Here is a 56,543-nt window from a genome sequence, read left to right as displayed (position 1 = left end):
GGGCGGAGGAAGAATGATCTCCTCATGACCATGCCCAAGCGCGACACCTATACGCCGGATTCGCTGCTCGCCGTCGCCGTCGAGGTCTTCAACGAACGCGGTTACGACGGCACGTCCATGGAGCATCTCTCGCGCGCCGCGGGCATCTCGAAGTCGTCGATCTACCACCATGTGCGCGGCAAGGAAGAACTGCTGAACAGGGCGGTGGGCCGCGCCCTTGAGGGGCTTTTCGGCATCCTGGAGGAGCCCGGAGCGGTCGACGGCCGCGCGGTGCGGCGCCTGGAGTACGTCACCCGGCGTACGACAGAGGTGCTGATGGCGGAACTTCCCTACGTCACCCTTCTGCTGCGGGTGCGCGGGAACACCGACACCGAGCGCTGGGCGATGGAGCGGCGCAGGGAGTTCGACCAGCGGGTGGCGGATCTGTTGAAGGCGGCGGTCGCGGACGGCGATCTGCGCGGCGACGTGGATGTCAGGCTGGCGACCAGGCTGCTTTTCGGGATGATCAACTCGATCGTGGAGTGGTACCGGCCGGAGGCCAAGGGCGCGCTCGACAGGCAGCAGGTGGCGGACGCGGTGGTGCGGCTGGCGTTCGACGGGCTGCGTACGTAGCGACGGCGAGCCGGGCGACCGTGCGGTCGGATGGTCCAGACCATTGACCCACCGGGGGTGGCCCCGGCACGATCCAGCCATGTTCTCCGCTGAGCGATCTGTCGCGCGATTCGGGCCGCCGGTGCGGGCGGCGGCCGCCTCCGCGCTGGCCGTTTCCCTCCTGCTGCTGGCCGGGTGCGGAGGAGGCGGGGGCGCCAAGGACAAGGACAGGGCCGCGCCCGCCCCCACGCCCACCGCCACGGCGAACGGCTTCGGCTGCCTGTCACCCGAACAGGCCAAGGCGGGCTCGGTGAGTTTCCCGGGCGGGGACGGCCAGGACGTCGAGGGCTATCTGACCGGCACCGGCGGCACCGGGCTGGTGCTGGCCCACCAGGCGGACGGGGACGTCTGCCAGTGGGTGCCGCACGCGCAGGACCTGGCCGCGGACGGCTACCGCGTGCTGGCCGTGAACTCCGCGGGCAGCGAGGTGCGGGAACTCACCGCGGCGGCGGCCTACCTGCGATCCAAGGGCGTGACGAAGCTGCTGCTGGTCGGCGCGTCCAAGGGCGGTACGGCGGTGCTGTCCGCCGCGGGCACCATCACGCCGCCGGTGGACGCGGTCGTCTCGCTGTCCGCGCCCTCGACGTACTCCGGCATGGACGCCTCGATGGTCGTACCGAATCTGACGATGCCCGTCTTCTACATGGCCGCCGAATTGGACAGCCCCTTCCAGGACTCCACGAAGGAGCTGAGCAAGCTGACGAAGAAGGCGAAGGAGAACGACCTGACGATCGTCGGCGGCTTCAACCACGGCGTGAGCATGCTGTCCGACGAGGCGAACTACGCGAAGGTCAAGGCGTTCCTCAAGAAGTACGGCGGCTGACCGGAGGCGCTGGTCGCGGTCGGGGCCGGCGCCGGTCCTCAGTCGCCGACGACCTGGTCGGTCTCCTCGAAGACCAGCAGGGTGCGGCTGCTGAGGACTTCCTCGATGGCCTGGAGCCGGGTCAGGACCAGTTCCCGCAGGGTCCGGTTGTCGGCGGTGTGGACCAGCAGCAAAACATCGAAATCACCACTTACCAGGGCAATGTGGGCAACACCCGGAAGAGTGATGAGTTGTTCACGGACGGTCCGCCAGGAATTCTGGACGATCTTGAGCGTGATGTACGCGGACGCGCCCTGTCCCGCGCGTTCGTGGTCGACGCGAGCGGTGAAACCTCGGATGACCCCGTCCTCGATGAGCCGGTTGATCCGGGCGTACGCGTTCGCCCGTGAGACGTGCACGCGCTCGGCGACGGAGCGTATCGAGGCCCTTCCGTCCTCCTGGAGCAGCCGCAGGATCGTGCGGTCGATCGGGTCCAGCGGTCGGACCTCCGGGTCCTGTGCGGCCATCTGTTCTCTCGCCATCCCCCCGTGCCTCCTTACCATGGACGTACTGGCTCCATCTCAGGCTGTGCAGAACCGTTTGTCCACAGGCGAAACCACCCTGTAGCCAAAATGCCTCCGGCGACCGAACAATCGGTAGGGAGCGACACCCGCTCACGCCCGATCGCTTTTTCGGTCACCGATCACAAGGAGGTGCTCGCGATGACCGTGCTGGACACCCCTGCCTGGCGCCCCCGCACCGAAGCCGCGCCGCTGCTGCCCGACCCGGAGCCGTACCGGCTGCTCGGCACCCCCGCCGCCGCGGAGCTCGACCCCGCCCTGCTCCGCACGCTGTACGGGCAGCTCGTCCGCGGCCGGCGCTACAACCGGCAGGCCACCGCCCTCACCAAGCAGGGCAGGCTCGCCGTCTACCCGTCGAGCACCGGTCAGGAGGCCTGCGAGATCGCCGCCGCTCTCGCGCTGCGGCCCCGTGACTGGCTGTTCCCCAGCTACCGCGACACCCTCGCGGTGGTCGCCAGGGGCGTGGACCCGGTCGAGGCGCTGACACTGCTGCGCGGCGACTGGCACACCGGTTACGACCCGCACGAACACCGGGTGGCGCCGCTCAGCACCCCGCTGGCCACGCAGCTCCCGCACGCGGTCGGGCTGGCCCGCGCCGCCCGGCTGACCGGCGACGACGTCGGGGCGCTCGCCATGGTCGGCGACGGCGGCACCAGCGAGGGCGACTTCCACGAGGCGCTGAACTTCGCGGCCGTCTGGCAGGCACCGGTGGTCTTCCTCGTGCAGAACAACGGCTTCGCGATCTCCGTACCGCTCGCCAAGCAGACCGCGGCCCCTTCCTTCGCCCACAAGGCGGTCGGCTACGGGATGCCGGGACGGCTGGTCGACGGCAACGACGCGGCCGCCGTGCACGAGGTGCTGACCGAGGCCGTCGGGCGGGCCAGGGACGGCGGCGGCCCCACGCTCGTGGAGGCCGTCACCTACCGGATGGACGCGCACACCAACGCCGACGACGCCACCCGCTACCGCGACGACGACGAGGTCGCCGCCTGGCGCGCGCACGACCCGATCGCCCTGCTGGAACGGGAGCTGACCGGCCGCGGACTGCTCGACGACGACGTCAGGCGGAGCGCGGCCGACGAGGCCGAGACCATGGCGGCGGACCTGCGGGAGCGGATGAACGCCGATCCGCGGCTCGACCCGATGGAGCTGTTCGCCCACGTCTACGCCGAGCCCACGCAGCAACTGCGGCAGCAGGAGGCCCAGTTGAGGGCCGAGCTGGAAGCGGAGCGGCAGTCATGACCACCGTCGCACCGACCGCAGGCCGCGCCGCCGCGCCCACCCGCAGACCCGCCACCATGGCGCAGGCCCTCAACCAGGCGCTGCGTGACGCGCTCACGGCCGACGACTCCGTCCACGTCCTCGGCGAGGACATCGGCACCCTGGGCGGCGTCTTCCGGATCACCGACGGGCTCGCCGCCGAATTCGGCGACAGCCGCTGCACCGACACCCCGCTCGCCGAGGCGGGCATCCTCGGCGCGGCGGTCGGCATGGCGATGTACGGGCTCCGCCCGGTGGTCGAGATGCAGTTCGACGCCTTCGCCTACCCGTCGTTCGAGCAACTCGTCAGCCATGTGGCGAAGATGCGCAACCGCACGCGTGGCGCGCTGCCGCTGCCGATCACCATCCGCATCCCGTACGGCGGCGGAATCGGCGGCGTCGAGCACCACAGCGACTCCTCCGAGGCGTACTACGCGCACACCCCCGGCCTCCACGTGGTCACCCCGGCCACCGTCGAGGACGCCTACGGGCTGCTGCGGGCGGCCATCGCCTCCGACGACCCGGTGGTCTTCCTGGAGCCGAAGCGGCTCTACTGGTCCAAGTCCGACTGGTCGCCGGCCGCGCCGGCCGAGGTTCCGCCGATCGGCCGCGCCGTGGTGCGGCGCACCGGGCGCACCGCGACGCTGGTCACCTACGGTCCCTCGCTCCCGGTCTGCCTGGAGGCCGCGGAGGCCGCCAAGGAGGAGGGCTGGGACCTGGGCGTGGTCGATCTGCGCAGCCTCGTGCCCTTCGACGAGGAGACGGTCGCGGCGGCCGTACGCGGCACCGGGCGGGCGGTCGTCGTGCACGAGTCGTCCGGTTTCGGCGGCATGGGCGCCGAGATAGCGGCCCGGATCACCGAGCGCTGCTTCCACCACCTGGAGGCGCCGGTCCTGCGCGTCGCCGGATTCGACATCCCCTACCCGCCGCCGATGCTGGAACGGCACCATCTGCCCGGCGTCGACCGGATTCTCGACGCCGTCGGCCGCTTGCAGTGGGAGGGCTGATGGCCGTCGTCAAGGAATTCACGCTCCCCGACCTGGGCGAAGGGCTCACAGAGGCGGAGATCGTGCGCTGGCTGGTGGAGGTCGGCGAGGTCGTCGCCATCGACCAGCCGGTGGTCGAGGTCGAGACCGCGAAGGCCGTCGTCGAGGTCCCCTGCCCCTACGGCGGTGTCGTGACCGCCCGCTTCGGCGCCGAGGGCGACACCCTCGACGTGGGCCGCCCCCTGGTCACGGTCGCGGTGGGTTCGCACTCCGACGCGGCAGGGAACCCGGCGGGCCCGGACGCCTCGGACGCCTCGGACGCCTCGGGCGACTCGGACGCCTCGGGCGGCGCGGCCGATGAGGGCTCGGGCAATGTGCTGGTCGGTTACGGCACCGGTACGGCGGTGGCGCGGCGCCGCGGACGGGTGCGGGCGGTGGACGGGTCGGTGCAGGCGGCGGTTTCGGTCACCGAGGTGCCTGTCGCCGGGGCGCCTGTCGCTGACGGCCCGGTGGCCGTCATATCGCCGCTGGTCCGGCGGCTGGCCAGGGAACACGGGCTGGACCTGCGGGCCCTGGCCGGTACGGGGCCCGACGGGCTGATCCTGCGGGCGGACGTCGAGCGCGCGGTGGCGGCTCCGGCGGCACCTGCCGTGGCTCCGGCCCCGGCTCTCGCGCCGGCGGGGGAGGAGCGGGTGCCGCTGCGCGGGGTACGCGGCACGGTCGCGGACAAGCTGGCCCGCAGTCGGCGGGAGGTACCTGACGCCACGTGCTGGGTGGACGCCGACGCCACCGAACTGCTGGCCGCGCGGGCGGCGATGAACGCCTCGGGCGGCGAGCGGATCTCGGTGCTGGCCCTCTTCGCCAGGATCGTGACGGCCGGACTGGCCCGTTACCCGGAGCTGAACGCCACGGTCGACACCGAGCGGCGCGAGATCGTACGGCTGCCGGCCGTCCACCTCGGCTTCGCGGCGCAGACCGAACGCGGCCTGGTCGTGCCTGTCGTGCGCGACGCCCACACCAGGTCCACGGCCGGGCTCTCCGCGGAGATCGGCCGCCTGACCGAGGCCGCTCGCACGGGGGCGCTGACGCCGCGGGACCTGACCGGCGGCACCGTCACGCTCAACAACTACGGGGTCTTCGGGGTGGACGGTTCCACCCCGATCCTCAACCATCCCGAGGCCGCCATGCTCGGTGTCGGCCGTATCGCCCCCAAGCCGTGGGTTCACCAGGGCGAGTTGGCCGTGCGTCACGTCGTGCAGCTCTCCTTCACCTTCGATCACCGGGTCTGCGACGGTGGGATCGCAGGGGGGTTCCTTCGCTTTGTCGCTGACTGCGTCGAGAGCCCGGCCGTTCTTCTCGCCGCCGTCTGACCCCCCGGGCGCTGGGAGGTCCCCCCGCGCCCCTTGGAAGATCGGTGCAGCGTCCAGCGCGGGGGCGCGCCCAAAAAGATCGGGGTGCGCCGGGGCCGGGGATACTCGGGGGGTGGCGACTGGGTTTGATGCGGTGGTGTTGGCCGGGGGTGGGGCGAGGCGGCTCGGGGGGGTGGACAAGGCGGCGGTGGAGGTCGGGGGGCGGATGCTGCTCGACCGGGTGCTGGCGGCGTGCGCGGGGGCGGAGCGGACGGTGGTCGTGGGGCCGCGCCGCGGGACCGTACGGCCGGTGAGCTGGGCGCGGGAGGAGCCGCCGGGAGGCGGGCCGCTGCCCGCGCTCGACGCCGGGCTGACCGCGTTGGCCCACTTGGCCCCATCCGGGCCGCCGCTTCCCGCGCCGGAAATCGTGGTCGTGCTGGCGGCCGATCTGCCGTTCTTGACGGTCGGCGCCGTGACCGGCCTGGTGGAGGCGCTGGGCGCGCTCGGCACCGGGACGGAAGGGGTGCTGCTCACCGACGCGGGAGGGCGGGATCAGCCGTTGGCGGGGGCGTATTGGGGGGAGGCGCTGCGCCGGGAGGTGGCGCTGCTGAAGGGGGAGCACGGCGGGCTGGCGGGGCTGCCGTTGCGGCTGCTGACACGGGAGCTGGTGGTGCGCAGGCGGGCCGATCCGACGGGGGACGCGTCGTTCGACTGCGATACGTGGGAGGACGTGGCGGTGGCGCGGGCACGGCTGGACGGGGTGTCCGAGGGGTGAGCCTGTCCCACAGCGAGCCAGGTTTCAGGGACCATGGCCCTGTGTTGGACGAATGGATCGCAGCAGCCAAGACCGAACTGGGTATCGAGCTGGACGTGGACACCGGCGTCCTGCTCGATCTGGCCCGCGACGCGGCGCACGGCGTCGCTCGTCCGGCCGCGCCGCTGACCACCTTCCTGGTGGGTTACGCGGCGGCGCGCGCGGGCGGCGGCCCCGAGGCCGTACGGGAGGCGGCCGACAAGGCCGCCGCCCTGGCCGTGCGCTGGGCGCAGGAGGCCGACGCGCAGGAGGCCGACGCGCGGAAACCAGGCACCCCCGGCACCCCCGGCACCGACCCGGAACCGGCGGAATGAGCGGCACCCGTCCCGGCGCGGGCGCCTTCGACGCGGGCGCCTCCGACCCGCGCGCCTCCGACGCGGCCGACCGCGCGCTCGACGACGCCCTCGCCCTGGCCAACGAGTCGCGCCGTACCGCCACCGGCGCGGCCCGTCCCGGAGGCCAGGACCGTAACGACCCGCTGTCCGTCGCCCTCCGCCACGGCCGGGACGACACCGCCCCCACCCCGGAGGGCCCCGCGCCCCGGCCCCCCGTCCAGGGCCCGGCCCCCGCGCAGGCACCCGCCCAACCCCAGCGCCATCCCCAACCCCAGCCCCAGCCCCAAACCCCGCTCCCCTCCCCCGCCGACGCCGTGCCGTGGCCCGAGGCGCGGCGGATCGCGCGCCGCGTCGGCCGCCGACTCGGCTCCGAAACACGGGAGTTGGGAGAGGACCTGCTGGGCATGACGCTGGCCAGGGCGCTGACGGCGCTGACGGACCTGCCGTCGTTCGACTCCTCCGCGATGGACGGCTGGGCGGTGGCGGGCCCGGGCCCGTGGCGGCTGCGCGGCGCCTCGGTGCTCGCCGGACAGCAGCGCCCGGCGGAGCCGCTGCTCGTCGGCCACGCCGCCCCCATCGCGACCGGCGCCGCCGTGCCGACCGGCACCACCGCGGTGCTGCGCAGCGAACACGGCTGGACGCAGCGCCGCACGGACGGCGAGTGGTTGCAGGTGCGGTCGCCGCACCCCGCGCCCGCGCCGGGCCAGGAGGTCAGAATGCGCGGCCAGGAGTGCAGGGGCGGCGAGGAGTTGCTGCCCGCGGGCACCGTCGTGACGCCCGCCGTACTCGGCCTGGCCGCCGCCGCGGGCTACGACGAGCTGACCGTCACCGTACGGCCGCGCGTCGAAGTCCTGGTCCTCGGCGACGAGTTGCTGGACCACGGCCTGCCCAGGTCGGGGCGGGTACGGGACGCGCTCGGCCCGATGCTCCCGTCGTCGCTGCGCGCGCTCGGCGCCGAAGTGGTGGCGGTACGGCGGCTGGTGGACGACGCCGACCTCCTGCGCAGGGCGGTCCGCGAGAGCACCGCCGACCTCGTGGTCACCACCGGCGGCACCGCGGGCGGACCGGTCGACCACCTGCACCCGGTCCTCGCCGCGCTCGGCGCGAAACTGCTGGTCGACGGCGTCGCCGTCCGCCCGGGACACCCCATGGTGCTGGCCGAACTCCCCTCGGGCACCCACCTCATCGGGCTGCCCGGCAACCCGCTGGCCGCCGTGTCCGGCGTCCTGACCCTCGCCGCCCCCCTGCTGCGGACCCTCGCGGGCCGCCCCGTACCGGCCCCGTACGCGGCCCCGCTCACCGCCGACGTGCCGGGTCACCCGGTCGACACCCGGCTCGTCCCGGTCGTCTTCGACGACGACTCCGCCGCGCGCCCGCTCACCTACTCCGGCCCCGCCATGCTCCGCGGCCTCGCCGCCGCCGACGGCATGGCCGTGATCCCGCCCGGCGGCGCCCGCGCGGGCGACGACACGGCCGTACTCGACACCGGGGCGCTCGCGCTGGCGTGGGGGAGCGGCACGTGAGGGCACCCCGGTGCGTACGCGGTGGTGCTCGATACGTGAAGGTACGGGGTACGTGACCGCCGTCAGCCCATGTCACGTGGTACGTGATCCCGTACGCGAAGCGATACGTCGTCGGACCGGTGGACGACACCGGTATATGAAGGTGAGCGGCACATGATGGGGAGCGGGATATGAAACTGCCCCGGTACGACGCGGCGGCCGGTCGCGCCGATCCTCCCCCCGGCGGCGCGGACGGCGCCGACGGCACGGGCGACGGCAGCGCCTCGGCGGCGATCTCCGCCGGTACGGCGGGGTACCGCCGGGTGGCCTTCCCGCGTCCCGCCGCGGGCCCGCTGCTCCAGGTCTCGCGCCGCCTGCTGATGGCGCTGCTGGTCCTGCTCGCCACCGTCCTGATCGTCTACTTCGACCGCGGCGGCTACCACGACAACGCCAACGGCTCGGTGTCGTTCCTGGATTCGCTCTACTACGCGACGGTGACGCTGTCGACGACCGGCTACGGCGACATCGTCCCGTACAGTACGGGCGCCCGGCTCGCGAACACCTTCCTGGTGACGCCGTTGCGCGTGATCTTCCTGATCATCCTGGTCGGGACGACCCTGGAAGTGCTGACCGAGCGGACCCGCGAGCAGTTCCGCCTCAAGCGCTGGAGGAGAACCTTGCGCGATCATGTGGTCATCGTCGGATACGGGACCAAGGGCCGGTCGGCGGCCCAGACGTTGATCGGCCGCGGCATTCCGCAGAGCCGGATCGTGATCGTCGACCCGAGCCCCAAGGTCGTGCAGGCCGCGACGGACGAGGGGTACGTCGCCGTCGTCGGCGACGCCACCCGCAACGACGTGCTGCTGCGGGCCGAGGCCCAGGTCGCCAAGGAGATCGTCATCGCCGCGCAGCGCGACGACACCGCCGTGCTCGTCACGTTGACCGCGCGTCAGCTCAACAAGCGCGCCCATATCGTCGCGTCCGTCCGCGAGGAGGAGAACGCGCCGCTGCTGCGGCAGTCCGGGGCCAATGCCGTCATCACCAGTTCCAGTGCCGCCGGGCGGCTTCTCGGGCTGTCCATGCTCAGCCCCAGCGTCGGGGTCGTCATGGACGACCTCATCACTTACGGGAGCGGGCTCGATCTCATCGAACGGCCGGTGACCAAGGCCGAGGCGGGGCAGGCGCCGCGTGACCTTCACGACCTCGTCGTGTCGGTCAAGCGGGGGCATCGGCTTCTCGACCACGACGATCCGGAGGCTGCGCCTCTGCTTCTCACCGACCGCGTGATCGCCATCCACCGTGCCGGGCCCGCCGGCCCGCCCCTCGCCTAGGCCCCCACCCGCACGTGCGCAGAACCCCCCTTTCAGGGGCGCGGGGAACTGCGCGCTCAGCCCCCGCCGGACTGTCAGCCCGGGAACGACGGCATCTGCCCCGCTGGGGCCGGTTTTTTGTCCGCGCCACGGTGGGGGGCTGGTCGCGCAGTTCCTCCCCCAGCTACCGCTGGGAGGTGCCCCCAGCGCCCCTTAAAAGATCGGCGGGCCGTCCGGCGCAAAGGAACCGGCGGGCTGGGGGGCTGAGGGCAGCGGTAGCCTCGGGGGATGTATGCGATGACGATTCCGGAGCCGGGCGGGCCCGAGGTGCTGACGTGGGCGGAGGTGGGGGATCCGGTCGCGGGGGAGGGCGAGGTCGTCGTCGAGGTGGCGGCGACGGCGGTGAACCGGGCGGATCTGTTGCAGCGGCAGGGGTTCTACGAGCCGCCGCCGGGGGCGTCGCCGTATCCGGGTCTCGAGTGTTCGGGGCGGATCGTCGAGGTGGGCTCCGGGGTCGCGGGGTGGCGGGTCGGGGACGAGGTGTGCGCGCTGCTCGCGGGCGGCGGATACGCGCAGAAGGTGGCGGTGCCGGCGGGCCAACTGCTGCCGGTGCCCAAGGGGATCGACCTGGTGACGGCGGCGGCGCTGCCCGAGGTGACGGCCACGGTGTGGTCGAACGTGTTCCTCACCGCGCACCTGCGCCCCGGCGAGACGCTGCTGGTGCACGGCGGCTCCAGCGGGATCGGCACGATGGCGGTCCAGCTCGGCAAGGCGGTGGGGGCGACGGTCGCCGTCACGGCGGGGAGCGCCGAGAAGCTGGCGGCCTGCCGGGAGTTGGGCGCGGACATCCTGATCAACTACCGCGAGCAGGAGTTCGAGAAGGCCGTCACGGCCGACGTGATCCTCGACATCATGGGCGCGAAGTACCTCGGGCGGAACGTGGACGCGCTCGCGGTCAACGGCCGCCTGGTCGTCATCGGCCTCCAGGGCGGCCTCGTGGGCGAGCTGAATCTGGCCACGCTGCTGAGCAAGCGCGCCGCCGTCGCCGCGACCTCGCTCCGGCCCCGGCCGCTGGACGAGAAGGCCACGATCGTGGCGGCGGTACGCGAGCACGTGTGGCCGCTGATCGAGGCCGGAACCGTACGGCCGGTCGTGGACCGTACGCTCCCGCTGCGGGACGCGGCCGAGGCGCACCGCGTGGTGGACGGCAGCACCCACATCGGAAAAGTGCTCCTGACCACGGCATGAACACGCCCTCTCGCGGATAACGGTCCGATACGGAGCCGGCCGTCCGGGATGCCGGAAATGTTGCCGCGTGTGACGCTGAATCCACACAGGGTTCGGTGGAGAGGCGGGACGTGTGCGGCGGGCACCCGACAGGCGATGCGCGATACGGAGGGCGGCGCCCGTGCTGCTCGCGGGGGCGCTGCTCGTTCCGGCGACGGCGACGGCGACGGTGATGGCGACGGGCTCCGCGTGGGCGGTCGCGCCCGGGCCCGACGAGCCCACGGCCCCGGCGGTCCGTCCGCTCCCGGCGCCGGGCGCGGACATCGTCACCGAGGTGCTCACCGGGCTGGTCCCCGGCCTCGTCGGCCGGCACGAGACGGTCGGCGGCCCAGGACTCGGGGGACGCCAGGACGCCGCGCCGACCACCGGGCCCAGCGGGCCGCCGGTGACGGAGGAGCCCACCACCGAGCCGACCGCTCCGGCCACCCCCACCCCCACCGCTCCGGCCGCCAGGCCGGCCCCCGACCCCACGGTCGGCGTCCGGCCCCCGGCCTCCCCCGCCGTTCCCGCCACCCCGGCGGGCCCGCTGCGGCCACCGGTCCCGACGCCGACACCGACGTCCGTACCGGGCGACGGGGCCGCCAGGCCGCCGCTCACCCCGCCCGTACGGTCCACCTACGGCGCCGCGCGCTCCGCGCCCTTCCTGGTCCCCGACGGCGGGCCCGCCCAGGCCCCGCCGCGCCCTTCGGCACCCGCAGCACCCGACGCCGCCCGCACCCAGGCCCGCGCGCAGACTCCCGCCGTCTACGAGCCCGGCCGCCGCGTCCTGCGCATCCTCCCCTTCGGCGCCGGCCTCGCCCTGGTCGGCCTGGGTCTCGGCTTCCTGGGCCTGCGCCTGCGCCGCGACTGACCCCGAGGCGGTCGCACGCGCCCCTCATGTCCCGTTGTGCCCGGTCGGACGGGTCGCCGCGGCCTTGAAAGGCGGGTCCATACTCGGTATACATACTCAGTATGTCGATCCGCCACGGCCTGCTGGCCCTCCTGGAGCGGGGGCCGCGATACGGCTTCCAGCTCAGAACAGAGTTCGAGTCCCGCACCGGTTCCACCTGGCCGCTGAACGTGGGGCAGGTGTACACGACGCTGGCGCGGCTGGAGCGCGACGGGCTGGTGGTGCCGGCGGGCGAGGACGACGCCGGACACGCGCTGTACGCCATCACGGAGGGCGGGCGGGGTGAGCTGCGGGAGTGGTTCGCCCGGCCCGTGGACCGGGCGAATCCGCCGCGGAACGAGCTGGCGATCAAGCTGGCCATGGCGGTCGGATCGCCGGAGGTGGACGTGCGGGCCGTCATCCAGGCGCAGCGCGCGCACACCATCCGGGCGATGCAGGACTACACCCGGCTGAAGGGCCAGGCGCTGGAGGCGGCGCCCGCGCAGAGCGGGGCGCCGGACCGCGACGACGTGGCCTGGCAGCTCGTTCTCGACCAGCTCATCTTCCAGGCGGAGGCCGAGGCGCGGTGGCTCGACCACTGCGAGACCCGGCTCGTACGGCTGACGGCGCTGGCCCCGGCGGCCGAGCCCGCCGCACCGGCCCCGACTCCCGATCCCGCCGGTTCCGCCGACCCCGCCGACGGCGGCGGCCAGGACGACGGGAAGGACGGCGGGAAGGACGCCGCGCCGGACGGGGTGCTGCGCGGCGCGCTGAGGCGGACCCGGGCCCGCCGCTGAGCCGCGCGCCGACCGGCACCCGGCCCCGTACGCCTGACCGCGTACGCCCGGCCCGTACGCCCGACCCCGTACGCCCCACCCCGTACGCCCGACCCCTGCGCCCGGCCGCGTCGCGCGGCCACCTCCCGGCCAGGACCGGCCCGCCCGACCAGCGGCCGGACCACCGCCACCCGAGCACCCCGAAACCCGAGCACACAGCACCCGAGCACGCCAGCACCCGAGCACTTCGCCGCACGAGCACTCCACGACCCTGGGGGACGCACCGCCCATGTCCGTAAAGCCGCACACCGAAGCCGCGCCGCCGGAAGCGCCCGTCCTCCGCCTGGAAGCCCTCACCCGCGTGCACGGCACCGGAGCGACCGAGGTGCACGCGCTGCGCGGGATAGACCTGGACGTGCGTCCGGGGGAACTGGTCGCCGTGATGGGCCCCTCGGGCTCGGGCAAGTCCACGCTGCTGACCATCGCGGGCGGCCTCGACCTGCCGACGTCCGGCCGGGTGATCGTGGAAGGCACGGACCTGACCACGGCCAGCCGCAAGGAGATCGCGGCCCTGCGCCGCCGCAGCATCGGCTACGTCTTCCAGGACTACAACCTGATACCGGCGCTGACGGCCGCCGAGAACGTGGCACTCCCCCGCGAGCTGGACGGCACCGGCGCCCGCAAGGCGCGCCGCGAGGCGGTCGCCGCGCTGGAGGAGATGGGCCTGGGCGAGCTGGCCGACCGCTTCCCCGACGAGATGTCCGGCGGCCAGCAGCAGCGGGTGGCCATCGCCCGCGCGCTGGTCGGCGACCGCCGCCTCGTCCTGGCGGACGAGCCCACCGGCGCGCTGGACTCGGAGACCGGCGACACCGTACTGGCGCTGCTGCGCTCGCGCTGTGACGCGGGCGCCGCGGGCATCCTGGTGACGCACGAGCCGCGGTTCGCCGCGTGGGCGGACCGGGTGGTCTTCCTGCGGGACGGCTCCGTCGTGGACATGACGCTGCGCTCCTCCGCCGAGTCGCTGCTGACCGGCGGTGCGGCCCAGTGAGCGGCGCCGCCTCGCAGGACCCCGCCGCCTCCCAGGACCGCGGCCCCTCGCAGGACCGCGGCCCCTCGCAGGACCGCGGCCCGAGCGCCCGCGCGGGGAACCTCAACTCGTGGCGCGCCGCCATCCGCATCGCCCGCCGTGACGCCTGGCGCTCCAAGGGCCGCAGCGCGATGGTGCTGGCGATGATCGCGCTGCCGATCATCGGCGTGAGCGCCGCCGACATCACCATCCGCAGCTCCCAGTTGAGCCCGGAGCAGAAGCTGAGCCGAGACATCGGCGCCGCCGACGCGCGCCTTGCGGACGCCGACGCCAACGGGCGGCCGATCTACCAGGACCCGCCCGCGGACATCTGGACCTCGGTGAAGGACGCCACCGCGGACCCGGACGCCACGCCGTCGGCGGCGGACCTGGCGGAACAGCAGGAGACCCCGAAGCCGACCGACCCGCTGACCGCGCTGCCCCGGGGCGCGCGCTGGATCTCCGACTCCCAGACCTACGCCCGCTTCAAGACGAAGTACGGTCTGCTCGCCGCCCCCGTGCGGGAGTTGGAGGCGGGCGACCCGCTGGCGCGCGGCATCACCCACCTGGACCGCGGGCGCTACCCGGCGGCCGACCACGAGGTCATCGCCACCACCGCGTTCCTCAAGTCCGCCGGTCTGAAGGTCGGTTCGAAGCTCGTCGTCCGCGACGTGGACCGTACGTACAAGATCGTCGGCGCGTACGACCTGCCGGACACGCTCGGCACCGAGCAGGTCATCGCGCGGCCGGGCGCTTTCATCGCGCCCTACACCGCGGCGCGCAAGGCGCTGAACGGCGAGGACGACTCGGCCTACACCACCTACCTGGTGGGGTTGCCGAGCGGCGACTACTCCTGGCAGATGGTGCAGCAAGCCAACACCCGGGGCATCTACGTCAAGTCCCGCGCGGTGGTGCTGCACCCGCCCGCCGACTCCGAAGTGCCGCTCTACACGAAGTCGCGCAACGGCAGCGCCCCCTACCGCACCGGCGACACGGGGAAGGCCACGGCCGTCGCCGTGGCGGCGACCATCGTCGGCCTGTCGATGCTGGAGATCTGCCTGCTGGCCGGTCCCGCCTTCGCCGTCGGCGCGCGGCGCTCGCGCCGCCAGCTCGGCCTGGTCGGCGCCAACGGCGGCGACCGCCGCCACATCCGGGCGATCGTGCTCTCCGGCGGCCTGGTGATCGGCGTCGCCGCGGCCGTCGTCGGCACCCTGCTGGGCCTGCTGCTCACCGTCCTGCTGCGCTCCCCGCTGGAGGACTTCGTCGGCCGCCGCTTCGGCGGTCTGACGCTGCGCCCGCTCGAACTGCTCGGCATCGCGGGCCTGGCCGTACTCACCGGTCTGCTGGCCGCCGTCGTGCCCGCGGTCACCGCGTCCCGGCAGAGCGTGCTGGCGTCGCTGACCGGGCGGCGCGGTGTGCGGCACGCCAACCGCGTGCTGCCGGTCCTCGGCATCGGCGCGATCTGCCTCGGCGGCGGCATCGCGGTCTTCGGCTCGCTGCGCACCGACAGCACCCTCGCGGTCGGCGGCGGCTCCGGCATCGCGGAGCTGGGCATCGTCGCGCTCACCCCCACTCTGGTCGGCATGTTCGGCAGGACCGGCAAGTGGCTGCCGCTGTCCCCGCGGCTCGCGCTGCGCGACGCGGTGCGCAACCGGGGCCGTACGGCGCCCGCGGTCGCGGCCGTGCTGGCCGCCGTCGCCGGTACGGTCGCGGTCGCCACGTACTCCGCGAGCGCCGACCGGCAGGACAGGGACGCGTACGAGGCCCAACTGCCGCGCGGCGTCGTGGCGGTGGCGGCCTACAGCGACCGCGGGCGTGACCTGACCGCGGTGCGCGCGGCGGTCGAGAAGCGCTACCCGGTCTCCGGCCGCGCCGACGTGTCCGCGATGGTCGTCGGCGGCAAGAACTGCCAGGCGGGCGGCGGTGGCGGCGACGGCTGCGGCGACGTCCAGCCGGTGAAGCCGGCCGCCAACGTGTGCCCGACCGACCGGCCGGAGGGCGCGACGGCGCTCACCCTGGCCGAGCGCCGTGCCCTGGCCCACGACTGGCGCTGCGCGTACGTGGAGGGCCTGACCGCCATGCCCACCAGCAGCGCCGTCCTGATCGGCGGCCCGGCCGTCCTGCACGCCCTCGGCATCCGGGACGGGGACGCGGAACAGGCGCTGGCGCGCGGCGAGACCGTGCTGTTCGACAAGGGGTACCTCGACCGCGGCACGCTCAAGCTGAAGATCACCCTGGACACGAACAAGGCGGTGCCCGACGGACAGGAGCCGGTCGGCCCGGTCAAGTCGGTGCCGGTGCACCTGGCGGCCGAGGGCCGTGACCGGACGTACGGGCTGCTGGCCGTGATGCCGCAGCAGGCCGCCGACGGCGTCGGGATCGACACGATGCCGCTGGGCTCCTTCTACACCAACGCCCGGATGCCCAACGGCCCCGAGCGGCAGGCGCTGGACAGCGACCTCGCCAAGATCGGCACCGACACGGAGGTCTATCTGGAGCGCGGCTACACCAGGGACAACAGCCTGGTGCTGCTCGCCCTGACGCTCTTCGCGGGCCTGGTCACCATCGGCGCCGCGGGCATCGCCACCGGCCTCGCGCAGGCCGACGCCGAGCCCGATCTGAAGACGCTCGCCGCGATCGGCGCGCCGCCGCGGGTGCGGCGCACGCTCTCCGGCCTCCAGTGCGGGGTGATCGCCACGATGGGCGTGGTGCTCGGCTCGGCGGCGGGCGTGCTGCCCGCGGTGGGGCTGCGGCACACCGAGCGGCGCGAGCAGTGGAAGTACTACCACCAGGCGCTGGACGGGGGCTGGGGCGGCACGAGCAGGCTGCCGCACGTGCCGATCGTCGTCCCGTGGAGCACGCTGGCCCTGCTGATCGTCGCCGTGCCGCTCGGCGCCGCTCTGCTCGCGGCCCTGGTCACCCGCTCGCGCACCCAGCTCGCCCGCCGCGCGGAGCCGTAAACCGGGGCGCGCGCGGAGGAAGGCGGCGGGGGGGGGGGGGGGGCCGCCCCCCGGGGGGGGGGGGGGGGGCGCCGCCCCCCCCCCCCCCCCCGCCCCCCCGGGGGGGGGGGCAGGGGGCGGCCGGGGGGACGACAACCCCCGCCCGGGGGGGGGGGGGGGGGGGGGGGGGGGGGGGGGGGGGGGCCCGGGGGGGGGGGGGGGGCGCGCCCCCCCCCCGCCGCGCGTCCTAAGGGACAATGGCGGTATGGAGATGCCGATGAACGCGATGAACGAACGCTCGCCGGAAAGCTCGCAGAATCCGCAGAATCCGCAGCACTCACCGAATCAGCAGGTCCTGATCGTCGGTTCCGACGGAATGGCCCTGGGAGGCGCGCCGACCGGTGACGGCGGCGAGCACGGCGAGATCCCGGTGACGGAGATGGTCGAGCAGCCCGCGAAGGTCATGCGCATCGGCAGCATGATCAAGCAGTTGCTGGAGGAAGTGCGCCAGGCGCCGCTCGACGAGGCCAGCCGCGTACGCCTGAAGGAGATCCACGCCAGCTCGGTGAAGGAGCTGGAGGCCGGGCTCGCGCCCGAGCTGGTGGAGGAGCTGGACCGGCTCTCGCTGCCCTTCACCAACGACAGCGTGCCCAGCGAGGCGGAGCTGCGGATCGCCCAGGCCCAGCTCGTCGGCTGGCTCGAAGGGCTCTTCCACGGCATCCAGACCGCGCTGTTCGCCCAGCAGATGGCGGCCCGCGCCCAGCTCGAACAGATGCGGCGCGCCCTGCCGCCCGGCGCCGGCGGCCACGAGGAGGACGACGGCGGCAACCAGGGCGCCCGCTCGGGCCCGTATCTCTAGTCCGGATCTCTCGTCCGGATCTCTCGTCCGGCCTTATATCCGCATCTGAGCCGGTGAGGTGTCGCACCGGCGGGGGCCCGGTCAGTTCGAGCTCTTGCCGGTGGACACCCAGATGGTGACCTTGCCGCCCTTCTTCGGGTTGTAGTCCTCCAGATACTTCGGGGTCTGGCTGGTCACCGCGCCCTTGCCCCACTGCTGCTCGTCGGTCTGCTTGATCGTGTACTGCCAGCCCGCCGCCTTGATGCAGGCGACGACCGAGTCCACGTAGATCGACGTGAAGTCCGGCATCGTCATGACGTCCGGGTCGTTCGAGATCAGGTCGTTGTGCGCCTTGGTGCACTTGTCGGGGTCGATCGTGCGGCTCTGGTCGCCGTTCACGACGTCGCCCGCGCCGGTGCCCGTGGTCGGGTCGTCGGACGCCTGGGTCGAGGACGAGGTCGTCGGGCCGCCCGACTGGTCGTCCGCGCTGGGGCTGCCCTTGCCGCCGCCGCTGTTGGCCAGGACGATCGCGACGATCACCGCGATGGCCACGACCACGACGGCCGCGCCCGCGATCAGCGGTGTGTTGGACTTCCCGCCGCCACCGGTGCCGCCGCCGACCCCGCCGTGACCGCCGGGGCCGCCTATGCCGCCGCCCGGGTGACCGCCCGCGCGCTGCTGCGGCATCTGCTGCTGGTGCTGCTGGTGCTGCATCTGGGGCGCCATGGTGTACGCCGGGGTCGGCGGCGGCGTCTGGGACTGCTGCGGGTAGCCGTACGCCGAGGGCAGCGACGGGGCCGGCGCGGGCTGCCCGTAACCGCCCTGCTGCGGATTGCCCGGCGCGTACGGCGTCCGCATCTGCGGCGGCGGGGTCTGGAGCGGGCCCTGCGCGTACGGGAAGACCGACGCCGCCACGTCCTGGCCGCGGTTGCCGGTGGGCGGCGCGGAGCCGGACATCAGCGGCATCGTGTCGCGCCGCGTGGCCGCCAGGACCCGGTCCGCCTCGTCGTGCATCGCGTCCGCGGTCGGGAAGCGCTCCGCGGGGTTCTTGCGCAGCGCGCGCGCCACCAGCGCGTCCACGGCCGGGCCCAGCGCGCGGTTGAACGTCGACGGCGCGGGCGGGATCTCCTGTACGTGCTGGTACGCCATCGCCAGCGGCGAGTCCGCGTCGAAGGGCAGCCGCGCGGTCAGCAGCTCGAAGAGCATGCAGCCGACCGAGTACAGGTCGGAGCGCTCGTCCACACCGCGCCCCAGCGCCTGCTCCGGCGACAGGTACTGCGGGGTGCCGACCACCATGCCGGTCTGCGTCATCGAGGTGACACCGGACTGCATGGCGCGCGCGATGCCGAAGTCCATGACCTTGACCACACCGCGCTTGGTGATCATCACATTGCCGGGCTTGATGTCCCGGTGGACCAGGCCCATCTCGTGGCTGACCGCGAGCGCCGCCAGCACGTCCCCGGTGATCTTCAGCGCCTTGTCGGCGGGCATCGCGCCGTGCTGCGCCACATCGGCGGCCAGCACGTCGCCGAGCGGGCTGCCCTCGACGTACTCCATGACGATGTACGGCACGAGCTGGCCGTCGATGGTGTCCTCGCCGGAGTCGAAGACGGAGACGATGTTGGTGTGGTTCAGCTTCGCGACGGACTGCGCCTCGCGGCGGAAGCGCTCGCGGAAGGACTGCTCGTTGCCCAGGTTGGTGTGGAGGGTCTTGACGGCCACCGGCCGGTCGAGCACGGTGTCGTGCGCCAGGTGCACAGACGCCATGCCGCCCTCGCCCAGCAGGTCGCGCAGCACGTACCGCCCGCCGCCGACCGAGCGCCCCGTGTACTCGCCCTGCGTGGCGTCCCCGCTCATCTGTACCGCTACCCCCTGGAAAGTCCACCGGGGAGAGGGTCGCGCCGGTACCTGTGCGGTTGCCTGTGGCGATATTCGTCCCCGAGCTTGCCCGCCAAGTCTGGCCCATCGCACGGACACGTCAAGTTCGTTGACCATCTCGTCACCTGACGCACATCGGGCACGCACATGCTGTGTATCCCCGCGGGACCGCCGTATTGAGGTGCTGTGACGCGGACGTGTGCCCGGCGGGGCACGCGAAAGCGGTACGGTGGCCGCTCCGGGGCATCCGTACGATACGGGCGTCCGCGCGCGCCCGCCCGGACGATGACCGCGTACGAACGACGGCGAGGACTGATGGTCGACCCCAAAGAGACGGCCCCGGGCCCCGGAGCGTCGGAGACATCCGGCCAGTGGGGCGTGGGCACCGTCGTCGGCGAGGGCCGCTACCGGCTGACCGGGCGGCTCGGCCGCGGCGGCATGGCCGAGGTCTTCGCGGCGGAGGACGTACGCCTGGGCCGGATCGTGGCGGTGAAGCTGCTGCGCACCGACCTCGCCGAGGACCCGGTCTCCAAGGCCCGCTTCACCCGCGAGGCCCAGGCCGTCGCGGGTCTGAACCACCACGCGGTGGTCGCGGTCTACGACTCCGGCGAGGACCGTACGCCCACCGGCACCGTCCCCTACATCGTGATGGAGCTGGTCGAGGGCCACACCATCAGGGACCTGCTCTCCAGCGCCGAGCCGCCGCCCGTCGACCAGGCGCTGCTCATCGTCTCCGGCGTCCTCGAAGCGCTGGCCTACAGCCACCAGCACGGCATCGTGCACCGCGACATCAAGCCCGCCAACGTGATCATCACCACGAACGGCGCGGTCAAGGTCATGGACTTCGGCATCGCGCGGGCGCTGCACGGCGCCCAGAGCACGATGACGCAGACCGGCATGGTCATGGGCACCCCGCAGTACCTCTCGCCCGAGCAGGCGCTGGGCAAGGCCGTCGACCACCGCAGCGACCTGTACGCGACCGGCTGTCTCCTCTACGAGCTGCTGGCGCTGCGTCCGCCCTTCACCGGCGAGACGCCGCTTTCGGTGGTCTACCAGCACGTCCAGGACGAGCCGCAGGTCCCGTCGCAGATCAGCGACCGGGTGCCGCCCGAGCTGGACGGGCTCGTGCTGCGCGCGCTCGCCAAGCAGCCGGACGACCGCTTCCAGAGCGCCGAGGAGATGCGCGGCGTCGTCCAGTACGCGCATCAGGCGCTCGTCCAGCAGGGCGGCTGGACCGGCGGCATGTGGAACACCGGCGTCATCACCCCCCTCGCGGGCCCCCGGACCGGCGGCATGTCGCCGACCGTCGTGGCACAGGGGCGGCCCGGCAACAGCACCACCGCCGAATTCGGCGCCCCGCTGCTCGCCGGAATCTCCGGCACCGGTGACGACGACGGCGGTCAGGGCTACGGCGAGCGGCCGCCGGGCGGCGGCGGCAACCGCTGGCTCAAGCCGGTGCTCTTCGCCATCGCCGCGGTGCTGGCCATCGCGCTGGGCGTCTACTTCGCCACGCGCGGTACCGGCGGGGACGGCGGCGCGCCCGCCAACTCCCCGTCGCCGTCGGTGACCCAGGACACGGGCACCCCGTCCGACCCGCCGTCCACGGAGCCGACGGAAACCGGGTCCAACCAGACCGACCCGACCACGACTCCGGCGACGACCCCGCCGACGACTCCGACCACGACCCCGCCGACGACTCCGACCACCAAACCCCCCACGACCCCGCCGACGACTCCGCCGACCACGCCCCCCACCACCCCCCCGACCACGCCCCCCACCACCCCGCCGACGACCCCGCCGACGTCGGACGCGGCCACCCCGGAGAACTGACCCCCACGGTCAGCGCCCCTCCGGGCGCACGGCGGGTCGGAGCCCCGTAGGGGCGCGGGGAACTGCGCGCTCAGCCACGGCGGTGGCGAGCTTTAAATACCGGCCCCAGCGGGGCAGATGCTGTTGTTTTCGGGCTGACAGCCCGGTGGGGGCTGGTGGCGCAGTTCCCCGCGCCCCTAAAAACTCGGGGTACCGCCCTGCGTAAGGGCGCCCTTGTCGGGGGGGCCGTTAGGACGTGAAGGCGTCGATGACGGCGCCGTATTCGGCCGTCCACCAGACGGCCAGGGCGGAGGCGGGCGGGAAAAGCGGATCACTGCGGGGGTCACGCCGCTGATAACGCCACTGGAGCATCCAGAAGTCGTTGAGGCGTTCCCACCAGACGCGGTGGACGGCGGCGACCAGCTCGGCGACGGGAACCCCCGCCGCGGAGCGGTAGGCACGGGCGTAGGAGCGGATCTTCCGCAGGTCGAGACGCCCGTCCAGCGGGTGGACGAAGAAGATGGCGGCGGCGCGTACCGCCTCCTCGGCACGCGGCTGCACACCGAGCCGGTCCCAGTCGACGATGGCGGCGGGCTCCTCACCGCGGTAGAGCAGGTTGAGCGGGTGGAAGTCGCCGTGCACCCAGCCGCTGACCGTCCCGTCGGCGTCCGGCGGCCGGCGGTGGGCGTGGCGGCGCAGCAGGGCGCGGCGCTCCAGCAGCCGGTGCTCGGCGAGTTCGTCGAAGGCGTCGCGCGGCCGGTGCCGGCGTACCAGCGCGAGCAGTTCGTCGATCTGCGCGTACGTACGGTCCGGGTCGGCGCTCGGGTGGTGGCGTTGGTCCTCCGGCGGGGGCGGCTGCACGCGGGCGAGCCCGGCGTGCACCATGCCGAGCAGCGTGCCGAGCCGCCGCGACTGCGTGGCGGTCAGCTCGGTGCCCTCGCGGTGCCTGCCCTCGATCCAGGGGAAGAGCGCGTATCCGTGGCCGCCGAGCCGCGCGACCGTACGCCCGCGGGAGTCCGGCAGGGGCGCGGCGACGGGCAGTCCGAGGCCGACCAGACCCCGCGTCGCGCGGTGCTGCCGGGCGATCACGCCGGGGTCCGCGGTGTCCCGGGCGACGTACTGCTTGAGGAAGAACCGGCCGCGGGTGGTGGTCACCTCGTAGCCCTTGTTGAGCAGCCCCCGGGGAACGGGTACGCAGGTCAGCGGGGTACCCGCGTCCTCGTAGCGGCGCAGCAGAGCGGTCAGCGAAGCCCGCGCCGGCGGCACCTTCGCCGTGCCCGTCACGTGCAGAAGCGTAGATCACCGCGACACCCCGCCCGCGCGGACTGGCGCCGACCCCCTGGGACGTGCTAAGGCATATGCCTCCGGTCACCCTCGGCCTGCATGCGGGCCACGTACGCGGCGGCCTGGGTGCGCCGCTCCATGCCGAGCTTGGCGAGCATCGAGGACACGTAGTTCTTCACCGTCTTCTCCGCCAGGTGCAGGCGCTCGCCGATCTGGCGGTTGGTGAGGCCCTCGCCGATCAGGTCGAGGATGCGGCGCTCCTGGGCGGTCAGGTCGGCCGTACGGTCGTCGCCCTCGGAGCGCGCGCCGCCGTGCCGGAGCCGGTCCAGGACCTTGGCGGTCGCGACCGGGTCCAGCAGCGACTTTCCCGCGGCCACGTCGCGGATGGCGTCGATCAGGTCGTTGCCGCGGATCACCTTGAGCACGTATCCGGCGGCGCCCGCCATGATCGCGTCGAAGAGCGCCTCGTCGTCCGCGAAGGACGTCAGCATCAGGCACTTGATCGACGGGTCGTGCGAGCGGACCTCGCGGCACACCTCGACGCCGCTGCCGTCGGGCAGCCGTACGTCGAGCACCGCGACGTCCGGGCGGGTGGCCGGAATGCGCGCCACCGCCTCCGCGGCGTTCCCGGCCTCGCCGACGATCTCGATTCCCGGCTCGGCCGAGAGGAGTTCGTGCACCCCGCGCCTGACCACCTCGTGGTCGTCGAGCAGGAACACGCGGATTGTGGGGCTATTTCCTTCTACAGGCACCTGCCCAGCGTCGCACCGCCGGGAGCTCCCCGCCTCTTACGGACGACAGCCCGCGCCTCTTACGCACTTTCCGTATCCGGGATACGGTGCGGTTGTCCCGGTGGCCTGCGGTAACGCGTATTTACTAGGAACTCCAAGCAAAACCGCAGGTCGGACGGCTTCGCGCGATGGCGTGGGTTATAGGTAACGTCTCTGTTGCAGGCCACGTGGCCGGGGCACTGTCACGCCTGGCTCGGCCATGCCGCACACACCCCGTGCGCCGCGTCGTACCAGGTGAGCCGCACACTGGCTGCCCGGCGGATCCCGGGGGCCGGACAGACGGAGGAGCGAACGTGAGCGTGAAGAGCACTGCCGCTGGGGCCACCCCCGCCAGGAGCGGGGGGCGAAGCACCGCCACTCCCGCCAAGGGCAGGGGACGGACCACCCGCGCAGCAGGCGCCAAGCGCCGTGGCACCGAGCCCGAACTCGTACAGTTGCTGACGCCCGAGGGCGAGCGCGTCGAGCACGGCGAATACTCCATCGACCTGACGCCGGAAGAGCTGCGTGGCCTGTACCGCGACATGGTGCTGACCCGCCGTTTCGACGCCGAGGCGATCACCCTGCAACGCCAGGGCGAGCTGGGCCTGTGGGCCTCGCTGCTCGGCCAGGAGGCCGCGCAGATCGGTTCGGGGCGGGCCACCCGCCCGGACGACTACGTCTTCCCGACCTACCGCGAGCACGGTGTGGCCTGGACCCGTGACGTGGACCCGCTCAACCTGCTCGGCATGTTCCGTGGTGTGAACCACGGCGGCTGGGACCCCAACGAGAACAACTTCCACCTCTACACGATCGTCATCGGCTCGCAGACGCTGCACGCCACCGGCTACGCCATGGGCGTGGCCAAGGACGGCGCGGATTCGGCCGTCATCGCGTACTTCGGCGACGGCGCCTCCAGCCAGGGCGACGTGGCGGAGGCGTTCACCTTCGCCGCCGTCTACAACGCGCCGGTCGTCTTCTTCTGCCAGAACAACCAGTGGGCGATCTCCGAGCCGACCGAGAAGCAGTCCCGCGTGCCGATCTACCAGCGCGCCGCCGGATACGGCTTCCCCGGCGTCCGCGTGGACGGCAACGACGTCCTCGCGGTGCTCGCCGTCACCCGTGCGGCCCTGGAGCACGCGCGCAGCGGCCAGGGCCCGATGCTGGTCGAGGCGTTCACGTACCGCATGGGCGCCCACACCACGACCGACGACCCGACCCGCTACCGCGCCGACGAGGAGCGCGAGCAGTGGGAGTCGAAGGACCCGATCCTGCGGCTGAAGACGTATCTGGACAAGCAGGGCCTGGCCGACGAGGCGTACTACGCGTCGATCGAGCAGGAGAGCGACGTACTGGCCAAGCGGGTGCGCGACGGCGTACGCACGATGGAGAACCCGGACACCATGGCGATCTTCGAGAACGTCTACGCCGACGGGCACGCGCTCGTCGACGAGGAGCGCGCGCAGTTCGCCGCGTACCTCGCCTCGTTCGAGTCCGAGGGCGCCGCTTCCGGAGAGGGACGCTGACATGACCCAGATGTCCATCGCCAAGGCCCTGAACGAGTCGCTGCGCACGGCGCTCGACAACGACCCGAAGGTCCTCGTCATGGGTGAGGACGTCGGCAAGCTCGGCGGCGTCTTCCGGATCACCGACGGTCTCCAGAAGGACTTCGGGGAGGGGCGCGTCATCGACACCCCGCTCGCCGAGTCCGGCATCGTCGGCACCGCGATCGGCCTCGCGCTGCGCGGCTACCGCCCGGTGGTCGAGATCCAGTTCGACGGCTTCGTCTTCCCGGCCTACGACCAGATCGTCACGCAGCTCGCGAAGATGCACGCCCGTGCGCTCGGCAAGATCAAGCTGCCGGTCGTCATCCGTATCCCGTACGCGGGCGGCATCGGCGCGGTCGAGCACCACAGCGAGTCGCCCGAGGTGCTGTTCGCGCACGTCCCCGGCCTGAAGGTGATCACGCCTTCGAACGCCTCCGACGCGTACTGGATGCTCCAGCAGGCCATCGAGTGCGACGACCCGGTGATCTTCTTCGAGCCGAAGCGGCGCTACTGGGACAAGGGCGAGGTCGACACCTCGGCCGTGCCCGGCTCCCCGCACAAGGCGGTCGTGGCCCAGGAGGGCACCGACCTCACGCTCGCCGCGTACGGTCCGATGGTGAAGGTCTGCCTGGAGGCTGCCGCGGCCGCCTCGAACGAGGGCCGTAGCCTGGAGGTCGTGGACCTGCGCTCGCTCTCGCCCCTCGACTTCGACACTCTCCAGACGTCCGTGGAGAAGACCCGCCGCCTGGTCGTCGTGCACGAGGCCCCGGTCTTCTACGGCACGGGCGCGGAGATCGCGGCCCGGATCACCGAGCGCTGCTTCTACCACCTCGAGGCCCCGGTACTGCGGGTGGGCGGTTTCCACGCCCCGTACCCGCCGGCCCGCCTGGAGGAGGAGTACCTGCCCGGCCTGGACCGCGTACTCGACGCCGTCGACCGCGCGCTGGCGTTCTGAGGAGAGGGTTGTGACGACCATGACCGCACCTGCACAGCGCTTCCGCGAATTCCGGATGCCGGATGTCGGCGAGGGCCTGACCGAGGCGGAGATCCTCAAGTGGTACGTGGCCGTCGGTGACACCGTCACCGACGGGCAGGTCATCTGCGAGGTGGAGACGGCGAAGGCCGCCGTCGAGCTGCCCATTCCGTACGACGGGGTGGTGAGCGAGATCCGCTTCGGCGAGGGCACGACGGTGGATGTCGGTACGCCGATCATCGTGGTGGACGCCGGGGGGGACGGGGCCGCCGGGTCCGCCGATTCGGCCGGTTCCGGAGGGTCCGCCGGGGTTGCGGCTTCGGAGCCGCCCGCCGTGGAGACTCCCGCCCCCGAGGCCCCGCCCGCCGAGCCCAAGCGGCAGGCGGTGCTCGTCGGATACGGCGTCGCGCCGTCGGCCACGACGCGCCGTCCGCGCAAGCAGGCGGCCCCTGACGTACCAGCCCCTGCCGTACCGACCGCTGCCGTACTGGCCCCCTCCGTACCGGCTCAGGCCGCCGAGCTGAACGGTCACGACCGTGCGGCGGCGGTGGACCGGCCGCTGGCCAAGCCGCCGGTGCGGAAGCTGGCCAAGGAGCTGGGCATCGACCTGGCGACCGTGGTGCCGACCGGGCCGAACGGCGTGGTGACCCGCGAGGACATCCGCGCGGCGGCGGCCCCGCCTGCCGCGCTGCCGCCGGTGACGGCCGCGCCCGAGCCGCTCGCGGCGACCGCCGGCGCCCGGGAGACGCGTATCCCGATCAAGGGCGTCCGCAAGGCCACCGCCCAGGCGATGGTCACCAGCGCCTTCACCGCGCCGCACGTCACGGAATTCGTGACGTTCGACATCACGCGGACGATGAAGCTGGTCCAGGAGCTGAAGGAGGACCGCGCCTTCACGGGCGTACGGGTCGGCCCGCTGCTGCTGGTCGCGAAGGCCCTGCTGGTCGCCCTCAAGCGGCACCCCGAGGCGAACGCCGCGTGGGACGAGGCCGCGCAGGAGATCGTCCACAAGTCGTACGTCAACCTGGGGATCGCCGCCGCCACCCCGCGCGGTCTGATCGTCCCCAACATCAAGGACGCGCACGACAAGACGCTCCCCGAACTGGCCGCCGCACTCGGCGAACTGGTCGCCACCGCCCGTGACGGCAAGACCTCGCCGGCCGCGATGCAGGGCGGCACGGTGACCATCACCAACGTCGGTGTCTTCGGCGTGGACACCGGCACGCCCATCCTCAACCCGGGCGAGTCGGCGATTCTCGCCTTCGGCGCGATCAAGCTCCAGCCCTGGGTCCACAAGGGCAAGGTGAAGCCGCGTCAGGTCACCACGCTCGCCCTCTCCTTCGACCACCGCCTGGTCGACGGCGAACTCGGCTCCCGCGTGCTGGCCGACGTGGCCGCCATCCTCGAACAGCCCAAGCGGCTGCTCACCTGGGGCTGACGCCGTCACCCGCACGGAGGGCCCGGACGTACAAACGTCCGGGCCCTCCGTCGTGCGTGCGTCCCACCCATTCGTCCCCTTTTATGCTGCCATCACCCCATGGCCGTCTCCGTCTCCGTCGTCCTGCTGCTCCTCGTCCTCGCCGCCATGATGATGCGCAACAAGTCCCTCAAGCCCAGCCACGCCGTCATCTGCGTCCTCCTCGGCTTCTGCCTCTCCTCCACCAGCCTCGCCCCCACCATCCAGTCCACGATGAACTCCACCGCCTCCCTGGTCAGCACGATCCGTCCCTGACGAACGCCGCTGACGCCCGCAGGACCATGAGCGGCCCCTCCACGGCCGCCACCATGGCGAAGGGGAACCGGTCGAGTTCGAGGCAGAGCGCGATGTCGTCGGGGTGCACTCCTTCGCGCACCCCCTCCGCCAGCTCGGCGGCGGCGCGCGACGTGGCGGCGCGGCGCAGGAACTCGGCGGCGTCCGTTCCGGCCCCGGCGGCCCGCCCGGCGATGTACTGAGCGCACGCCAGGTCCTCGTCGGCCTGACCGTCCTCGCCGGTGACCACGAAGGTGACGCCGTCGCCCGCGTGCGCCCGCAGGTGGTCGGCCGTCGCCTCCGCCACCACGAACGCGGCGCACAGCACCAGCGGCGCGTCCTTCACCGCGAGCGCGCCGACCGTCCCCGCCGTGGTCTTCTGTACGACGGTCCGTCCCTCCAGGTCGAGCGACCGCATCAGGCCCGGTGAGTTGACGGTGTCGAACCCCGGCGCGGGCGCACCGTCCTTGACCGTCACCCAGTCCGGATGCCGGGCCTTGAGCGCCAGCGCCTCGTCCAACGACCCGGCCAGCACCACCTTCTCCGCCCCGCGCCCGAGCGCCCAAGCCGCCACGGTGAACGCCCGCATGACGTCCACGACCACCGCCACGGCCGGTGCCCGGCCCCGCTCGCCGAGTTCAGCGATCCCGAGAAATGAAGTCTCCATACCGCCCATGCTCCCCCTCACTCTCGCCGTCGCCCCAGGGGCGTCAGATCCAACTCGGCCCAGACCGTTTTGCCCACGTCCAGGGGGACGACGGCCCAGCGGGCGGCGACGGCCGCGACGATCAGTAAGCCCCGGCCGGACTCGTCGTCGTCGCTCACGGCCTCGGGCACCTGGGGTCGCCGCTCCCCGCGCGCGTCGGTGACGCCCACCCGCAGTACGTCGTCGGCCAGCCGCACCTCGACCCGGAACAGCCGCCCGGCCACCCGCCCGTACCGGACCGCGTTGGTCGCCAGCTCGCTCACCAACAGCCCGGCGTCCCCGGCCACTTCGGGGTGCCCCCACTTCTCCACCAGCTCGGCGGTCCGCAGCCGCGCCCTGCTCACACTCCGCGCCGTCGGTGCGTACAGGCATGTGTCATACGTCGTCTCCGCGTCGCCCATCCCGGCGACCTCCCAGCCTCGCGCGTCAGCCCGCGCACGGTCCCTGGCGGTGGCGTCGCCCCCACGCCCTCCGCCCCACCCGGGCATGACGCAGCGGTGCACTTCCGCCATGCGGCGCCGCTGTGCGAGCGGGTCGTCACCGACGGTAGAGGGTTCCCTTTCTTGGGTGCAACCTTCTTGGGGAAACATGTCTCCGTAACTGGCTTGCCGCTGCGGAAGATCGGTTGCAGACTGAGTCCGCTTCCAGGGAGGTGGCGACCCGTGGCAACCAGCCGGGCAGATGTGGGCAATCGCGTATCGACCGTGCTCGCCCGCAAGTTGGGCGGCGAACTGCTCCGCCTGCGCGAGGACGCCGGACTGACCCAGCCGCGCGCGGCGGAAGTGCTCAGCGCGTCGGTGGCCAAGGTGACGAAGATGGAACGGGGCTGGGTCCCGTTCCGCGACCCCGACGTCATCGCCCTGTGCAAGCTCTACGGCGTTCAGGACGAGTCCGCCGTGGAGGGACTGCTGCAAATCGCCCGGCTGGACCGGGAACGGCGCAAGGCAAAGGGCTGGTGGAAGCCTGACGCGGGCAATCTCAGCGAGTACATCGCGATGGAGGATGTCGCCGTACGTATCCGGACGTGGCAACTGTCGGTGGTCCCAGGCCTGTTCCAGACCGCCGACTACGTACGCGCGCTCGCTGTCAGCGGCGGCGTATGGGAGAACCCGGACGACATCGAGCGGTTGGTCGCCGTCAGGATGAAGCGCCAGGCCCGTCTGCAAGGGGAGAACCCGCTACGCGTGCACGCCGTCATCTGGGAGGCGGCTCTGCGACAACTCGTGGGCGGTGCCGAGGTTATGCGCGAGCAGTTGTCGCACCTCCATGACCTGGCCAAGCTCCCGAACGTGCACATCCAGGTGCTCCCGTTCCGAGCGGGCGCGCATCCCAGCATCGGCGGTCCGTTCAATATCCTTTCGTTCCTCGACAGCGCGGCGATGGAGGTGGTGCACATGGATACGCTTGCTTCCACGCAGTGGGTGGAGGACGCGGCCCATAGCACCGTCTACCAGTCGTTCTTCGAGAGCACGGCCCGGCTAAGTCTGTCGCCGTACGCGTCCTCGAAGCTGATCGATGACATGGGCAAGGGGTTGCACGACTGATGCAGTTCGAATTCGTGAAGTCGAGCTACAGCACTTCGGGTGGTGAGTGCGTTGAGGTCGCCGTCAACGTGCCCGGCACCGTACGCGTGCGCGACTCGAAGAACCCCGAGGGCCCGGCCCTCGCCTTCACCCCCATCGAGTGGACGCACTTCCAACGGGCGCTCGCCGCAGGCGACTTCGTCAACTGACCGGCAGTCGCCGGTTACGGCGCCCGCACCACGGAACCACCTCGGCGTGCCCGCCCCACGGTGTCAGCGGTCGGCGTACAAACCGGCACCCGTACGGCACCGGCCCCGTCAAGGCCGCCCGTCACCGCGACCCACCCCGGGCCCGGGCCCGCCCGACAGCCCCGACCGGCCCCCCTCCCCACCGCAGCCAGCGGCAGTGCGCCCGCAGGGCGCGAGACGAACCCGCCACGGCCCCACCGGGCCGTTCGCCCCAGCCCCCATCACCGAGAGCGGCGTTGAGATGAGTCAGTACTACGAGGTCGGCGACCGCGTCCTGTGGAACCCCTCGACGGGCGTCAGCCGCCTCTTCCACGGGCAGGTGCCGGTGTTCGAGGAGCGGGTCGGGGTGGCGTCGGGCATCGGACCGATGGTGAACGACGACTGCCGGGTCGACCCGGCCGCGCTGGCCGTCTTCGCGCAGGCGCTGCTGGACTGGGACCTACGGGTCGGCCATTCGATCAACCGGGCGCTGTCCGAAGGCTTCGTCGGCACTGTCCTGGCCCTCGCCTCCCGCGCGGGCGTCACGCTCACCTGGCCGTCCCTGCCGGACCTCGGACGCGGTGCCCGGCTGCGGCGACTGGCGCGCGAACTGGAACAGGTCATGCCGGGCGACCGCCCCTGAGGGCGTACGCGCGCGTCGTAGCCAGGCAACCTGACGGGCGGGGAACGTACCGCTGGTCAGGCCGGGACGGCCGGGGAGGCGGGCTGGATCGCGCGGCGCCTGACGAGCAGCACGATGATCAGGGCGACCTGGAGCAGGATGATCAGGAGGGTGCCCAGTGACACCTGGGGCTTGTCGCCCACGAGGTTGGAGATCAGGCTGGTGTCCCACAGGCCGTGGACGAGCATCGGCAGCACGAGGACGCCGCCGGCGCGCAGGCACAGGTAGAAGAAGTAGCCCGAGGTGGAGACGACGGCGGCCTGCCCGAGCGCTTGTGGTCCCTGGCTGATGGCGTTGCTGATGTGGACGAGGCCGAAGACGACGGAGGAGCAGAGCGCGACCTTGCCCTCGGTGAATCCCGCCCGGCGGAAGACATGGACGCCGATGCCCCGGAACATGAGTTCCTCGCCGACGCCGACGAACAGCCCGAGCAGCAGCAGGCAGGCCACGAGAGACAGGCTCTGGTCCGCCAGGTGCGGGTAGTTCAGCCCGATCACCGCGGCGGCGATCATCGAGATCGGTACCCAGCGCACCCAGCGCCGCACCGGCGCGCGGTAGCGCAGGACCTCGCCCCACCAGCCCAGCCAGGAGACGACCGCGGCGCCGAACGCGATCGACGCCCCGATCGGGATCAGCGCGTTGCGCACCAGGGACGCGGTCGTGGGGAACTGGCTGTCGGAGTCACCGGTGTCCACGCCGATCAGCAGGCCCAGGCCCTGGATGATGCCCACGTACACGACCACCACGACGAGGAACCAGGGCCACGACAGCCTGCGTCCCGCCCCGGCCTCCGGTATCGCTTCCGCCGTGTCGCGCATCGTGCAGCCCTTTCAGTGACGGCGAGGTTCGCCGCCCGACGGGCACCGTCACACATCGCCGCGGTTCCCCAGCAGACTCTCATACCGGAATGAACACCCCTCGTGCCCCTTCCCCGAACCGGCGGCACCACCCCGAGGACCGGCCGCCCGTCCGCGGTGGCCGTCCCGGCGGGCCGCGAAAGCCGACGGGCGATCGGGGATTCGGCTACTCCGCGCTCCTGACACTTCACCGCGCCGCTGACACTTCACCGTGCCGGTGATGCCGAACGGGCATATGACGTCGAGGATATGGCAAAACGAATATGCCGGGAATCGTCTCGGGGCGGGAGGCGCATCATGCATGTGACCGCGCATGGGGGTAAATCGGCTATTCGGGAGGGGCGATGGGGCCCGGACCGGTGGGAACCGGACAGGCTCGGGTGCCGTGAAGTGGTGCGCAAGGAAGGTGAGTTGGGCGGGGCGGCCGGTCGGCAGGGCGGGGGACGGGCTGGTCAGGGCGGGAAACGACGGGACGGCGGCGGGTTGCGGCGAGAGAAAGTTGATCTTGGCCGGAAGGGGCGAAAACTTGCCTCGGTGAGGCGGCCTCGGGGTGCCTCGAATTGCGCATGAGTGATATCGAGCCCCACGCGTCCCCGCTGTGTACCAATTTTGAAGATCAATATCGCCGAATGGCCGTATAGGTGATACAAGGTCGTACACCTGTGCGCGCGTGCCTCTCCGGCCTGCGCTGTCGTCACTTCACTCAGCAGGCAGGAAAATCCTGAGAGGGCCGCTCAAATGCAACACCACGAACCGCTCTGGTCCAACTCCCTTTATCCGACGTTCGCTTACGTGATCGCCTTTGTCGGCTCCGTGCTCGGCCTGGCCTGCTCGTCCCGGCTGCACCTCGTGGGATTCGGGCGGGGAAAGAGCTGGCTCGGATCGGGAGCCGTCGCGCTGGGCACCGGAATCTGGGGCATGCACTTCGTCGCGATGCTCGGCTACGACGTCCAGGGCGTGACGCTGCGCTACAACGTGACGCTGACCGTGCTGAGTTGGGTGCTCGCGGTGGGCGTCGTCGGCGTCGGGATCTACGTGGCGGGCCGGGACTCGTCCTGGCCGTCGCTGCTGGCGGGCGGCCTGCTCGCCGGGGTCGGCGTGGCGGGTATGCACTACCTCGGCATGGCGGCGATCATCATGCCGGGCACGATGAGCTACGACGGCTCCACCGTCGCCCTGTCGATCGTCATCGCCATCGTGGCCGCCACGGCGGCGCTGTGGGCGACGCTCCGCGCGCGCGGCCCGCTCTTCATCACCGGGGCCGCGCTCGTCATGGCCTTCGCGATCAGCGGCATGCACTACACGGGCATGGCGGCGGTCAGTTCCACGATCACCGACCACACCGACCCGACCACGGGCGTCTCGGCCTCCGCCTTCGTCCTGCCCCTGATCGCGGGCCTGAGCCTGATCGTCTTCGTGGTCGCCTTCGCGGTCCTGATGAACCCGACCGAGGAGCTGGCCGCCGACAATCCGGCCCCCGTCCGCCAGGCCCCGCCCCAGCCCGCGACGACCCACGGCGACTGGCCGTCCTGAGCCCGGACGCCCGGACGCCCGGACGCCCAGACGTCCGGACGCGTACGAACCGCCCTCCCCGGTCGTCCCGGCAGCCCCACCAGCGGGCCGACGCGGCCCGCTCGGTAGCGTGGACCGGGTTCCGGCGGCCCGAGGCCGTTACGGGGAAGTGTTGTTCACGGGGAAGCAGGGACTCATGGTTAACCGAAAGCACCGCGTCGCGCTGGCGGCGGGCCTCGCGGCGACGTGTCTCGTCCTGACCGCCGGGTGCGGCGGCTCGTCGTCGGACGAGACGTCGGACACGTCCACGGAGAAGAGCGGGGACGCGGGCAAGGGCAAGGGCAAGGGCGGGAAGAACGCGGCGCCGCTGCTGACCGTGCCCGAGGCGAACAAGATCGTGGACACGTATCAGGCGCTCAACAACGAGGCGAACGCGAAGCTCAGCCCGGCGCTGATCGCCAAGGCCGAGGCGGGGGCCATGCTCGCCTTCGACAAGGGCTACTTCACGCAGGCGTCCGGCCTCGACCAGAAGAACGTCAAGGCCAATCTGGCGGCCTTCGTGTACGTCAACCGCGCGTTCTACATCCCTCCGGCCGCCGCCGGGACGGACTGGTTCATGGTGAGGGCGCAGGGCGCGGAACTGAAGGACGGCAAGCCGGGCGCGCCGTGGACGACCGGCACCCGCTTCATCGTCTTCAAGCACACGGCCGAGGGCTGGCGCGCGGTCAACTCCCAGGACTTCTCGGGCGACGAGCAGAAGAAGATCCCGGAGATCGCGCTGGACGCGGACGGGCTGGCGCGGGTCGCCGAGCCGACGGCGAAGATCGGCGGCACCGCGCCCGCGGACCTGGCCGACCTGGTGGCGGACCTCTACGTGACCGGCGGCGCCGACACCCCGCTGGCGCGGACCACGGCGCGCGAGAACGCGATCTCCGCGTACAACAACCGTCTCAACGGCCTCGACGGCCACGCGTACAACGACTACAAGAAGGCCGCCCCGCGCGTCGGCACCACGTACGCGCTGCGCACGAAGGACGGCGGAGCCCTCGTGCTCAACGACAGCGCCGTCGACGAGACGTCACTGGCCAAGGACCTGACCTCGTACATCACCCTCGGCAAGCGGCTCAAGCCGTTCGTCAAGAAGGGCGCGAGCGACCACATGTACCAGGTCGTGAACCACGAGATGCAGATGGAAGTGGGCGTGATCGCCCCGAGCGGCACCCCCGCCGTCTACGGCCTCGAACAGCAGACGACGAGCGTGGACGCGACCCCGATGAGCACCGTCTGACGGACGGTGCGTCCGCGCCGGCAGTACGGCGGGCGGCGGCCGTTGAGCCGCCCGCCGCCCGCCGCCTCGCGCCCGTCCGTCCGGGACGACATCACCCGAAGACGGCTACCAGCCGTCCGATCACCTCGCCGCGCTCCAGCCGCCCGACACCCTCGCCGATCTCCTCGAATCCGATCTCGGTGACCCGCGACGACAGCTTCCCCTCGGCGACGAGGTCGAGCACCGCCGCGCAGTCCTCCTTCGATCCGGCCTGGGAGCCGACGAGTTCGACCTCGTTCAGGGTGAGCGCCTGAAGGTCGATCTCGCCGCGCGCGCGGCCGAGGCCGACCTGGACGATACGGCCGCCCCGGCGTACGGAGTGGATCGCGCCGTCGGTGGTCGTCCCGAACCCGGCGAAGTCGACGACCACGTCGAGGTTCTCGCCCGCGAAGTCGGTGATGTCGCCCGCGACCTTCTCCGCGCCGAGCGAGCGGGCGAAGTCGTGCACGCGCTCGTTCTTCTCGGCGACGAACACCGTCGCGCCGAGCGCGAGCGCGGTCTGGGCGCCGAGCGAGCCGAGCCCGCCGAGGCCGATGATCCCGACGCGGGAGCCGGCGGTGACCCTCCCCTGCACGGAGACCGCGTGGTACGAGGTGAGCCCGGCGTCGGTGGCGGCTGCCGCCTGGTCGAACGGCACCCCGTCCGGCAGCGCGACGACGAGCCGTTCGAGGACGACGACCTCGTCCGCGAATCCGCCGTTCTTCGATGTGCCGGGACCCTCGATGGCGGCCGGGATGACGACCTTCTGGCCCACGGCGAACCGCGTCACGTCCGAGCCCACGGCGGAGACGACCCCCGCGATCTCGTGACCCAGTGTGATCGGCCGGAACGGGAGCAGCGGCGTCAGCGTGCCGTCGAGAAACCCGACGTCGCTGTGGCACAGCCCGGCCGCGCGGACGTGCACGACGAGTTCGTCCGCGCCCGGTGCCGGGGCCGGGACCTCACTGAGGGTGAGGGGCTGGCCGATGTCGGTGAACTGCCATGCGCGCATTTTCCGCTCCTTGGACGGTGGGCTCCCGGCGGGGCCGCGCTGATGTCGGCGGTCACCCGGAAGAATATTGGTACCTCATCCCAAAAATACTCCTCCACTACGCTCGGGCGATGACCACCTCCCGAAGGAGCCGCGGGCGACCGCCCGCCTCGACCCGCGAAGCCCTGGAGGAAGTCGCCTTCGACCTGCTGCTTCGCGACGGCTACGAGGCGACGACGCTCCAGGCGATCATGGCCGCGGGCGGTGTCGGGCGCTCGACGCTGTTCCGCTACTTCGGGTCGAAGGCGGGGATCGTGTGGGGCGAGTTCGACCGCGCGGTCGAGCGGCTGCGGGCCGCCCTTCGTGACGCCGACGACGTTCCCGTCATGACGGCCGTACGGTCGGCGGTCGTCCGGTCCACGCGGCTTTCGCAGGCGGCGGCGCCGGACTCGTGGCTCGACCGCTTCCGCGTGCTCGACCGGGACCCCGCGCTCGTCGCGGAGGCCGCCGCGCACTGGCGCGTATGGGGCGAGACGGTGAGCGGGTACGCGGCCGGGCGCACCGGCCTCGACGCGGGCGACCCCGTCCCGGCGGCGATCGGCGGCGCCGTACAGGCGGCCTACGTCGCGGTGCTCAGGCGGTGGGCCGGGGCGGCGGAGGCGCGCGGGGACGACGCCGGGGCCGAAACGGTCGACATCGACGAGCTCGACCGGGACCTGCGCCCGGTCACCGACGCCTTCCAGGCCGTCCTGGACGGCGTGACGCGAGGCTGAGCGGAGGCTCCGCCGCCGCTTGGCGACCTCCTTCGGTCCCCTTGTCCCGCGGCGGCGGCCGTGTTGCGACGGTGGGCGCGAGCCAGCCGAAGCGCGAGGGATATCAGGACCGCTTGACTACCACTGATCTACTACTTTCTCCCGGACTGGTAGATCGGTGCTGTGACCTGCTCTTTTACCGCCGGGTGCACGGAGGCGCGGAGGCGAATGGCCGCCGCGGGAGTCAGGGGTGGGCGAGGAGGAGGGCGGCGGGGGTGGGGGAGTCGGGGGCGATGAGGGTTTCGGTCGCGACCGTGAAACCGGCCTCCTGGAGCCAGGCGGTCATCCGGGCGGGCGGGCGTTTGTGGACGTGGACCTTCATGGGGTGGCCGCCGTAGCCCTCCGTCTTGAGGCGGGAGACGGAGCCGGTGTGGAAGCCGGTCAGCAGCGGGGCGCCGGGGCGCAGGACGCGGTGGAAGCCGGAGAGGACGGCCGGGACCTCGTCGTCGGGGACGTGGATCAGCGACCAGAAGGCGACCAGGCCGGCGAGTGACGCGTCGGCGAGGTCGAGGGCGGTCATCGAGCCGACCTCGAACCGGAGTCCGGGGTGGTCGGAGCGGGCCACGTCGATCATGCCGGGGGAGAGGTCGATGCCGAAGGCGTCGACGCCCAGGCCGCGCAGGTGGGCGGTGACATGGCCGGGGCCGCAGCCCACGTCCGCCACGGGACCGCCCCCGGCGCCGGTGACCTCGGCGGCGAACAGAGCGAGCGCCGTACGCAGGGCCGGCGCGCCGTCCAGCGCCTCCCGTACGAAGTCCGCGTAGCTCACCGCGACCGTGTCGTACGAGGTTCGGGTGTCCGCCAGCCAGTCGTCCGCAGCCATGCTCCGAGACGGTAGCCCCGCGGCCCGCCGCCGCCGAAGCGCACCTGCGCAAGGGGCTCCTGGCATGTCCATATCCCGGACGGCCGTACCGTCCCCTCAGCTGTTGTATCTATGATGCGTGCATCATGGATGCCAGCACTCTCACCGTCGCCGCGCCCGGCCCCGCCGTCAAGGCGCCGCCCGCCGCCGAGCGGGTCTATCTGCACGTCAAGTCCGGTGTCCTGGACCGGAGTTACGAGGGCGGCACGCTGCTCACCGAGGGGGATCTCGCCGACGCGGTGGGGGTCTCGCGCACGCCGGTGCGCGAGGCGCTGCTGCGGCTGGAGGCGGAGGGGCTGATCAAGCTCTACCCGAAGAAGGGCGCGCTGGTGCTGCCGGTGTCGGCGCAGGAGATCGCCGACGTGGTGGAGACCCGGCTGCTGGTGGAACAGCACGCCGTGGCCAAGGTGGTCGGGGCGGTGCCGCCGCGGCTCATCGCGCGGCTGGAGGAGTCCCTGGCCGAGCAGCGCGGGCACGCGGAGACCGGCGACCTGGCGGCCTTCGCCGTCGCGGACCGCTGCTTCCACGCGGAGATCGTCCGCGCGGCGGGCAACCGTATCCTCGCGCACCTCTACGACCAGCTCAGGGACCGTCAGTTGCGGATGGGGGTGGCCACCATGCACGCCGAGCCGAGCCGGGTGGCGAAGAACATCGCGGAGCACACCGAGATCCTGGACGCGCTCAGGGACGGCGCGGCCGACACGGCCGCCGACGTCGTGGACCGGCACGTCTCGTGGGTGAAGGTGCTCGCCAGGGGCGAGTCGTGAGCCGGAGCCCGGCCGCGGAGAAGGTCCTGCCGGGCGACCCGCCCGGCGGACGCCGTGCCGCCCTCGTCTGGGGCGTCGGCACCTCCGTCTACCTCGTCGCCGTCGTCCACCGCACCAGCCTCGGCGTCGCGGGCATCGACGCCGCCGACCGCTTCCACATCGGCGCCTCCGCGCTCTCCAGCTTCTCGATCCTCCAGGTGCTGGTCTACGCGGGCATGCAGATTCCGGTCGGGCTGATGGTGGACCGGCTCGGCACGAAGAAGGTCCTGCTGCTCGGCGCCGTGCTGTTCACCCTCGGCCAGGGGGCGTTCGCGCTGTCCCACTCGTACGGCATGGCCCTCGGCGCCCGCGCCGTGCTGGGCTGCGGCGACGCCATGACCTTCGTGAGCGTGCTGCGGCTCGGCTCGCGCTGGTTCCCCGCCAGACGCGGCCCGATGATCGCCCAGGGCGCCGCCCTGTTCGGCGTCGCGGGCAACCTCGTCTCGACCGTCGTCCTCTCCCGCGTCCTGCACTCGGCGGGCTGGACCCCGACCTTCCTCGGCACCGCCCTGGTCGGCGCGCTCGTCCTCGTCCTGGTCGCCCTCTTCCTCAAGGACCACCCCGAGGGATACGAACCCGCGCCCGCCGAGCACGCGGGCCTGACGTACGTACGCCGCCAGATCGCCGCCTCCTGGGCCGAACCCGGTACGCGCCTGGGCATGTGGACGCACTTCACCACCCAGTTCTCCGGCATGGTGTTCCTGCTGCTGTGGGGGCTGCCGTACCTCGTCGAGGACCAGGGGCTCTCGCGCGGCGCGGCGGGCGGGCTGCTCACGCTCGTCGTCGTCGCCAACATGTTCTTCGGCATGGTCTTCGGGCAGCTCATCTCCCGCCACCACGGCGCCCGCATGCCGCTCACCCTCGGCGTGATCGCGGCCACCGCCGCCGCCTGGGCCACGACGCTCGCCTGGGGCGGCGGCCACGGCCAGGACCCGATGTGGCTGCTGGTCGCCCTGTGCGTCGTCCTCGGCGCCTGCGGGCCCGCCTCGATGATCGGCTTCGACTTCGCCCGCCCCGCCAACCCGCCCGAGCGGTTCGGCACCGCCTCCGGGATCGTCAACATCGGCGGCTTCACCGCCTCCGTCCTCACCCTGCTCGCCGTCGGCCTGCTCCTGGACGCGACCGGCGACGACTACCGGATCGCCTGGAGCAGCGTCTTCGTGCTCCAGGCGGTCGGCACCGCCCAGATCCTCCGGCTCCGCCGCCGTGCGGAACGGCTGGAGCGGGAGCGGATCGCGGTCAGCCGCGTCGAGAGCGTGCACCGCCTGCCGGCGGCGGTCACCTCCGACTGACGCCCGGCGCGGCCGTACGACGCTGTACGGCGGCGGGGTTCATGGCGGGCGCGCCGTGATCCGGGAACGGCATGATCCGGGCGCGCGGTGATTCAGGAACGCCGTGATCCGGGAACGGCGTGATCCGGGAACGGCGCCCGAGGCGCCGGGCGCTACTTCGTGACCGCGATGTGCGACAGGATCGCGTCCGCCAGTTGCCGGTCGCCCTCGATCTTGAGCTGGTCGGCGAGCGCGGCCGGACGCGCCCGGCCGGTGAGCAGCCGCAGGAACGTCTCCCAGTCCACGACGAAGGTGACGGCCGGGCCGAGCGAGACGGCCGAGTCGATGCTGCCGTGACCCTCGGCGTTCACCCGTACGGTCCGCATGAACTCCAGCGGTCCGTGCACGTCGAAGACGACCGCGGAGCCCGGCTTGGCGCCCGCGTCCTCGGCGACCAGCTTCGGCAGCGAGCGCAGGAGGTAGTCACGGGCCAGAACGGCCGCGGGGGAGGCGAGGTTGCCCGGGGCGTCGAGGGCCCGGCGCAGATCCTGCTCGTGCACCCACACGTCGAAGACGCGGCCCCAGAGCTGTTCCTCCAGGGTGACCTCGCCGCCGCCGATCGCGCGGACCTCGGCGTCCGGCTGCCGCGACTCGTTCCTGAGCTGCCGCGAGCGGCGGATGATCGTGTACTCCAGCTCGGACGTCATCTCCGGCGCCGTGTGGTGGCGGCGGATGTCGACCGGGACCTCCGTGTAGCGGGCCGTCTCGCTGGTGATGTGCCGGAGGTCGCTGGGAAGTGTGTGGATGGGGCGCGGGTCGCCCAGCAGCTCGCACTCGAAGCCGATGATGTGGGACACGACATCGCGGACCGACCAGTACGGGCACTCGGTGTGGCGGTTCCACGCGCCGTCGGGCAGCGGCGTCACCAGTTCGTTGACGGATTCTATGGAGTGGGTCCAGGCGTCGATATACGGCTGGAGCTTGCTGTGGACGGTCACGGGACCCCTCGACGGTCGGTGCGCGGTCGTGGCGGTTGGCGCCTAAGTTACGCTGCGCGCGGGCGCCCACGCAGTGCTTTCGAGTGACGATGGTAGGCCCGGCTTGACGACCCAACGTATGGGCGGTGTCCGAGTGCGCGCAACGCTTCTTCAGATCGACGTGGACCAGAGGGAATCGGTCGCCTCGCGGCGCGACCGTGTGGCAGCGATGGTACGTGCCCACGCGGACGCGGATCTTGTCGTGCTGCCCGAACTGTGGCCGGTCGGCGCCTTCGCCGCCGAGGACTTCGCGGCCGAGGCCGAGACGGCGGACGGCGGCCCGACCGCCGAGGTGATGAGCGCGGCGGCGCGCGACGCCGGGGTGTGGCTGCACGCCGGGTCGATCGTCGAACGCGACGTCGTCGGCGGCGAATTGTTCAACACCTCGCTGCTCTTCTCCCCCGACGGCGCTCTCGCGGCCGTCTACCGCAAGATCCACCGCTTCGGCTTCGACCAGGGCGAGGCCGTCCTCATGTCCTCCGGGCACGACATCGTCACCGCCCGCGTCCCCGGCACCGTCCTCGGCCTCGCCACCTGCTACGACCTGCGCTTTCCCGAGCAGTTCCGGCTGCTGCTCGACGCCGGGGCGCAGACGCTGGTCGTTCCGGCGGGCTGGCCCGCGCGGCGGCTCGCCCACTGGCGGCTGCTGGTGCGCGCCCGCGCCGTCGAGTCCCAGGCGTACGTCCTCGCCTGCGGGACGGCCGGCACCCACGCCGGGGTGGAGCAGGCCGGGCACAGCATGATCGTCGATCCCTGGGGTGAGATCGTCGCCGAGGCCGGGCCCGCCGAGCAGGCGCTCTCCGCCGAGGTCGACGTCTTCCGCGTGGACGTCACCCGCGCCGATTTCCCCGTCCTCCGCGACCGCGTCCTCGGAGTCCCCACCCCGAAGCCCCGCTAGGGCCTGTCCGGCCGCGAGAAGGGCCCGCCGGTCTTTCAGGGGCGCTGCGGGCACCCACCCGCGCGAGGTTCGGGCACAGGGGCGGCGCCCCGGAAAGACCGGGTCGCCGCCCTGCGCAGGGCTATTCGTCCTCGTGCTCCTTGTCGACCATGCGGTCGACGCACACCGCCACCGCGATCAGCATCGCGGCATCGGCGTCCTCGCGCTCGATGTCGATGGCGTAGGCGTCACGGAGGGTGAACCACTTGCGGGAGATGCGCGCGAGGCGCTCCCCCTCGTACTCGATGTCGAACTCCTTGTCGATGATGTCGCCGCGCACTTCGAGTTCCTCGCCGGAGGCGAGCTCGGCGCGGAAGACGTCGCGGAGCAGGTGGAGGCGCTTCTTGCGGACGGTGACGAGGACGTCGCCGTCGCGCTCGATGGTCATGGCGTCCCGCAGGGACACCAGCTTCTTGCGGATGACGGCGACCTCGTTGCCGTCCGGGTCCTGGAGTTCGAGGGTGTCGCGGATCCGGAGGACCTTCCCGTCGACGTAGAAGGCCCTGCGGCCGTGCTCGTCCTCGATCCAGTAGTCGTCACCGATGGCGAACATCTTCTCTCGCACCACGTATTTCATAGGGAATGCCTACCCCGGCGGATGCTGTTGGATGGGGATATGACTGCACGTGCACGTGTCCGGGCGCCCGAGCTGACCGGCGAGGGCGGCTGGCTGAACACCGGCGACAAGCATCCGACCCTCGCTGACCTGCGGGGCAGCATCGTCATTCTGGATTTCTGGACGTTCTGCTGTGTGAACTGTCTGCATGTCCTGGACGAGCTGCGGGCCCTGGAGGAGCGGCACAGGGACACGGTGGTGATCGTCGGCGTGCACTCGCCGAAATTCGTGCACGAGGCCGAGCACCAGGCGGTCGTGGACGCGGTGGAGCGGTACGAGGTGCACCACCCGGTGCTGGACGACCCGCAGCTCTCGACGTGGAAGCAGTACGCCGTACGGGCCTGGCCGACGCTGGTGGTGATCGACCCCGAGGGGTACGTGGTCGCGCAGCACGCGGGCGAGGGGCACGCGCACGCGCTGGAGCAGCTCGTGACGGCGCTGGAGAAGGAGCACGCGGCCAAGGGCACCCTGCGCAGGGGCGACGGCCCGTACGTACCGCCCGAGCCGGTCGCGACCGACCTCCGCTTCCCCGGCAAGGCGCTCGCGCTGCCCGGCTCCGGGCACTTCCTGGTGTCGGACTCGACCCGGCACGCCCTGGTGGAGCTGGCGGCGGACGCCGAGAGCGTGGTGCGGCGGATCGGCACTGGCACACGCGGGCTGGCCGACGGCAACGCGGAGACGGCCCGCTTCAGCGAGCCGCAGGGGCTGACGCTGCTGCCCGACGGCAGCGTGATCGTCGCCGACACCGTCAATCACGCGCTGCGCCGCGTCGACCTGGGCACCGGGCACGTGACGACGGTCGCGGGCACCGGAAAGCAGTGGTGGCAGGGCTCCCCGACGTCCGGCCCGGCCCGCGAGGTGGACCTGTCCTCGCCGTGGGACGTGGCCTGGTTCGACGACCGGGTGTGGATCGCGATGGCGGGCGTGCACCAGCTCTGGACGTACGACCCGGCGACGGAGACCGTACGGGTCGCGGCGGGCACGACCAACGAAGGGCTGGTGGACGGGCACGCGGCGCAGGCGTGGTTCGCCCAGCCGTCCGGCCTCGCGGCGGCGCCGGAACGCGGCGAGGCGGGGGCGCCCCCGGCCGACGGCTGGGGAAGGCTGTGGATCGCCGACTCCGAGACCTCGGCGCTGCGCTGGGTCGAGCGCGCCGACGACGACCCGGACGCGGACGCGGCAGGCGGTGACGGCGGTGAGCCGCGCCGCTACATCATCCGTACGGCCGTCGGCACCGGCCTGTTCGACTTCGGCCACCGCGACGGCCCCGCCGGGCAGGCGCTGCTCCAGCACCCGCTGGGCGTCACCGCGCTGCCGGACGGCTCGGTCGCGGTCAGCGACACGTACAACAACGCGCTGCGCCGCTACGACCCGGTGACCGGCGAGGTCACCACGCTCGCGACCGGCCTGCGCGAGCCCTCGGACGCGGTGGTCGTGGACGGCGACATCGTCGTGGTGGAGTCCGCCGGGCACCGGCTGACCCGGATGCACCTGCCGGAGGAGGCCGTCCGCGTGGAGGCCGTCGCCCACCGTACGCAGCGGGACGCGACCGACGTGGCGGCCGGTGCCTTCCGGCTCGACGTGGTGTTCACCGCGCCCGACGGGCAGAAGCTCGACGAGCGGTACGGGCCCTCGACGCGGCTGCTGGTCAGCGCCACCCCGCCGGAACTCCTGGCGGAGGGCGCGGGCAAGGGCACCGACCTCTTCCGCGACCTGGTCCTCGACCCGTCCGTCACCGAGGGCGTCCTGCACGTCTCCGCGATGGCCGCGTCCTGCGACGACGATCCGGCCAACCCCTACCCCGCCTGTCACGTGCACCAGCAGGACTGGGGCGTCCCGGTCCGCGTCGGCGCCGACGGCGACTCCCGGCTGGCGCTGGTCCTGGCGGGCCTGGACGCGTAAGGCGTACAGGCGCCGTACGGGCGTGCCCGGGCGGTGAGTAAGCTCCGGCCATCACTCTTGATCCGCCGGGGGGCGGAGCGTCACCTGGGGAGGGACCGAGTGCCTCGTCGCGCTCTCACACGCGGCTCCGTCGCGGCGGCCACCGTCGTCGTCATGGCCGCCGGGCTCGTCCCGGCCGCCACCGGCGGCACGGCGTACGCGGACGGTACGCCGTCCGGTACCGCGTCGCAGGAGACCGTCATACCCGCCGGTTCGCGGTGGCTGCCGCAGAGCGAGCCGCTGATCACCGCCGGGAACGACGGATACCTGGTCAGGGGGGCCAACGGCGCCCACTGGGTGAATCCGGCGGACGGCAGCGAGGGCCCGGTACTGCCGGATCCCACGCCGCCCTTGGTCAACACCGGCCTGTCCGCGCACCTCATCCGCAACTTCCCGTCCCAGTCGGTGACGATCACCGACTACGACACCAACACCTTCCGCACGGTCACCGCGCCGGTGGGCCAGCGCTGGGTGCCGTTCGGCTTCAGCCTCGACCGCGTCCTCACCAGCGAGACCGCCGCCGACGGCACGCTCGCCGCGCTGCACGTGATCGGCGACGGCAAGGACGGTTCCGCCGACCTGACCGTCACCGGGCTGCCCCCGGGGACCGCCGTGCCCGACTGGCCCGACCTGCTCGCGCAGAACCGCGACCACGCCGTCCTGCGGCTGACCTCGGGTGCCGCGCCCGGCACCGCGCGCAATTACCTGCTGGACTACCGCACCGGCACGCTGCGCGCGATCCTCGCCGACGTGCCCGCCGCCGAGCAGACCACCGTCGTCCTCGGCAGGGACCGGGTGCTGGCGTACGGCGGCGCGGCCACGACGGCGTACACCGTACGGCTCGACGACCCGACGGCCCCCGTCGAGAAGACGCCGCTGCCCACCGACGGCCGGGACGGTACGCCGAAGCTCACCGTCACCGGGGACCGCGTCCTGGTGCTGGAGCGGTCGACGGACAGCCAGTCCGCGGGGCTTCCGCTGCGGGCCGTCCCGGTCGGCGGCGGCCCCGCGCGGACCCTGCTGGCCAAGGTCGCCACGGACATGGCGACCGCGCCCGACGGCTCGGTGCTGGTCGAGGGCGGCACAGGACCCGACGACTGGGCGGTCCGCCGGATCACCGCGGCCGACGGCGCCGACGCGACCGTCACCGACCTCAAGACGCTGCCGCCGGTCGCGGCCACGGTCTACGGACTGTCCTACAGCGCCGGGCGGCTGGCGTACTCCGACACCACCCGGCCCTACCCGGCCCTGGTACGGCGCGATGTGGCCGCGGGCCCGGCGCCCGCCGTGTCGGAACCCGAACTGCTGTGGAGCTACGGTCCGAAGCCCGCCGACTGCGGCTCCGGCGTCGCCTGCGTGCACCTCCAGGGCACCGGCACCGGCACCGTGGCCTTCTCCGCCGCCAACATCATCACCGTGCCCCAGCCGCCGTCCCCGACCGATTCGCGCGCCGTCTTCCTCGGCGCGCCCGGCACGGTCACCGACGCCGCGGGACCGTACGTCGTGGTGCACACCGGCACCCCCGCGCGGCAGAAGGTCTTCGACCTCCGCTACGACGGCACCCTGTTCGACGGCCCGGTCACGGCCTCCGCGCTGTGGGGCCGCACCCTGTGGGTGCCCGGCAGCGCCACCGGCACCGTCCGCCCGTACGACCTGGAGCGGCGGACGTACGGCGCCACGGTCCAGACGGGCGCGCCGTGCGTGCCCAAGGAGCTTCAGGCGGACGGGCGTTGGCTGTACTGGTCGTGCGGCACCAGCGCCGGGGTGCACGACCGTACGACCGGCAAGAACGTGCCGGTGCCGACCGGGACCGCGCTGCTGGGCGACGGTTACGTCGTCCGGCACGACACGACGGCGGGCCGTCTGATGCTCACCGACGTGCACACGGGCTCGGCCGTCGGCAGCAACCTCGCGGAACTGGCAGCGAGCGACCTGACCGACGACCGAGGCGTGACGTGGGCGGTGGACAAGTACGGCGGCGGTGTCGCGTACGTCGATGCGCAACACCGCTTCCACGTGCAGCCGTTGACCTCGATACCGCGCAGCGCGGTATCGGTGCTGAGCAGCGACGTCGGCCCGGCCGTCGTCGACGTCCTGGACAACCCCGAGGACTGGTACGGCAGGTGGACGCTGTCCCGGCCCGTCGCGGGCTGGAGCCTGACGGTCACGGACGAGGCGGGCAGGACGGTCGCCACCCGTCGCGGCTCCACGGGCGCGCAGGTGTCGGCGAGTTGGAATCTCAAGGGCACCGACGGGGCGTGGGTCAAGAACGGCCGCTACACCTGGACGCTGACCGCGCCCCCGGCCGACGGCGGCCCCGGCGGGCTCTCCCTCACCGGCCTGATCGTCGTCAAGGGCGCCGCGGGCGTGCACGACTTCACCGGTGACGGGACCGGCGACTTCTTCGGCCTCACCCCGTCCGGCCGCCTGGACCTGCGCGCGGGCAACGGCAAGGGCAATGTCAACGCGGCGCGCTCCACGTCCGGTTGGCCGACGTCCTCGCTGTACGTGCCCTACGGCGACCTCGGCGGCGACCGGGTCAACGACCTGCTGGTCAGGGACGCCTCGGGCCAACTGTGGCGCTACGACGGCAAGTCGGGCACGAACTTCACCCCGTCCCAGCCGCGCACGCTCATCGGCCCCGGCTGGAACGCGTACGACGCGCTGGCCTCGGTCGGCGACCTGACCGGTGACGGCCGCGCGGACCTTGTGGCGCGTACGCCGTCCGGCAGCCTGTACCTCTACGCCGCCGACCGGAACGGCAGGTTCGGGCCGCGCACCCTCATCGGCGGCGGCTGGAACACGTACAACCTGCTGATCGGCTCGCAGCACTCCGAATCCGTCGGCTACGGCCGTCAGCTTCTGGCCCGGGACAAGTCCGGGGTGCTGTGGGCCTATGACGGCGACGGCAAGGGGCACTTCGGGCCGCGCGTGAAGATCGGGTCCGGCTGGAACATCTACAACTCGATCGTGGGCGTCGGCGAAATCCGGCCGGTCCGGGGGGCGTACCTCACCGGACTGGTCGCCCGTGACGCGGCGGGCGACCTGTGGCGCTACGACGGCCGCGACAGCGAGCCGGGCTTTGCCGCCCGCGTCAGGCTCGGCGCGGGCTGGCAGATGTACAAGTCGCTGTTCTGAGATCCGGGGCTGACCTCACGTCAGAACGCCGGTGGTACTGGCCTGGTGTCAGTACCGCCGGTCACCCGGGTAGTAGCGCTCCTCGACGGGCGGGATGTCGCCGTCGGCCGTCGGGGGAATCCGGCGGCGCTTGAAGATGCTGACGTAAGCGGCGAGTCCGATGATGCCGACGGCCATCATGATCAGGCCGAGCAGATCCATGTTGACGCCCTTGGCGTGCCAGTCGGTGGCGAACGTGATGATCGCACCGACCGCGATCAGAATGATGCAGCCTCCGATGCCCACAATTACCGCTTCCTTTGGCCTAGTTGTGCTCCGGCGTTCTGAAGCAGCGCCTACCCCGGACCTCGGGGCACAAGCAGGCGCATCGGGTCGCGGGCGGGCCGGGGCGCGGCCCCGGCCCGCAAGCAGGCCCCGGAAGGCCCCGGGAAGCAGTCCCCGGAAGCAGTCCCCCGAGTCAGGCCGCCAGGAAGGCCGTCAGGGCGCTGGCCAGCAGATGCGGGTCGTCGGCGCCGGACATCTCGCGGGCCGAGTGCATCGAGAGGATCGGCACCCCGACGTCGACCGTGGTGATGCCGTGCCGGGCGGAGGTGATCGGGCCGATCGTCGTCCCGCAGGGCATCGAGTTGTTCGACACGAAGTGCTGGTAGGGGACGCCCGCGGTGTCGCAGGCCGCCGCGAAGACGCCGCGGCCGGTGCCGTCGGTGGCGTACCGCTGGTTGACGTTGGTCTTCAGGATCGGGCCGCCGTTGGCGCGCGGGTGGTGCGTCGGGTCGTGCCGCTCGGCGTAGTTGGGGTGCACGGCGTGGCCGGAGTCCGACGAGACGCAGACGCTCGCGGCCAGCGCGCGCTGCCGCTCCTCGAAGCCGCCGCCGCGCGCGTGCACCGAGCGGCTGAGGACGTTGCCGAGCAGCGGGCCCTGGGCGCCGGTGTCGGACTGGCTGCCGTTCTCCTCGTGGTCGAAGGCGGCGAGCACCGGGATGTACGTGAGGTCCTGGCCGCCCGCCGCGGCGGCCAGCGCGGCGGCGCCCGCGTGCACCGACAGCAGATTGTCCAGCCGGGGGCAGGCGAACAGCTCCTCGTCGCGCCCGAGGAAGGCGGGCGGCTGTGTGTCGTGCGTCATCAGGTCCCAGCCGACGACGTCCTCCGGGTCGAGGTCCGCCCGCTCGGCGAGGTAGCCGATCAGGTCGCCGTCCTGCGCGTCGCCCAGGCCCCACACCGGCTGGAGGTGGCGCTGCTTGTCCAGCGTCAGCCCGTCGTTCACACCCCGGTCCAGATGGATCGCGAGCTGCGGCACCCGCAGCAGCGGGCGGTCGGTCGCGACCAGCCGCGTACTGCCGTCCCGCAGCGTCAGCCGGCCCGCCAGGCCCAGGTCCCGGTCCAGCCAGCTGTTCAGCAGCGGGCCGCCGTAGATCTCCACCGCCACCTGGCGCCAGCCCTGCGACCCCATGTCCGGGCGCGGCTTCACCCGCAGATTCGGCGAGTCCGTGTGCGCGCCGACGATCCTGAACGGTGTCTCCGGCCGTGCGCCGTCCGGCACGAACCACGCCACCACCGCGCCCCCGCGCAGCACATACCGCCCGCCCGGCTCGGCCCCCCACTTCTCCGTCTCCGTCACCCGCCGGAACCCGGCCCCCTCCAGCCGCTCCGCCACGGTCGCCACCGCGTGGTACGGCGTCGGACTCGCCTGCACGAAGGCGGCCAGATCTTCGGTGTGCTTACGGCCAAACGCCGGACGCTGAGAGCTCATGCCCTCAGCTTAGTTTTCGGCCACATGGCTCGCCCCGCTAGGGGCGCGGGGTGCGCGAGCAACCCACCACCGGCGGGCAGTCCGGCGACCACCGGACTGCCCGCCGGGGCGGGTTGGAAGGAGTCCCCGGGGGCGGGTCAGAAGGAGTCCTCCGGGAGGTCCATGAGGCCGAGGTCGACGGATTCGGCCAGGGACCGAGCCGTCCCCACGCCGGGAAGGACATTGGCGGCGAAGAACTTCGCGGCGGCGACCTTCCCCGCGTAGAAGGCGGCGTCCTTGGCGGAGGCCCCGGAGAGCTTCTCGGCGGCCACGCCGGCCCCGCGCAGGAGCAGGTACCCGATGACCACGTCACCGGAGGCGAGCAGCAGCCGCGTGGTGTTGAGCCCCACCTTGTAGATCGAGCGGACGTCCTGCTCGGTGGCCGAAAGGTCCGTGAGCATGGCGCCGACGATCGCCTCCAGGTCCACCGCCGCCTTGGCGAGCTGGTCGCGGGCGGCGGCCAGGTCCTCCCCGCCCGTCGCCTCGGCGAGGAACTTCTTGATCTCCTCGCTGAGCGCCGTCATCGCCTGCCCCTGGTCGCGGACGATCTTCCGGAAGAAGTAGTCCTGCCCCTGGATGGCGGTGGTGCCCTCGTAGAGCGTGTCGATCTTGGCGTCCCGGATGTACTGCTCGATCGGGTACTCCTGGAGGTACCCGGAGCCGCCGAAGGTCTGGAGGGACTGGGCGAGCTGCTCGTACGACTTCTCGGAGCCGTAGCCCTTGACGATCGGCAGCAGCAGGTCGTTGAGCCCGTGCAGCCTCGTGGCGTCCTCGCCGGCCGCCTCGGCGACCTGGATGGCGTCCTGCACGGAGGCGGTGTAGAGCACCAGCGCCCGCATGCCCTCGGCGTACGCCTTCTGCGTCATGAGCGAGCGGCGGACGTCGGGGTGGTGGGTGATGGTGACCTTGGGCGCGGTCTTGTCCATGAACTGCGCGAGGTCCGGGCCCTGCACGCGCTCCTTGGCGTACTCCAGCGCGTTCAGGTAGCCGGTGGAGAGCGTCGCGATGGCCTTCGTGCCGACCATCATGCGGGCGAATTCGATGATCCGGAACATCTGCCGGATGCCGTCGTGCTTCTCGCCGATCAGCCAGCCCTTGGCGGGGAGCCCGTCGCCGAAGGTCATCTCGCAGGTGTTGGACGCCTTCAGGCCCATCTTGTGCTCGACGTTGGTGGCGTAGACGCCGTTGCGCTCGCCCAGCTCGCCGGTCTCGAAGTCGAACTCGTACTTCGGGACCATGAACAGCGACAGGCCCTTGGTGCCGGGTCCCGCGCCCTCGGGGCGGGCCAGCACGTAGTGGATGATGTTCTCGGACATGTCGTGCTCGCCCGAGGTGATGAAGCGCTTGACGCCCTCGATGTGCCAGGTGCCGTCGTCCTGCTTGACCGCCTTCGTGCGGCCCGCGCCGACGTCGGAGCCCGCGTCGGGCTCGGTGAGGACCATGGTGGAGCCCCACTGCTTGTCGACCATGAGCGCGGCGATCTTCTTCTGCTCCTCGGTGCCCTCCTCGTAGAGGATTCCGGCGAAGGCCGGGCCAGAGGAGTACATCCACACGGCGGGGTTGGCGCCCAGCACCAGCTCCGCGTAGGACCAGATCAGGGAGCGCGGCGCGGTGGTGCCGCCGATCTCCTCGGGCAGGCCGAGCCGCCAGTACTCGGCGTCCATGAAGGCCTGGTAGCTCTTCTTGAAGGTCTCGGGCACCGGGGCGGTGTTGGTCTTCGGGTCGAAGACCGGCGGGTTGCGGTCGGCGTCGGCGAAGGACTCCGCCAGCTCGTTCTCCGCCATGCGCGCCAGCTCGGCGAGGACGTCCTTCGCGGTCTCCACGTCCATCTCGGCGAACGGACCCGTGCCGTAGAGCTGGTCGCGGCCGAGCACCTCGAAGAGGTTGAACTCGATGTCGCGGAGGTTCGACTTGTAGTGGCCCATGACGTCGGCTCCGTATCGCAAGTGGGGTGGTCGTGGCACTCGTGGAAAATAATGCTACCCGTCGGTAATAAGAAGCAACCCCGGAAGGGTCGGATGTGACCGTTTCCTCGTCCCGGGGGCCGTTACTCTTGAGGCCGTGTACGGCTACGAGCAGAGCGTGAATCCCGGACCCGGCCCGGTCCAGGGCGCCGCACCCATGCCCGGTGGCTATCCGGAGCCCTCCCCGCCGTCCCTGGCCGACGCGGTCCGCGCCTTCACCACGGGTTCGATGGCCGCCGAGGACTTCCAGGCGATCTTCGCCACGTCCAAGGTGTACTGCCCGCGCGGCGACAATCCGGGCTTCCTGGCGCTGCACGACACCCAGCAGCCGGTCATCCCGATGTTCACCTCCCTGAAGGAGCTGCGGCGGTACGCGGGCAAGGAGTCCAAGTTCTTCGTGATCACCGGCGCCGAGGTGCTGGACCTGCTGCCCACCGGCTACGGCTTCGTGCTGGACATCGACGGCCAGCATCGCATGGTCTTCGACGCCAAGGCGGTCGAGCAGATGGTCGACTTCACGATGCGCCGGATGTACGGCTGAGGCTGCCCGGCGGCATGCCTGAGGCCGTACGGCGGCACGCCTGAGGCCGTACGGCGGTACGCCTGAGACCGTACGGGCGCACGTCCCGGACCGTACGCCCGCGCTTTCGATCTTCCCCTCCGGTGAGTGCTGGAATAGTCACGCCTTGCGAGATGTTCAGTGTTCAACTACTTTGGAACCGGAGCATCCCGAAGGAGGCAGTCATGCCCGCCGTGACCGTAGAGAACCCGCTGACCCTGCCGCGTGTGAGCGCGCCCGACGACGCCCAGCCCCGCAAGGCGCTACAGGTGTCCACCGCCCCGAGCGGTTTCGAGGGGGAGGGCTTCCCCGTGCGCCGCGCCTTCGCGGGCATCGACTACCGCAACCTCGACCCGTTCATCATGATGGACCAGATGGGTGAGGTGGAGTACGCGCCGGGAGAGCCCAAGGGCACCCCCTGGCACCCGCACCGCGGCTTCGAGACCGTCACGTACATCATGGACGGCACCTTCATCCACCAGGACTCGCACGGCGGTGGCGGCACGATCACCAACGGCGACACGCAGTGGATGACCGCCGGGTCCGGCCTGCTGCACATCGAGACCCCGCCGGAGTCGCTGGTCACCAGCGGCGGCCTCTTCCACGGCCTCCAGCTCTGGGTGAACCTGCCGAAGGCCGACAAGATGATGCCGCCCAAGTACCAGGACATCCGGGCGGGCGGCCTGAAGCTGCTCACCTCGGGTGACGGCGGCGCGCTGATCCGGCTGATCGCCGGTGACCTCGCGGGCCACGAGGGCCCCGGCGCCACCCACACCCCGATCACGATGATCCACGTCTCGGTGAACCCCGGCGCCTCGGTGACCCTGCCCTGGCGCGCCGACTTCAACGCCCTCGCCTACGGCCTCGCCGGCCGCGGCTTCGCGGGCCCGGACGCCCGCCCCTTCCGTATGGGCCAGGCCGTCGTCTTCGGCAAGGGAGACTCCCTCACCATCCGCGCGGACGAGACCCAGGAGTCCCGCTCGCCCAACTTCGAGGTCGTCCTGCTCGGCGGCCTCCCGATCCGCGAGCCGATGATGCAGTACGGCCCCTTCGTCATGAACACCCACGCCGAACTGGCCCAGGCGTTCGACGACTTCCAGGCCGGCCGCCTCGGCACCATCCCGGCCGACACGGTCCTCGGCCGCTAGTCACGTCGCCCACGCGGTGCGGCCATCCCTTCGGGGAGATCCCGTGCCGCCGTGGAAACACGTACGGCTTCGTGAGCATGCACCCCGGTGCCCCCAGCCCTGGATACGCGTCCGCAGCGGGGAAGTTGGGTACGGTCCGACCGGGCCATCGGGTCGGTCACGGAGGCGAATGGTGAAGAGCGCGGGGTTAGGGCTCACGGCGTTCGAGAGCAGAGCGGGTCAGGCCGGTAGGACACTCCTGCGCAATCAGGGCTACGACGGTGGCTGGGGACTGACCCTGACGTCGGTGTCGTCGATCGTGAACACCGGCGAGGTCCTGACGGTCTTGCGGGCCGCCGGAATCGCCGGTCAGCCGGTACGTACGGCGCTCGGGTTTCTGACCGCCGCCGTTCCGGAGCACTGCCAGCCCCGGCACAAGGGCGGTCGTGGCGAGCACACCCGGTTCGTCGCGTTCGGCCTGGCCGGTCTGCTGTCCCACCCGGCATTCCTCCACCACGCCGGAGTCGCGGAGGCCGTGGTCCGGTGCGTCGGTTGGCTTGAGGGCCACGAGGTCGACCACGGCTGGCCCGAAGTGCTCGGCCTGGATGACACCTCGCTGCACCAGACAGCCCTCGTCGTGCACGCGCTGGCCCAACTCCGCGACATCCTCAACGGTTTCGGCCCCGGCATCGTGCTTCCGGGCGGGGCCGAAACCGGGCGACTGCTCCATCGTGTCGAGCCGCTGATCGACCACGGCGTGCACGGTTTGCTCTACCACCGTCGTCCCAGCGGGGCGTGGGGATGGCGTACGTACGTCGACACCGACCCGAGCCCGAGCAAGACCGCGCTGTGTTTGCTCGCGCTCTCGGCCGTAGCCTCCGGTACTGGGCCCGGCGGCGAGCCCGCCTATCGCGACATCCCCTGGGAAACCGGAGGAGTCAACGGCGCGGTGCGGACGAGGCGGCTGTCCGAGGTGGTCACGGAGGCGGGTCAGTGGCTGCTGTACAACCACCACCGTTGGGAGTCGTTCGTTGAGGACGACAAGGACGTGCAGGGCACGGCCTGGGAGCACATGGCGTACGCGCTGTGCACTCAGGCCGCTGTCCGGGCCGGAGCCAGTCCGCGCGATCCCCGGCTCGCCAAGGCATGGCGGCTGATGGACGACCTGTGGGATGCGGAGGCCTCGTTGTGGAACGAGCCGGGCGCCTCAGGCAAGCGAGCCACCATCCGGGCCGCCGCTTACACAGTGGCCGCCTACGAGGAGGCGATGCGGCGCCTGACGCGGTTGAGCCTGGTTGACGGCGATACCGAGCCTGCGGGCGAGGCACCGGCTGAAACGGCCATCGAACACGTCACGCTCGGACCCGGTCAGAGCATCGCTGTCACCGCACACGGCAGCGATACGGAGGTCGTCTGCGGTTTGTCGAACCGGCTGTTCGACCTGGTGCAGATCGTGCACGACGCCCCTGGGCAGGGGCTGACGACGGAGCGGATCGCGGGGAGGCTGTACGTTGCGCCGTCCTCGGTGCCCAAGTACGTCCAGCGCTTGAACCGGGCGGTGTCCGCAGCATTCGGCGGTGCTCCGGCCCGGCTGCTCCTGCCCGGGAAAGTCGGCGGGGCGAGTGGCTATCGTCTCGCGGGACGCGCGAATCCGAGCACCGTCACGCATTCGCCCGCGGCAGGGCGCGCTCCGCTGCCACCGGGTAGTTCAGCAGGGCGAACCGGGCCAACGACCGCACCTGGTCGAACGTCCTGAGACCGTCGATGTCGTCCAGACCGAACCAGGCCGCCCCGTACACCTCGTCGAGGTCCGCCTCCACGGCCTGTCCCCGGGTGCCCGGCTGCCGCCGGACGAAGTAGAACTGGAGCAGCGCCGGGGTTGGGAATCCTTCACGCTCGATGTCCACGTAGAACGGCACCGGCTCCGGGCTCGCGTTACCGTCGGCCGGGTGGATTACCGGCTGGGTGGAGATCGCCTCCACCAGCAGTCCGGTCTCCTCCTTGAACTCGCGCACCGCCGTGCCCGCGAACGACTCCCCGGGTTCGATATGACCGCCCGGCGGAACCCACTTGTCGAAGCGGTTGTGATGTACGAGCAGCACCTTCCCGGCCTCGACCAGGTAACCGGAGCAGCAGTACACCAGACCGGTATCGCGGGCGGTCTGGCCGTCGTGGATCAGAATCGAGCGGGGCACGCTCGCCACGATAGCCCACCGCCCCGCACCGAACTCCCTTGCCGATCAGGTGGGTTCACCGCACTGTCATCGCCCTCGCGATGACATGTCATCGGCAATGACACCGCGATGTCATCACGGGTACGTCTTCCCTGAACTGATGATGGCCGTATCCCGCCTCCGGCTCACACCGGGCCGCGGGCCGCCCTGTCGGCCGAGGAGAGGACCCGTGATGCGCACCCGTCCCGCCGCGTGGCGCACCCGGTACGAGCAGCGGTTCGCATCCCCGCAGACCGTGGTGGTGCAGCCTACGAGCTGGTGCAATCTGGACTGCCGGTACTGCTACCTGCCGTTTCGCAAGCTCACGCATCAGATGCCGGTGGACGTCGCCGTCGCCTTGGGCGCGGCGGTGGCCCAGTTCGAGGACGTCGGGCATCCGATCGGGATCGTGTGGCACGGCGGCGAACCGCTTGCGGTCGGCTCCGCATCGTTCGCGGCGCTGCTCGCGCCGTTCGAGACGCTGCGCCGGGCGGGACGGATCCAGCACTACGTGCAGACCAACGCGACGCTGATCACCGAGACGTGGTGTGATCTGCTGACCGCGTACGACGTCCGCGTCGGGGTGAGCATTGACGGCCCGGCCGCCATGAACGCCGAGCGGGTCGATCTGCGAGGCAATCCTGCCTTCGGCCGGATCCTGCGCGGAATCATCCGGCTACGCGAGCACGGCATCCCGTTCTCCGTGATCTCGGTCGTCGGCGCCGTCGGCATTGAGGCCCCCGAAGACCTGCTGGGCTTCCTCACCGAACTGGGTGCTCGCTCGGTGGGCTTCAACATCGAGGAAATCGAGGGAGTCAACACCGCCCGGAAGCCACCCACGCCAGTGCAGGCCGAGGAGTTCTGGCGGCGCACCCTGACCTGGGCCCGCGAGCACTCCGGCACCCCGCCCGTCCGGGAGATCGAACGGCTCGCCGAATACCTCCAACAGGTCCGCTCCGGACGGAAGGCCGAGTGGGACCGGCGCCGCCTCGACCCGATCCCCACCGTCTCCTGGAAAGGGGACGTCGTCCTGCTCTCCCCGGAACTCGCCGACACCACCGCCCCCGACTACGACAACTTCACAGCGGGCAACATCCTCGACCGTCCCCTGACGGAAATCCTGAATAGCGCCCACCGGCTGCGCTACGTGCGCGATTTCCTCACCGGTCTGGACCGGTGCCAGGCCCAATGCGAGTTCTTCGACTTCTGCCGTGGCGCCCAGGCCGCCAACCGCTACTTCGAGAACGGCAGCCTGACATCCACCGCGACCAACTATTGCCGGGTCTCCCGGCAGGCTCTGGTCACTGCCCTGTCCACGCTCGCAACCAAGGAGACAACCTCATGAGGATTCTGGAGGCGCTGGCCGCATCCGACGCGCCCGTCGTGATGGAGTTGGTGACTACGCACGACGCCCCAGCAGCAGAAATCGTTGAAGGGACATGGGACAACAAGCCCACCTGGGACAACTGGCAGAAATCCCCAGCTCCATTCGACAACCGCCCTACCTGGGACAATTGGAGCAAGAAGTAGCAGACGTATTCTGCGGCCGGCAGGCCCGCCCAGCACCACGGCAGCACCACCGCGCTGAAAGGCCCCCGGATGGACACCCGCACGATTCGCCGCACGACCGTCACGCTGCCCGCCCTCGGCGAGGAAGGCCTGCTCCTGTCCAACGTCACCTCGCTGGAGGGTGGCCGGGGCCGGGTGGACGGCTTCCGGTACGCCGACGCCGATCTGCGGGAACTCGACCTTTACGAGGCCCATTTGGCCAGCGGGCGGATCTCCGGTCTCAGGACCCAGCGCACCCGCCTGGACAAACTCCGCGTCGACTCTGTGGAGTTCACTGGCTGTGATCTGGCCTCGCTTCAGTGGACCGACAGCAAGATCTCCCGCACTGTCTTCCGCGACTGCAAACTCATGGGCGCCACCCTCACCGACGTCCTCCTCGACAACGTCCTGTTCGAGAACTGCAAGCTCGACTACAGCACCTTCACCCGCGTCCGGGCCACCGGTCCCGTGATCGTCGCCAGGACGTCGCTGCGCGAAACCACCTTCACCTCCGGCGATCTCGGCACCGCCCTGTTCGACGACTGCGACCTGCGGCTGACTGAATTCGACGGCGGGAGCTTCCGTGGTCTGGACCTGCGCGGCAACGACCTCTCCCAGATCCGCGGCCTGGCCTCGCTCAAGAAGATCGTCATCGACCCGGCCCAGACCCTCCAACTGGCCGGGGCCCTCACCACCGAACTGGAAGTCACCTTCGGAGACGACCTCGACGACCAGTAGCCCCGCATC

The 56,543-nt window shown here is 71.9% G+C and carries 51 protein-coding genes and 1 pseudogene (1 of these 52 cut by a window edge); 37 read left to right on the top strand and 15 right to left on the bottom strand.

The window, feature by feature from the left end; translation table 11 throughout:
• The 3 genes from ACFZAM_RS01650 to ACFZAM_RS01640 all read left to right on the top strand — a co-directional run.
• Positions 1–17, top strand: partial view of a 3-hydroxyacyl-CoA dehydrogenase gene (locus tag ACFZAM_RS01650; RefSeq protein WP_391041929.1) — the final stretch only. It extends 1,471 nt beyond the left edge of the window; 17 of the gene's 1,488 nt are visible here — the last part of the coding sequence; the start codon falls outside the window, past its left edge; it ends in the stop codon at positions 15–17.
• 7 nt (positions 18–24) lie between these two features.
• Positions 25–612, top strand: a complete 588-nt coding sequence (locus ACFZAM_RS01645) for a TetR/AcrR family transcriptional regulator (RefSeq protein ID WP_355336720.1) — start codon at positions 25–27, stop codon at positions 610–612.
• Between the two features lie 79 nt (positions 613–691).
• Positions 692–1,474, top strand: coding sequence for an alpha/beta hydrolase family protein (locus ACFZAM_RS01640; protein ID WP_391041927.1), 783 nt, complete (start codon positions 692–694; stop codon positions 1,472–1,474).
• Positions 1,475–1,512: 38 nt separating this feature from the next.
• Here ACFZAM_RS01640 and ACFZAM_RS01635 read toward each other — a convergent pair whose 3' ends face one another.
• Entirely contained in the window at positions 1,513–1,995 is a 483-nt protein-coding gene (locus tag ACFZAM_RS01635) for an Lrp/AsnC family transcriptional regulator (RefSeq protein ID WP_188279875.1), read from the bottom strand.
• 180 nt (positions 1,996–2,175) lie between these two features.
• Between ACFZAM_RS01635 and pdhA (ACFZAM_RS01630) the strand changes: the two genes are divergently transcribed.
• From pdhA (ACFZAM_RS01630) to ACFZAM_RS01575, 12 genes and pseudogenes are all read left to right on the top strand, one after another.
• Positions 2,176–3,276 carry a pyruvate dehydrogenase (acetyl-transferring) E1 component subunit alpha gene (gene pdhA, locus ACFZAM_RS01630; protein ID WP_391041924.1) on the top strand — a complete coding sequence of 367 codons (1,101 nt, stop codon included), beginning with the start codon at positions 2,176–2,178 and terminating at the stop codon, positions 3,274–3,276.
• Positions 3,273–4,301 (top strand): transketolase C-terminal domain-containing protein, encoded by a 1,029-nt coding sequence (locus tag ACFZAM_RS01625; RefSeq protein WP_391041923.1) that lies wholly within the window; start codon positions 3,273–3,275, stop codon positions 4,299–4,301. Before pdhA (ACFZAM_RS01630) ends, ACFZAM_RS01625 begins: the two co-directional genes overlap by 4 nt.
• Entirely contained in the window at positions 4,301–5,650 is a 1,350-nt protein-coding gene (locus ACFZAM_RS01620) for a 2-oxo acid dehydrogenase subunit E2 (protein ID WP_391041921.1), read from the top strand. The genes ACFZAM_RS01625 and ACFZAM_RS01620 overlap by 1 nt, the downstream gene beginning before the upstream one ends.
• A 136-nt stretch (positions 5,651–5,786) precedes the next feature.
• A pseudogene (locus ACFZAM_RS01615) lies at positions 5,787–6,757 on the top strand (DUF6457 domain-containing protein).
• Positions 6,754–8,301, top strand: coding sequence for a molybdopterin-binding protein (locus tag ACFZAM_RS01610; protein ID WP_391041919.1), 1,548 nt, complete (start codon positions 6,754–6,756; stop codon positions 8,299–8,301). The pseudogene ACFZAM_RS01615 and the gene ACFZAM_RS01610 overlap by 4 nt, the downstream one beginning before the upstream one ends.
• Positions 8,302–8,471: 170 nt before the next feature.
• On the top strand, positions 8,472–9,611 hold the full coding sequence (locus ACFZAM_RS01605) for a TrkA family potassium uptake protein (RefSeq protein WP_188279870.1): 1,140 nt from the start codon (positions 8,472–8,474) through the stop codon (positions 9,609–9,611).
• Between the two features lie 267 nt (positions 9,612–9,878).
• Positions 9,879–10,838 carry an NAD(P)H-quinone oxidoreductase gene (locus ACFZAM_RS01600; RefSeq protein ID WP_355336726.1) on the top strand — a complete coding sequence of 320 codons (960 nt, stop codon included), beginning with the start codon at positions 9,879–9,881 and terminating at the stop codon, positions 10,836–10,838.
• Between the two features lie 160 nt (positions 10,839–10,998).
• The gene (locus ACFZAM_RS01595; protein WP_391041917.1) at positions 10,999–11,727 is read left to right on the top strand and encodes a hypothetical protein; all 729 of its coding nucleotides are present in this window, start codon (positions 10,999–11,001) and stop codon (positions 11,725–11,727) included.
• Between the two features lie 101 nt (positions 11,728–11,828).
• The gene (locus ACFZAM_RS01590; RefSeq protein WP_391041916.1) at positions 11,829–12,542 is read left to right on the top strand and encodes a helix-turn-helix transcriptional regulator; all 714 of its coding nucleotides are present in this window, start codon (positions 11,829–11,831) and stop codon (positions 12,540–12,542) included.
• 268 nt (positions 12,543–12,810) lie between these two features.
• Positions 12,811–13,569, top strand: coding sequence for an ABC transporter ATP-binding protein (locus ACFZAM_RS01585; protein WP_355336729.1), 759 nt, complete (start codon positions 12,811–12,813; stop codon positions 13,567–13,569).
• 182 nt (positions 13,570–13,751) lie between these two features.
• The gene (locus ACFZAM_RS01580) at positions 13,752–16,547 is read left to right on the top strand and encodes an ABC transporter permease (RefSeq protein ID WP_355336778.1); all 2,796 of its coding nucleotides are present in this window, start codon (positions 13,752–13,754) and stop codon (positions 16,545–16,547) included.
• Between the two features lie 265 nt (positions 16,548–16,812).
• A complete protein-coding gene (locus ACFZAM_RS01575) occupies positions 16,813–17,385 on the top strand; it encodes a proteasome activator (RefSeq protein ID WP_391043469.1) in 573 nt (190 codons plus the stop codon).
• A gap of 81 nt (positions 17,386–17,466) precedes the next feature.
• On the opposite strand, the gene ACFZAM_RS01570 is transcribed toward ACFZAM_RS01575, so the two are convergent.
• Entirely contained in the window at positions 17,467–19,221 is a 1,755-nt protein-coding gene (locus ACFZAM_RS01570; RefSeq protein WP_391041914.1) for a protein kinase, read from the bottom strand.
• A gap of 336 nt (positions 19,222–19,557) precedes the next feature.
• Here ACFZAM_RS01570 and ACFZAM_RS01565 point away from each other — a divergent pair, with 336 nt between their 5' ends.
• A complete protein-coding gene (locus ACFZAM_RS01565) occupies positions 19,558–21,072 on the top strand; it encodes a protein kinase (protein WP_391041912.1) in 1,515 nt (504 codons plus the stop codon).
• A gap of 228 nt (positions 21,073–21,300) precedes the next feature.
• Here ACFZAM_RS01565 and ACFZAM_RS01560 read toward each other — a convergent pair whose 3' ends face one another.
• Both ACFZAM_RS01560 and ACFZAM_RS01555 read right to left on the bottom strand, forming a co-directional pair.
• A complete protein-coding gene (locus tag ACFZAM_RS01560; RefSeq protein WP_391041910.1) occupies positions 21,301–22,335 on the bottom strand; it encodes a phosphotransferase in 1,035 nt (344 codons plus the stop codon).
• 65 nt (positions 22,336–22,400) lie between these two features.
• A complete protein-coding gene (locus tag ACFZAM_RS01555) occupies positions 22,401–23,060 on the bottom strand; it encodes a response regulator transcription factor (protein ID WP_355336779.1) in 660 nt (219 codons plus the stop codon).
• Positions 23,061–23,419: 359 nt separating this feature from the next.
• On the opposite strand from ACFZAM_RS01555, the gene pdhA (ACFZAM_RS01550) reads away from it, so the two are divergent.
• The 4 genes from pdhA (ACFZAM_RS01550) to ACFZAM_RS01535 all read left to right on the top strand — a co-directional run bounded on the left by pdhA (ACFZAM_RS01550) (position 23,420) and on the right by ACFZAM_RS01535 (position 27,354).
• A complete protein-coding gene (pdhA, locus tag ACFZAM_RS01550) occupies positions 23,420–24,628 on the top strand; it encodes a pyruvate dehydrogenase (acetyl-transferring) E1 component subunit alpha (RefSeq protein WP_355336734.1) in 1,209 nt (402 codons plus the stop codon).
• Position 24,629: 1 nt separating this feature from the next.
• Entirely contained in the window at positions 24,630–25,604 is a 975-nt protein-coding gene (locus ACFZAM_RS01545; RefSeq protein WP_355336735.1) for an alpha-ketoacid dehydrogenase subunit beta, read from the top strand.
• A 10-nt stretch (positions 25,605–25,614) separates the two neighbouring features.
• Positions 25,615–27,060, top strand: coding sequence for a 2-oxo acid dehydrogenase subunit E2 (locus ACFZAM_RS01540; RefSeq protein ID WP_391041908.1), 1,446 nt, complete (start codon positions 25,615–25,617; stop codon positions 27,058–27,060).
• Positions 27,061–27,159: 99 nt separating this feature from the next.
• Entirely contained in the window at positions 27,160–27,354 is a 195-nt protein-coding gene (locus ACFZAM_RS01535) for a hypothetical protein (protein WP_355336737.1), read from the top strand.
• Here the strand turns inward: ACFZAM_RS01535 and ACFZAM_RS01530 are convergent.
• Positions 27,335–28,039 (bottom strand): 2-phosphosulfolactate phosphatase, encoded by a 705-nt coding sequence (locus ACFZAM_RS01530; protein ID WP_391041906.1) that lies wholly within the window; start codon positions 28,037–28,039, stop codon positions 27,335–27,337. The genes ACFZAM_RS01535 and ACFZAM_RS01530 overlap by 20 nt on opposite strands.
• 17 nt (positions 28,040–28,056) lie before the next feature.
• Positions 28,057–28,479, bottom strand: coding sequence for an ATP-binding protein (locus tag ACFZAM_RS01525; RefSeq protein WP_355336739.1), 423 nt, complete (start codon positions 28,477–28,479; stop codon positions 28,057–28,059).
• 261 nt (positions 28,480–28,740) lie between these two features.
• On the opposite strand from ACFZAM_RS01525, the gene ACFZAM_RS01520 reads away from it, so the two are divergent.
• The 3 genes from ACFZAM_RS01520 (at position 28,741) to ACFZAM_RS01510 (ending at position 30,471) form a co-directional block, all read left to right on the top strand.
• Positions 28,741–29,622, top strand: coding sequence for a helix-turn-helix transcriptional regulator (locus tag ACFZAM_RS01520; protein WP_355336740.1), 882 nt, complete (start codon positions 28,741–28,743; stop codon positions 29,620–29,622).
• The gene (locus tag ACFZAM_RS01515; RefSeq protein ID WP_391041903.1) at positions 29,622–29,810 is read left to right on the top strand and encodes a DUF397 domain-containing protein; all 189 of its coding nucleotides are present in this window, start codon (positions 29,622–29,624) and stop codon (positions 29,808–29,810) included. The genes ACFZAM_RS01520 and ACFZAM_RS01515 overlap by 1 nt, the downstream gene beginning before the upstream one ends.
• Positions 29,811–30,090: 280 nt before the next feature.
• Positions 30,091–30,471: a DUF6086 family protein gene (locus ACFZAM_RS01510; RefSeq protein ID WP_391041901.1), complete on the top strand. Its 381-nt coding sequence runs from the start codon at positions 30,091–30,093 to the stop codon at positions 30,469–30,471.
• 56 nt (positions 30,472–30,527) lie between these two features.
• Here the strand turns inward: ACFZAM_RS01510 and ACFZAM_RS01505 are convergent, their stop codons facing one another.
• Positions 30,528–31,328, bottom strand: a complete 801-nt coding sequence (locus tag ACFZAM_RS01505; RefSeq protein ID WP_355336741.1) for a CPBP family intramembrane glutamic endopeptidase — start codon at positions 31,326–31,328, stop codon at positions 30,528–30,530.
• A 777-nt stretch (positions 31,329–32,105) separates the two neighbouring features.
• Here ACFZAM_RS01505 and ACFZAM_RS01500 point away from each other — a divergent pair.
• Positions 32,106–32,900, top strand: a complete 795-nt coding sequence (locus tag ACFZAM_RS01500) for an MHYT domain-containing protein (RefSeq protein ID WP_391041900.1) — start codon at positions 32,106–32,108, stop codon at positions 32,898–32,900.
• A gap of 175 nt (positions 32,901–33,075) precedes the next feature.
• Complete coding sequence (locus tag ACFZAM_RS01495) at positions 33,076–34,167, top strand: hypothetical protein (RefSeq protein ID WP_391041899.1); 1,092 nt, start codon at positions 33,076–33,078, stop codon at positions 34,165–34,167.
• Between the two features lie 91 nt (positions 34,168–34,258).
• Here the strand turns inward: ACFZAM_RS01495 and ACFZAM_RS01490 are convergent, their stop codons facing one another.
• Complete coding sequence (locus ACFZAM_RS01490) at positions 34,259–35,197, bottom strand: zinc-binding dehydrogenase (protein ID WP_391041897.1); 939 nt, start codon at positions 35,195–35,197, stop codon at positions 34,259–34,261.
• A gap of 110 nt (positions 35,198–35,307) precedes the next feature.
• Between ACFZAM_RS01490 and ACFZAM_RS01485 the strand changes: the two genes are divergently transcribed.
• Positions 35,308–35,949 (top strand): TetR family transcriptional regulator, encoded by a 642-nt coding sequence (locus ACFZAM_RS01485; protein WP_391041896.1) that lies wholly within the window; start codon positions 35,308–35,310, stop codon positions 35,947–35,949.
• A 223-nt stretch (positions 35,950–36,172) separates the two neighbouring features.
• On the opposite strand, the gene ACFZAM_RS01480 is transcribed toward ACFZAM_RS01485, so the two are convergent.
• Complete coding sequence (locus tag ACFZAM_RS01480; RefSeq protein WP_391041894.1) at positions 36,173–36,811, bottom strand: methyltransferase domain-containing protein; 639 nt, start codon at positions 36,809–36,811, stop codon at positions 36,173–36,175.
• Between the two features lie 125 nt (positions 36,812–36,936).
• Here ACFZAM_RS01480 and ACFZAM_RS01475 point away from each other — a divergent pair, with 125 nt between their 5' ends.
• Both ACFZAM_RS01475 and ACFZAM_RS01470 read left to right on the top strand, forming a co-directional pair.
• Positions 36,937–37,617, top strand: coding sequence for a GntR family transcriptional regulator (locus ACFZAM_RS01475; protein WP_355339557.1), 681 nt, complete (start codon positions 36,937–36,939; stop codon positions 37,615–37,617).
• Entirely contained in the window at positions 37,614–38,948 is a 1,335-nt protein-coding gene (locus tag ACFZAM_RS01470; protein WP_355339560.1) for an MFS transporter, read from the top strand. The genes ACFZAM_RS01475 and ACFZAM_RS01470 overlap by 4 nt, the downstream gene beginning before the upstream one ends.
• Before the next feature lie 152 nt (positions 38,949–39,100).
• Here ACFZAM_RS01470 and ACFZAM_RS01465 read toward each other — a convergent pair whose 3' ends face one another.
• Positions 39,101–39,925, bottom strand: coding sequence for a maleylpyruvate isomerase family mycothiol-dependent enzyme (locus ACFZAM_RS01465; protein WP_355339563.1), 825 nt, complete (start codon positions 39,923–39,925; stop codon positions 39,101–39,103).
• Positions 39,926–40,058: 133 nt separating this feature from the next.
• Here ACFZAM_RS01465 and ACFZAM_RS01460 point away from each other — a divergent pair, with 133 nt between their 5' ends.
• Positions 40,059–40,862, top strand: coding sequence for a carbon-nitrogen family hydrolase (locus ACFZAM_RS01460; RefSeq protein WP_355339566.1), 804 nt, complete (start codon positions 40,059–40,061; stop codon positions 40,860–40,862).
• A 121-nt stretch (positions 40,863–40,983) separates the two neighbouring features.
• Here the strand turns inward: ACFZAM_RS01460 and ACFZAM_RS01455 are convergent, their stop codons facing one another.
• Entirely contained in the window at positions 40,984–41,478 is a 495-nt protein-coding gene (locus ACFZAM_RS01455) for an LURP-one-related family protein (protein ID WP_355339569.1), read from the bottom strand.
• Positions 41,479–41,517: 39 nt separating this feature from the next.
• Here ACFZAM_RS01455 and ACFZAM_RS01450 point away from each other — a divergent pair, with 39 nt between their 5' ends.
• Both ACFZAM_RS01450 and ACFZAM_RS01445 read left to right on the top strand, forming a co-directional pair.
• Complete coding sequence (locus ACFZAM_RS01450) at positions 41,518–43,419, top strand: thioredoxin-like domain-containing protein (protein WP_391041892.1); 1,902 nt, start codon at positions 41,518–41,520, stop codon at positions 43,417–43,419.
• Between the two features lie 99 nt (positions 43,420–43,518).
• The gene (locus ACFZAM_RS01445; RefSeq protein ID WP_391041890.1) at positions 43,519–46,596 is read left to right on the top strand and encodes an FG-GAP-like repeat-containing protein; all 3,078 of its coding nucleotides are present in this window, start codon (positions 43,519–43,521) and stop codon (positions 46,594–46,596) included.
• A gap of 48 nt (positions 46,597–46,644) precedes the next feature.
• Here ACFZAM_RS01445 and ACFZAM_RS01440 read toward each other — a convergent pair whose 3' ends face one another.
• The 3 genes from ACFZAM_RS01440 to ACFZAM_RS01430 all read right to left on the bottom strand — a co-directional run bounded on the left by ACFZAM_RS01440 (position 46,645) and on the right by ACFZAM_RS01430 (position 50,310).
• Positions 46,645–46,881: a hypothetical protein gene (locus ACFZAM_RS01440; RefSeq protein WP_188282515.1), complete on the bottom strand. Its 237-nt coding sequence runs from the start codon at positions 46,879–46,881 to the stop codon at positions 46,645–46,647.
• Between the two features lie 172 nt (positions 46,882–47,053).
• Entirely contained in the window at positions 47,054–48,346 is a 1,293-nt protein-coding gene (locus ACFZAM_RS01435) for a M18 family aminopeptidase (RefSeq protein WP_355339578.1), read from the bottom strand.
• Between the two features lie 137 nt (positions 48,347–48,483).
• Entirely contained in the window at positions 48,484–50,310 is a 1,827-nt protein-coding gene (locus tag ACFZAM_RS01430; protein WP_391041888.1) for an acyl-CoA dehydrogenase C-terminal domain-containing protein, read from the bottom strand.
• Positions 50,311–50,446: 136 nt separating this feature from the next.
• Here ACFZAM_RS01430 and ACFZAM_RS01425 point away from each other — a divergent pair, with 136 nt between their 5' ends.
• The 3 genes from ACFZAM_RS01425 to ACFZAM_RS01415 all read left to right on the top strand — a co-directional run bounded on the left by ACFZAM_RS01425 (position 50,447) and on the right by ACFZAM_RS01415 (position 53,791).
• Positions 50,447–50,890, top strand: coding sequence for an SseB family protein (locus ACFZAM_RS01425; RefSeq protein ID WP_391041886.1), 444 nt, complete (start codon positions 50,447–50,449; stop codon positions 50,888–50,890).
• A gap of 203 nt (positions 50,891–51,093) precedes the next feature.
• The gene (locus tag ACFZAM_RS01420) at positions 51,094–52,056 is read left to right on the top strand and encodes a pirin family protein (RefSeq protein WP_355339584.1); all 963 of its coding nucleotides are present in this window, start codon (positions 51,094–51,096) and stop codon (positions 52,054–52,056) included.
• 286 nt (positions 52,057–52,342) lie between these two features.
• Positions 52,343–53,791: a hypothetical protein gene (locus ACFZAM_RS01415; RefSeq protein ID WP_391041885.1), complete on the top strand. Its 1,449-nt coding sequence runs from the start codon at positions 52,343–52,345 to the stop codon at positions 53,789–53,791.
• Here the strand turns inward: ACFZAM_RS01415 and ACFZAM_RS01410 are convergent.
• Positions 53,697–54,230 (bottom strand): NUDIX domain-containing protein, encoded by a 534-nt coding sequence (locus ACFZAM_RS01410; protein WP_391041883.1) that lies wholly within the window; start codon positions 54,228–54,230, stop codon positions 53,697–53,699. The two genes, ACFZAM_RS01415 and ACFZAM_RS01410, sit on opposite strands and share 95 nt — an antisense overlap.
• A 211-nt stretch (positions 54,231–54,441) precedes the next feature.
• Between ACFZAM_RS01410 and amcB the strand changes: the two genes are divergently transcribed.
• From amcB to ACFZAM_RS01395, 3 genes are all read left to right on the top strand, one after another.
• Positions 54,442–55,593 carry a cyclophane-forming radical SAM peptide maturase AmcB gene (amcB, locus tag ACFZAM_RS01405; protein WP_391041881.1) on the top strand — a complete coding sequence of 384 codons (1,152 nt, stop codon included), beginning with the start codon at positions 54,442–54,444 and terminating at the stop codon, positions 55,591–55,593.
• Entirely contained in the window at positions 55,590–55,778 is a 189-nt protein-coding gene (amcA, locus tag ACFZAM_RS01400; protein WP_391041880.1) for a multiple cyclophane-containing RiPP AmcA, read from the top strand. The genes amcB and amcA overlap by 4 nt, the downstream gene beginning before the upstream one ends.
• A gap of 69 nt (positions 55,779–55,847) precedes the next feature.
• Positions 55,848–56,534, top strand: coding sequence for a pentapeptide repeat-containing protein (locus ACFZAM_RS01395; RefSeq protein ID WP_391041878.1), 687 nt, complete (start codon positions 55,848–55,850; stop codon positions 56,532–56,534).
• The last annotated feature ends 9 nt before the right edge of the window (positions 56,535–56,543 follow it).

Source organism: Streptomyces sp. NPDC008079 (genome assembly GCF_042957385.1).
GTDB lineage: Bacteria > Actinomycetota > Actinomycetes > Streptomycetales > Streptomycetaceae > Actinacidiphila.
Note: the sequence above shows the minus strand (reverse complement) of the source record. Positions and strands in the feature narration are given on the sequence as shown.

Coding starts and splice junctions, on each gene's coding strand:
- ACFZAM_RS01645 (WP_355336720.1), top strand. CDS start 25: ATGACCATGCCCAAGCGCGACACCTATACGCCGGATTCGCTGCTCGCC.
- ACFZAM_RS01640 (WP_391041927.1), top strand. CDS start 692: ATGTTCTCCGCTGAGCGATCTGTCGCGCGATTCGGGCCGCCGGTGCGG.
- ACFZAM_RS01635 (WP_188279875.1), bottom strand. CDS start 1,995: ATGGCGAGAGAACAGATGGCCGCACAGGACCCGGAGGTCCGACCGCTG.
- pdhA (WP_391041924.1), top strand. CDS start 2,176: ATGACCGTGCTGGACACCCCTGCCTGGCGCCCCCGCACCGAAGCCGCG.
- ACFZAM_RS01625 (WP_391041923.1), top strand. CDS start 3,273: ATGACCACCGTCGCACCGACCGCAGGCCGCGCCGCCGCGCCCACCCGC.
- ACFZAM_RS01620 (WP_391041921.1), top strand. CDS start 4,301: ATGGCCGTCGTCAAGGAATTCACGCTCCCCGACCTGGGCGAAGGGCTC.
- ACFZAM_RS01610 (WP_391041919.1), top strand. CDS start 6,754: ATGAGCGGCACCCGTCCCGGCGCGGGCGCCTTCGACGCGGGCGCCTCC.
- ACFZAM_RS01605 (WP_188279870.1), top strand. CDS start 8,472: ATGAAACTGCCCCGGTACGACGCGGCGGCCGGTCGCGCCGATCCTCCC.
- ACFZAM_RS01600 (WP_355336726.1), top strand. CDS start 9,879: ATGTATGCGATGACGATTCCGGAGCCGGGCGGGCCCGAGGTGCTGACG.
- ACFZAM_RS01590 (WP_391041916.1), top strand. CDS start 11,829: ATGTCGATCCGCCACGGCCTGCTGGCCCTCCTGGAGCGGGGGCCGCGA.
- ACFZAM_RS01585 (WP_355336729.1), top strand. CDS start 12,811: ATGTCCGTAAAGCCGCACACCGAAGCCGCGCCGCCGGAAGCGCCCGTC.
- ACFZAM_RS01580 (WP_355336778.1), top strand. CDS start 13,752: ATGATCGCGCTGCCGATCATCGGCGTGAGCGCCGCCGACATCACCATC.
- ACFZAM_RS01575 (WP_391043469.1), top strand. CDS start 16,813: ATGAACGAACGCTCGCCGGAAAGCTCGCAGAATCCGCAGAATCCGCAG.
- ACFZAM_RS01570 (WP_391041914.1), bottom strand. CDS start 19,221: ATGAGCGGGGACGCCACGCAGGGCGAGTACACGGGGCGCTCGGTCGGC.
- ACFZAM_RS01565 (WP_391041912.1), top strand. CDS start 19,558: ATGGTCGACCCCAAAGAGACGGCCCCGGGCCCCGGAGCGTCGGAGACA.
- ACFZAM_RS01545 (WP_355336735.1), top strand. CDS start 24,630: ATGACCCAGATGTCCATCGCCAAGGCCCTGAACGAGTCGCTGCGCACG.
- ACFZAM_RS01535 (WP_355336737.1), top strand. CDS start 27,160: ATGGCCGTCTCCGTCTCCGTCGTCCTGCTGCTCCTCGTCCTCGCCGCC.
- ACFZAM_RS01530 (WP_391041906.1), bottom strand. CDS start 28,039: ATGGAGACTTCATTTCTCGGGATCGCTGAACTCGGCGAGCGGGGCCGG.
- ACFZAM_RS01525 (WP_355336739.1), bottom strand. CDS start 28,479: ATGGGCGACGCGGAGACGACGTATGACACATGCCTGTACGCACCGACG.
- ACFZAM_RS01515 (WP_391041903.1), top strand. CDS start 29,622: ATGCAGTTCGAATTCGTGAAGTCGAGCTACAGCACTTCGGGTGGTGAG.
- ACFZAM_RS01510 (WP_391041901.1), top strand. CDS start 30,091: ATGAGTCAGTACTACGAGGTCGGCGACCGCGTCCTGTGGAACCCCTCG.
- ACFZAM_RS01505 (WP_355336741.1), bottom strand. CDS start 31,328: ATGCGCGACACGGCGGAAGCGATACCGGAGGCCGGGGCGGGACGCAGG.
- ACFZAM_RS01500 (WP_391041900.1), top strand. CDS start 32,106: ATGCAACACCACGAACCGCTCTGGTCCAACTCCCTTTATCCGACGTTC.
- ACFZAM_RS01495 (WP_391041899.1), top strand. CDS start 33,076: ATGGTTAACCGAAAGCACCGCGTCGCGCTGGCGGCGGGCCTCGCGGCG.
- ACFZAM_RS01490 (WP_391041897.1), bottom strand. CDS start 35,197: ATGCGCGCATGGCAGTTCACCGACATCGGCCAGCCCCTCACCCTCAGT.
- ACFZAM_RS01485 (WP_391041896.1), top strand. CDS start 35,308: ATGACCACCTCCCGAAGGAGCCGCGGGCGACCGCCCGCCTCGACCCGC.
- ACFZAM_RS01480 (WP_391041894.1), bottom strand. CDS start 36,811: ATGGCTGCGGACGACTGGCTGGCGGACACCCGAACCTCGTACGACACG.
- ACFZAM_RS01475 (WP_355339557.1), top strand. CDS start 36,937: ATGGATGCCAGCACTCTCACCGTCGCCGCGCCCGGCCCCGCCGTCAAG.
- ACFZAM_RS01455 (WP_355339569.1), bottom strand. CDS start 41,478: ATGAAATACGTGGTGCGAGAGAAGATGTTCGCCATCGGTGACGACTAC.
- ACFZAM_RS01450 (WP_391041892.1), top strand. CDS start 41,518: ATGACTGCACGTGCACGTGTCCGGGCGCCCGAGCTGACCGGCGAGGGC.
- ACFZAM_RS01435 (WP_355339578.1), bottom strand. CDS start 48,346: ATGAGCTCTCAGCGTCCGGCGTTTGGCCGTAAGCACACCGAAGATCTG.
- ACFZAM_RS01430 (WP_391041888.1), bottom strand. CDS start 50,310: ATGGGCCACTACAAGTCGAACCTCCGCGACATCGAGTTCAACCTCTTC.
- ACFZAM_RS01420 (WP_355339584.1), top strand. CDS start 51,094: ATGCCCGCCGTGACCGTAGAGAACCCGCTGACCCTGCCGCGTGTGAGC.
- amcB (WP_391041881.1), top strand. CDS start 54,442: ATGCGCACCCGTCCCGCCGCGTGGCGCACCCGGTACGAGCAGCGGTTC.
- amcA (WP_391041880.1), top strand. CDS start 55,590: ATGAGGATTCTGGAGGCGCTGGCCGCATCCGACGCGCCCGTCGTGATG.
- ACFZAM_RS01395 (WP_391041878.1), top strand. CDS start 55,848: ATGGACACCCGCACGATTCGCCGCACGACCGTCACGCTGCCCGCCCTC.